A 57,671-nucleotide genomic window follows, 5' to 3' on the forward strand; every position below is an offset into this window, starting at 1 on the left:
CTGTTTTTTGATCAAAAGGATATCTGATGAGCGCATTACAACAGCTTCGTACCATGACCACCATTGTCGCTGATACTGGTGACCTTGCCGCCATTGCGCGCTTAAAACCTATCGATGCGACCACCAATCCAAGCCTCATTACCAAAGCACTCCTCCATCCTGACAACCAAGGCATGCTGTCAGAAACCATGAGTCGTCATAATGGCAATATAGATGCAGTGATTGACGCGCTGACCATTCAGGTTGGCTGTGATATTTTAGAGCTTATTCAAGGCCGCGTCTCTACCGAAGTGGATGCTCGTTTGTCTTATGACACTCAGGCGACGATTGATAAAGCCTTAGTATTTATGGAAGCTTACCAAAAAGCAGGGGTTAACTCAGAGCGCGTATTAATTAAAATGGCCGCGACATGGCAAGGGATTGAGGCAGCACGCTATCTTGAAACCCAAAATATTCACTGCAATTTAACGTTGTTATTTGGACAGCATCAAGCAATTGCCTGTGCCGATGCAGGTGTGACATTGATATCGCCTTTCGTTGGTCGTATTTTAGACTGGCAAAAACGCCAACAAAATCGTCAAAACGTGCCCGCTTCTGATGATATGGGCGTGCAGTCTGTAAAGCGCATTTATCAATACTACAAGCAGCATAACTATAATACGCAAGTGATGGGCGCAAGCTTTCGCTCGACTGAACAGATATTAGCGCTAGCAGGGTGTGATCTATTGACCATCGCGCCTGACCTTATCGACGCGCTGGCAGCGATGGATACTGAGGTGATACAGCAACTGTCACCTAGCATGTCATTAGATGTAGCCGACATGAAACGCGTGAGTCTAACGCGAGAGGAATATAGTAGCGCCTATCAACAAGACACGGTTACACAAGATTTATTACCAAAAGGTATCGACGGCTTTATTGGTGCTCGTGATGAGCTTGCTCAGATGTTAGCAGCGATGCGTCATTGATATGAGCGTCGAGCGTTATAAACAGTGATGAGTATGATCAACATTTTACAAACCTCAGTCGCAGGTTATAAAAGAAATTTGCCTGCTAATAGTAAGTTGGCTATCATGGCTCACTTCTCACAACAAGAAGCAAGGCTTGATTATGAAACGGCTATCAGTGTTATTAGTGGGTGGTGTTCTAGCAGTCAGCACGCATGCAGTGAACTGGTCAAAAATATCAGAAAGTCCTACTGGATCAATTTTTAGCTTAGACTTGGACTCTATTGAAAGCTCCGACATCAATATCATAGACGAAAAAAATGTCGAAAACATCACCGTATCTATCCGCAGAACATACCCTGCACAAAAAGATGAAACAAAAGTAGATAAGGAAGGTAAAGAAAAAGCGATTCATCATAGCGATCAGCAATTGCTCATCTCTTGTAAAGACGCCAGTTACTATAAACGCGCTTACGTTAACTATGATGCCAATAATAAGGTATTAGAATCTTGGCAATCAGAAAAACCCATATTAACCACCAAAGATTTTAAGATAACCAAGCCAAAAACGATTAGTCGTATGCTAATAGAACAGGCGTGTAAAACTTACCTTACCAGCAAGACAAGTAACGTACGTTAAGACAAAGCAAATACAGGCAATTAAAAAAGCGTTGCCAGTTTTAAGCCTTTAAAACCGTATAGACAGGCACTGGAAATTCGCCATGCAAATCAACCAAATCTAGCAATACTAACGCCCCCACCACGGTATGGTCTGCCGATTTACACAGCTCATAAGCGGTGGTTAAAGTACCACCTGTGGCTAAAATATCATCGACCAATAGCACGCGCTCAGGCGGTAGATTGTTTTGCATCTCAAGAGTATCTTTACCATATTCTAGAGCATACGCTTTATTGGCAACGCGCGGTGGCAGCTTACCGGGTTTACGTAGCAAAATCATCCCTTTGCCCAATCGACCTGCAAGCAAACTTGCAAAGACAAAACCACGCGCTTCAACTGCCCCTAGACAATCTACCTCGTCCATCACACCTTCAGGCAGTGCGGCGAGCAATGCATCTATCACCTCATTAATATGACTGCGCAGTAACGGCGTAATATCATAAAAATCAATGCCGACTTCGGGAAGTCTGGTACTGTGCGAATCACTTGCCAGAAGGGATGATCCGTATTGAGCTTATTAGACGACTCATTTTCGACATTTTTAGATGTAGCGGCAGCATTAATGCTCATGGTAACCCTTAGCGTATATGACTTAGATAATGTAATTTAGATAATAATATATCAACGATAAATGATGGCTAATACTGTGAATTTAGCGGCGCTTATTATAACATAATTGATAGAAATATCGCAGTTGCGCACGTAAGCGTACAGGTGCTTACTGACAGACAGAAGACCTAAACCCCTTGATAAAAACCAATCAATCTCAATATACAAGTGTAAACTTAACGACGAAAATCACGGTTATATGCTAAACTATGTGCGCTTTTACAGTCTCATTTAACGGCTGTGGTTGCAAGTATGCACGTCAAAAACACCCTGTAACACGGATTATAAACACTGATAATGCTCGATAGGACTATTTATGAAACGTTATGAATGTATCGTCTGCGGCTGGATATATGATGAAGCACTCGGCTGTCCCGAAGAAGGGATTGCGCCAGGCACTAAATGGGATGACATCCCTGATGATTGGACCTGCCCAGAGTGCGGTGTGGGCAAGCTTGATTTTGAGATGCTTGAGCTGTAATAGACGACCCTCTAATTAGGACACTTCATGACAACATCGAATGACATCAAACCATCGGCAACCCTACAAGAAGACTTAGGTGGCTACCCTACTCCTGAGTGGCAAAAGTTTGGCGCGCACCAATGGCGAGACTCTGACCTTAGCAAGCATCTGTATCAATCAATGATTGATATCGGCGATGGCATTGAGCTGTGTGTTGAGGCAGGTGGCAATCCTAATGATCCACCACTGCTCATGATTATGGGACTTGGCTCACAGATGATATTTTGGCCAGATAATTTTATCAAGCGCCTTATTGATGCCGGTTTTTTTGTCATTCGTTTTGATAATCGTGATATTGGTCTGTCTTCTAAAGTGCAGATTGATGGACTACCGCGTATCAGTCAGCTAAAAATGATGATGCGCCTGCAAACGGGGTTGTCCAATAAAGGTACGCAAGTGGCTTATAATTTAACAGATATGGCAGAAGATACCGCTCGTTTGATTAAGGCGTTGCAGTTGGGGAAAACCCATCTGATTGGGGCTTCGATGGGCGGCATGATTGCGCAAATCGTAGCGGCACGTTATCCAAGTTTAGTACAGCGCATGGCGTTGATGTTTACCACGACCAACCGTGCATTTTTAAAACCACCAAAACCTAGGCAGCTATATACTGATCAACCGCCCTGAAAGTCATTCTGAGCGCGATATCGTGCGCCATAGCGTGTGGTTTATGAAGACAGTCGGTACGCCTGGGCATGTCAACGTACGTATGGTGCGTGAAATTGCCAAATTGCGTTATCAGCGCAACTTTCATCCGCTCGGCACGGTACAACAGCTCAATGCTATCTTGGCATCAGGCTCTATTAGCAGGTTTAGCAAGCAAGTCAAAGCGCCGACTATCGTACTGCATGGTAGCGCAGATGGACTACTGCCCGCCTCACAAGGTCGTGTGGTTGCCAAGACCATTCCGAATGCCAAGTTTCATTTAATCGAAGGCATGGCGCATGATATTCCTGAATACTATCAACCTTATATGGTCGATTTAATCAGCAATCATTTATTAGACGAATAATTTTAGTTGTCACACAATTCATAAAAAAGAGCGTAAACCCTATGAATCAATAGTAGGATTTACGCTCTTTTTTATGCTGGATATTTTACCTAGGTCATTAGATCATGTAGGTCTTTATATTTGGACGCGCCGCTTAATCACAGCCCACTCCTGTGCCCTCTTTATCGATACACATTTTATTGCCGTTTTTTAGATTGCCAATCCACGCTTTACCACCAGTAAAGGTGAAGGCGGGTTTGCCTTGATAAAGATCACCAGCTGACACACCGCTATTGGCAAAGCGAAAAGGAATCACCAACTCGCCACCAAGATTAACAAAGCCCCAGTTTCATCGATGCGCACGCCAGCCAAGCCTTCGGCAAAGGGACGCACCTCGTCAAAAGAATAGGTAATCATGGTCACATTATTATCATCGATAAACCCCCATTTGCCATCTTGCTGACGCGGTTGTAGCATCGTAAAGCGATTGGGAAGTGTCTGGTTGGATGAGGATGCATTGCCATTAGCGCTGGCAGGTGCTCGTGGCGTCGTGGATTGCTCGTTGTTACTACCATTTGGGTCACTGGTCGTTTTGCCGTTTTCATCAATCCAACTGATCGCTTGATTTTTACGTACACGGGCGACACCATTTTGGTAATCATCAATGTCACTAATCACGGACGAAAACGGCACGATGGTTTTATTACTAGTAGTAATGACCCCATATTTACCATCCTGCTTTACCACGATACGCCCGTTAGAGACGGGACGCGCCCAACCCTGTCCTTCTTTAAGCACATCATACATCGCAGGCACTACTTCACGACCTTGCATATTAAGATAACCGACATGACCGTTGCGCAGTACAGGCAGTAGACCTGCCGATATCTTACTGGCATCAACTTTTTGATAACGTGATAAATCAACGACGCTTTTGCCCTTACTATTCATCAGAGCAACTGGCGCGCCGAAATCTTTTGTCGCCAAAAAATAGCCGCTATTTGCCGTACAAGCCACGTTTTTATAATAACTTTTTGGAATTTTGCAACTGGCCGCTTGTACGCTTGGCGCCATAAATAGCGTAATAGCAAAGATGGCGATAGCAAAACCAGATGTCGATAGTCGTTGTTGTAGGGATAATGAACGTCGCAACATAGATGAACCTAGGCTAATGGTATTGAAGTACTTGAGGTAAAGACTAATAAGAAACTATCCTGTTTTATTGTGCCACTACAGAGATTATAAACCACTAGATTAGCAAATAGTGATATCTACGCCAACATCGTTCCTGTAAGAATGTCTCCACCATATATTCGTATTGTTATAGATACTTTCTTATATGAGTGAAGCTTAAGGTCATCATTGATTTTATACCTAGCATATACAGAGATAAAACCTGATATCGTGATAATAAATCAAACAATAAGCATAAATGATAGTTTGACCATTTCATTTTAGCGTCAAAACCTAGACAATACGGCTTGTATTAGCGTCAGTATTCATTGGCGTTATCGTTGATACAGTAAGATAAAATAATAATATGGATATAAGGATATTGTATGGCGATTGCTTCTTCACGCTCTGCCTCTACTGGGTTGGTCATTGGTTGTATTATCTTTGGTCTGGGTAGTTTGATTGTCGCTCACGTTGATATTGGCGGTTGGGCAATGGCATTTTGGCGCTTGGCTATTTCAGGTGTCGTATTCGCTGTATTGGCCAAAATCATGGGACAGCGTCTACCCCGCTCAAGGCGCGCTATTTTTTATGGTTTATTATCAGGTGTCTTTTTAGGCTTAGATCTGGCGCTCTGGCACGAGAGTATTTATGCGGTCGGCCTGGTATCTCAACTTTATTGAATAGCCTACAGATTTTCTTTTTAGCCGCCATTGGGTTTTTATATTTTAACGAACGCCAATCTATATTGCAGCTCATCAGTTTGTTTTTAGCCATGTTTGGTGTGGCCATGATAGGCAGTCCTGAGTTTGCGCATAACAGCGCTGCCACTTGGGGGTTCGTCACTGGTATCGTCTCAGGGGCAATGCTAGCAGCATCGATGACTTTTATCCGTAAGACGCATGATACTGAACCCACACCTATATTTATGCTGATGCAGCTGATTAGTATCGGTGGTGTATTGGCGATGATTGTTCCTATGTTTGTGTTTGATATGGGTCATATTTTACCAAACACTTGGTCTGAGATTGGCTGGGTGCTCATCTACGGTACGGTGATGCAATGCTTGGCGTGGGGGCTAATTGCCTATTCCATTCCTAAGCTGTCTTTGGCGTTAACTGGATTATTATTATTATCAGAACCTATTGCCGCATTGGTCATTGATTATAGCTGGCTGGACAAACCAATTAATAGCTTACAGTGGAGCGGTGCTCTGTTGACCATGTTTGCAATCTATTTGGGCTCACTGAAACCTAAGCCGCGCGCCCTACGACGTTATCGGTTTTTCTCAAAATTTTACAAGCGAGACTACAAGTAGCTTTTATTCTGCATTTTTATCGTGCACTTGCTGCCACTCCATAAAAAGCGCATGCTACCGATAGCATGGGCGCTTTTTATGGAGTGATATACGCTGTTATCGTCGTTATCTGATAGGTATAAAACCTCAGCATCATAAAAGCTGATTACTTAGCCAATGATTGATGAGCAGCCTTCGCTTCAGATCCTTGGTTAAATAACGCATTTAAGACAATCGCTGCCAAAGTCGCCGTACCGATACCGCCCAAATCAAAGCCGCCTAAATGCAAACTAAAGTTACCGGTACCCATAATAACGGTCACGGCCGCGATAATTAGATTGCTGTTTTTGCTAAAGTCGATACGACTGTCTATCCAAATTTTGACGCCTGCAATAGCAATCAAACCGAACACCACAATGGACGCACCGCCCAATAAAGCGGCTGGTATCGTCTGAATGATGGCACCAAATTTCGGTGATAGCCCTAACAAAATAGCTACCACGCCTGCCACGACAAATATTGTTGTGCTATACACCTTAGTCACCGCCATCACACCGATGTTTTCAGCATAAGTCGTCACACCAGTACCGCCAAATCCTGCTGAAAAGGTGGTTGCCAAACCATCAGCAAAAAATGCTCGACCCATATAAGGCGTGACACGAGCTTTGGTCATACCTTCGACAGCCTTAAAATGCCCTAAGTTTTCAGCCACCAAAATAAAGGCCACAGGCGCAATCAGAATAATAGCACTCATCTCAAAGCGAGGCGTATGGATACTAGGTAAGCCAAACCACGAAGCAGCTGCCACACCACTAAAGTCAATCGCCGTACCAAAACCCATGACGTTGGTCATGATAAAATAGGCAAAATAGGATAATATTAAACCAACCAGTAATAGCAGACGACGCAGCATACCACGTGTAAAGACAGCCACACCACTGATGAGTAATACGGTCAAGGTAGCCATCCAAGCATCAAACTGATTGGCAGACACCCCTTGAATGGTCACTGGCGCTAAGTTGAGACCAATAATCATCACAATAGCACCAGTAACGATAGGCGGCATCAAACGCTCAATCCAGCCAGTACCCGTTTTCATCACCAGCAGCCCAATTAACGCATAAATGATACCGCAAGCCATGATGCCGCCCAAAGCGACATTCAAATTACCATTGAACCCTGCGCCTGCATAAGCTGTCACAGCGATAACGGGACCAATGAAAGCAAAACTTGAGCCCAAATAGCTCGGCATGCGCCCACCAGTGATCAGAAAAAACATCACCGTACAGATACCTGACATCAAAATGGCTAAGTTGGGATCAAAGCCCATTAACAGCGGCGCAAGCACGGTCGCACCAAACATCGCAAAAGTATGCTGTACACCTAATAGCACGCTTTTTGACGGTGGCAAATATTCATTGATACCGACTGGATCACGATCTAAATCGCCTTGATACGGACGCCATGTCGGAAACCAGCGTCCATTTTCAAAGTCTGGATTGTACGGAGGACTGATCGCCGCAGCTCTAATCCAGGTTCAGCAGATGGTGCTTGAGCGCTGTTTTCTAAAGGCGAGGAAGGGTCTTTTTGAGAGGGCATACACGCTTGTCCTATGTAAACTGGGCTAAAATAATAGACAACAGTAAATGAAAAATAAAAATTGCTTTAAATCAGGGCATCAATCGGCAAGAATATGTGGCTAGAAATTATAATAACGAGTAAAATCCGCATCTTTTCATTTATAATATGTCGCCCTGACTCATTCATTTATGTTGCAATATGGCAAACCAAAAGTATTATTTGGTATGATGACCATGTTTGGTAGATGTATGTGGTCGGATATGTTTAACTAAAAAACGGTTATGGTCGCTTATGACTCAGTGTACTCTGCAGCGACAATCAACTTACAGGATGTTACATAGCCATTAGCTCCGAGCATGATAGCGGAGTTTCAAAACAAATAAAAGTTATTATTCAATCACCATTTTTCCTCTTTTGCGTTAATACTTCCATGGGCGGTGCTTCCTCTATACCTTTGTCGGTGCTATAAGCGAGAGCTGCCTGTTATATTCTCAATGAAAGTGCCTAAAGCAGCTATACAACATGTTAGTGCACTTAAAAAACTTGGTAAGTTATTATGATTAGTGTTTTTGATTTATTTAAAATCGGTATTGGCCCATCAAGCTCACACACGGTAGGACATGGTCGCCGCCAATCTTTTTTTGGGCTCATTAACCAAGCAAACAGAGCTGAAGGCTATTACAGGTGTTGAGATTGAGCTTTATGGCTCTTTGGCAGCCACAGGCAAAGGACATGCAACCGATACTGCTATATTGTTAGGGCTGCTTGGGCATGCTCCTAGTACGATCGATACCCGTTTGACCAGTCAATATTTGTCACCGATTTTTTCAGACAAACAGCTCAATATAGCAGGCACGCATGTTATTGCCTTTGAGACAGAGCGCGATATTCACTGGTATGACGAAACCGTTTTGCCCTACCATCCTAATGCTTTGACTATCCGCGCATTATTGACCGACGGCAGTCATTATCAACAAACCTATTATTCGGTAGGTGGCGGCTTTGTTATCAATGAAGAAGATGCCACCAATCCGGATGAAGATAACGCCACGCCGACCATTGACGCCATTCCTTACCCCTTTAATAGCGCCGCAGAATTGCTGGAGCAATGTTGTCAACACCACTTAAGCGTTAGTGAATTGGTATTGGCAAATGAATGTCATTACCGCAATCAATCAGAAGTTTTTGCTTATTTAGACTCTATTTGGGAGTCAATGCAGGACTGCGTGACGCGAGGCTGTCAAAACAGTGGCATATTACCTGGTGGCTTGGATGTAAAACGCCGTGCCCAAGCATTACATCTACAATTGTGCGCCGAGAAAAACCAACCCATTACCAAAAATGACAAACTCGCTGCCATGGACTGGATTGATTTATATGCCTTGGCGGTCAATGAAGAAAATGCCAATGGTGGAAATGTCGTCACTGCCCCCACCAACGGTGCAGCAGGTATTATTCCTGCGGTGATGCATTACTATCGTGACTTTTTATCAAGCTATAGCCAAGATGGTGCACGCAAGTTTTTGTTAAATGCGACTGCTATTGGCAGTTTAATCAAACAAAATGCCTCCATCTCTGGCGCTGAAGTTGGTTGCCAAGGTGAAGTTGGTTCTGCTTGTGCCATGGCAGCTTCTGCATTGGCAGAAATCTTGGGCGGTGATCCAGCTAAATGCCTTAATGCGGCTGAGATTGGTATTGAGCATAACTTAGGTCTAACATGCGACCCTGTAGGCGGTCTAGTGCAAGTGCCTTGTATCGAGCGCAATGCCATGGGCGCCGTCAAAGCTGTCAATGCGGCACGACTTGCTTGCCGCGGTAATGGACAGCACTTTGTCTCTTTAGATAAAGTGATTGAAACCATGAAAGTCACTGGTGCGGATATGCTAGATAAATACAAAGAAACCTCACGAGGCGGTCTTGCCGTTTATGCAGACAATCGTATCCCTACTGCCACTCATGGCGTCAGTGTAAAATATAGTCAGTGCTAGAGCGTTCTCTAAATTCGATTGACTGTTATCCAAATGGGGATACGTTCTAACATAACGATCGTTTAATATAGCTTATCCTGACATCACATTCCCAAGTATTTGCTAAAATAAAAAAGACCCCTAATTCTGTATTAGGGGTCTTTTTTATTTTGGTCAAATATGCTCATCAACTAGACATGCTCAATGATTCATTACTCAGCTGTTTTTGAAACCACTTCGTTTAGAATCCAACTGGCTTAGCCATGTTAGTATTTTCATCCATCATGACTTCTTGGCGAACATCTAGAATATAACGATAGTTTGGCTCATAAGTGAAGCCCTGAATATTACCGTTTAAAGGTGTGTAGTTTTTCTGATAAGTCTGACGATACTGTAAGCATTCTGCTTCAACCTTAGTACCCTCAGCTGTTGACAGCTCACAGACGGCTTTCAGTGGTGCTACTTCTATTTCAAAACTTGGAATGTTAACCACTTTAACATTCATAGGTTGCCCATCGACAACCATCGTACGTTCGTTATCCATACCCATGGTAGAGCAACCTGACAGGGCAAAGGCGGTCATTACTGCTGCAAGTACTAATTTTTTCATTATTAAATCCTCAGTTAATTGTTATAAATACATTATTAATGGTTTGAGATTATTGTTTTGGACACATCATGCTGGTAAATATATTTTAAAAATATCAGTCAATTTTTGCGATGGGTGTAATACTACTGTCGATATTGAGCCAAGCAAGAGTATTCACCTGATTTAGCTTTACCGAATAAACCTATTAAGTCTCAATAATGTCGTCTATTGTTTGTTTACTGAGGTCAGTATAGAGCGCAACTCGTCTTCTGCTCTATAACTGCTTTGTAAAGTAACGTCAGCTTTTGCAACTGTTGTTAATCGCGCGTATTGAATAGTAGAGTAAATTGATACTGAGAAAAATTTACACATCAAAAAGCCAGAGTGATAGTCACTCTGGCTCAGTTATTCATTAAAAAGTATTTTACTTAGCTGACAGTGATAACCCTTAACTACGATAATCCGCATTAATTTTGACGTAGTCATATGATAAATCGCAGGTGTATACCGTATCGCTAGCATCGCCGCGAGCAAGATCGATATGAATGGTAATCTCAGGGCGACTCATGACGGTCTTACCTGCCGCTTCCGTATAACTAGGGGCGACACCACCATTCTGGCAAATCATGACTTCATCTAGATAAACATCCACTTGTTCCGTATCCAAGTCTTCGATACCAGCATAACCCACTGCCGCTAAGATACGACCCCAATTGGCATCGCTAGCGAAGAATGCGGTTTTGACCAACGGTGAATGCGCGACCGCATATGCCACATCGCAGCACTCTTGCGTTGTTTTGCCATCAGTGACGTTGACGGTCATAAACTTGGTAGCACCCTCGCCATCACGTACGATTAATTGCGCCAGACGGACAAACACCTCGGTCAAAGCCGAAAATATAGCCTGATAATGCGGATGTTCTGGACTATCAATGATATCTGAGCTGGCAGCACCCGTGGCGATCAACACACAGCAATCATTGGTTGAAGTGTCGCCATCGACAGTGATGCGGTTAAAAGACTGCTCATTAATGGCACTTAGCATTTCTCGTAATAGGTCAGCAGCGATATTGGCATCAGTTGCCACATAGCCCAACATGGTCGCCATGTTAGGGCGTATCATGCCTGAGCCTTTTGACATACCTGTCACATGATAGCTAATACCCGCCACGTCGATTTTTTGGCTAGCGAGCTTCGGAATCGTATCTGTGGTGCGAATACCATTCGCCGCGGCAAGCCAATTGTCAGCCCCCAAATTGGCAAGTGCATTATCTAAGCCCGCGATGACCGCATCGCTATTTAATGGCTCGCCAATGACACCGGTCGAGAATGGCAATATTGCATTACTATCCACGCCAGCCTTACTCGCCAGAGCGGCACAGATATCAACGGCGCGACGTTTGCCATCAGCGCCCGTCCCAGCATTAGCATTACCCGTGTTGGTCACCAAATAGCGCGGGCTGGCCTTGGCAAAATGCTCGCGTAATACCCGTACAGGCGCTGCACAGAAGGTATTTTTGGTAGTCACAACCGCTGTGGTCGCGGTATCAGCGATCTCAATTACTACTAAATCATCTCGGTCTTTATAGCGTACGCCTGCGGCAGTGGCGCTTAGCTTGATTCCTTCGATAGGATAAATAATATCAGGTACTGCAACATTTCCGACTGCATGGTTTAACCCTTATTGTGAAATTTTTATCATTATTTATCACGGATGATGCGATAAACACTGAGGTGCGTTGAGCCTTCAACCATGATGCTACGGCTGGTGAAGTATCAAACGCGACCTATATAAATATTACCGTTTTTTTAAATCAAATGCCGACCAAATTGGCGCATGATCAGACGGTTTTTCCATCGCCCGTAGCTCATAGCTAATCCCAGCATCAACACAGGCCTCAACAAGATCCGAGCTGCACAAAATATGATCGATACGCAAGCCACGTTTCGGCTCATCATTGAACCCACGACTGCGATAATCAAACCAGCTATATAGCTCTGTGCTCTCTGGATAATGTAAGCGATAGGTATCTGTCAGCTCGCGTGACATCAGCGCCGCATACCACTCGCGTTCTTCTGGTAAAAACGAGGTCTTCCTATTTTTCAACCAGCGCTTAGCATTGACGTCGCCAATGCCAATATCAGTATCTTCTGGGGCAATATTCATATCACCATGATTATGAGCGAGCGACCTTCTGCTTTTAGGGTATCGATATACGCCATTAAATCTGCATAATAAGCCCGCTTCATCGGGAATTTGGTCGGATGGTCTTGGCTCTCTCCTTGTGGAAAATAACCATTGAGCACATCAATTTCACGACCGTCAAATTCATAGCGGGCATGGATAAAACGCTTCTGTGCCTCGTCATCTTCACCAGGGAAACCTTTTTGCACAAATATAGGTGCAACCTTGGATAGTAGCGCCACACCATAATGGGCTTTTTGACCAAAGTACTCTACGTGATAGCCCAGACTCTCTATATTCTCTAGGGGGAATTGCTCATCATGTACTTTTGTTTCCTGTAGACCCATCACATCAGGATCGATCACTTCTCGCACAGCCTCAAGCTGATGTTGACGTGCGCGAATACCATTGATATTAAAACTGACAAAACGGGTCATAAATTATCCTATACTAATTGATGAAAATACGGTGCTAATATAAAGAAATGGGCTATGAAAGTGCACAATCCGCTATCATAACAGACGTCGACCGACCTAACTGTTGCGCGCCCTGATATCTTAAGCTAGAGTAGTTGTGGTTAATATGGCTGCTATCAAATTTTGGCCATCGAATCATGAACATCGAACAATATTTATTAAAACAATGACCGAGCATCTTTATGATAAAAAATAACAGCAAAAATACAAACACAGTGGCAAGTGTAGACGGCGAATATACGCCATTGTTTACCAAAAATTATAACGTCTATATTAACCATACTGATGCCGGCGGTATAGTCTACCATGCCAATCATTTGGTGTTTTTTGAAAACTGCCGCCGTGATTGGTTTGGGGAACTGAATTTGAATGGGTATTTTTTGCAGACTAACGATGGAGAAATTCAGCATTTTGTCGTCAGTCAAGCAGACTTGCAATACAAAAGAGCTATTTTGTTAGATGAAGTCATCAGTGTGCGCATCGATAAAGTCGAGTTAAAACCTGCCAGCATTATCTTTTACCAGAGCATTTATCGTCACAGCCAGACAGCCTTTCTTCTGATTATGCTAATAGCAATGCTAATGCTAGCAGCTTATTAAGTAGTGGCAAAATCGTCATTGCTTGTGTGCAAAACCAAGTCAAAACCAAACCGCTATCCAATAGTAAGGCAGATACTGCGGTTGCTAGTGCCACGCCCATGCGCCCTATTCGTGTTCCAAAGCATTTACGCGATGCCATTGAGCAAGCGATCCACGAGCAGCTGAATGCTTAGTGGCTGGATAATTAGTAGTTAGATACTTAATGATTGGATATTTAGTGGCTGAATAATTGGCGATAATGACTTATGCATCTTCATAATAATAAACCGATACTGATATTCGAGAATATTCAGGTACATAGTAAACGTACAGCCAGCATACCTGCCTATAATGATAACAAGGTTGGCGATAAAAGTATTAATAACAAAAATATGGAAGCCATAGAAGCCACAACATCTGCGCTATCTACCATTTATCAAAGATGGATCAGCAAACTAAGACCAAACACTGTCTCTCAGCCAATCATACCTGCTCATCAACGATTATTAATCGATGGCGCCACAGGCAGGCTGTTAGCAGGTCAAGTAACCGTGTTGACAGGCGGTTCTGGTAGTGGTAAATCGGTATTATTACGGGTATTGGCTGGACTATTGCCAATGAGCGGCGGCAATGTGCGTTTGCGCCGTGATGACCAATCAACCAGTAGTGCTTATTGTAGTATCCATGATACTGCACCGATACAGTGGCGCACGCACGTTGCCCTACTCGCCCAGCACCCACAATTATTAGAAGGCAGTGTACTTGAGAACTTGCAAATGCCTTATCAGCTACAAGCGCATCAGCACCTTGACTTTGATATCGACTGGCATATCGCACAGCTTGAGCAATTGCAACGCAGCGCTGACTTTTTGCAGCAAGAAGTCTATCATCTATCGGGCGGCGAGCGGCAACTGGTCAACACGTTACGCCTCTTACAATTGAACCCACGGGTGTTGTTACTAGATGAGCCTACCGCTGCCCTAGACAGTGACACTTCAGCCCAGCTCGTACATCTACTCACAAACTGGTTACAGGCAGATAGGCGGCGTACATTACTATGGGTAACTCACGATACGCAAGACATCATGCCATTGGCCGATCGGCATTGGCAGATGCAAGCAGGGGTATTAACTGAGATATTCTAACGCTGAGCTAAGCCTGTCATGTCACTCTTTAAAATGATCTTTCTTAACAAAGTCGTATTAGGGTCTATCTTATATTCGTCATTTTATATAGTGAGCCACGATGAGCGGTACAGATGACATACAAATATTTTTAACTTACGGTGATATTGCCCTTGCCAGCAGCTTAATCATCATCGTTCTTATTATCTCTTGGCGGCTGCGCTTACAGCTGACCAAAACGCTTTTAACCGCGGCTATCCGCACGGTGCTCCAGCTTAGTTTTATCGGTTTGATATTGGCATGGATTTTTGCCCGTGAACAGTGGTATGAAGTCCTGTTAATTTTGACCATCATGACCTTGATTGCAGGTGCTGCTGCCAAAAATCGCGTTAAACGTAGCTATAAAGGTTTGTTAACTGACACTCTGCTAGCAGTAAGCGTTTCGGCTATATTAGTCACTGCGATAGCCATCATGATTATTTTAAAGGTACAGCCTTGGTACACACCGCAATTCGTCATTCCTATCTTGGGGCTGATATTGGGCAACTCGCTCACCGCTATCTCATTGACCAGCAACCAGTTGATTGAATCCTTTCATGAGCAGCAAGGACGTATAGAGATGATGCTCAGCCTATCTGCTCGCCCATTTGAAGCGGTACATGAACCAATACGCGCTGCCATTGTCAATGGCATGACTCCGACGCTGAACTCTATGCTAGTTGTCGGTATTGTTAGCTTACCAGGGATGATGACTGGTCAAATATTGGCTGGCGCTGACCCCACTCAAGCGATTCGCTATCAGATAGTCACTATGTTTTTGATATGTGTGAGCAGTACGCTCGGTTGTACAATCAGCGCGTTACTCATTTATCGACGCTTTTTTAATAAAAACAAGCAGCTGATATTGCCTTTATAGCATTCAGCATGACTAAATCTCAAATGAACTTCTAGGGCTTGTCCTCATTTAAAAAGGGAGATAAAAATGAGATAAATTGTCGTCAAACAAGGAAAGTAGCGCAAATAATATCGAGATATTAATAAGCTATTTGACGATGTTTGCAAAATTTAGCCATTTTTAGGCCATTTAGAAAGTAATCGATTGAATTGAGGACAGGCCCTAACACATCTTTGGTTGATATATTAATTTTGGCTGCGATGATTTTTTAATTGACGCCTTGATTTTTATCAAAATTTATACTCATCCAGTGGCAAACAGGGACGCTACCTATTCATGTTAAATTATATATGAATCGTATTTCTCAGCTTTATTTATGCACTGCTCAGTATTCCATACTAGTATAGTATTTGATGGCATTCATGCTACTGTATTGCTTAAATGTATAATTATTTTCTGATACCTTAGTGTTAGATAGATAACAGGTAGAGCTTATTTAAGAGTAAAAATGCTTTTATGATTAAGCTATCTGTCCGTTCAATTGACTTAATTATCTGCCTAATAATAGTTAAGTCCTTTTGGACGATGGCAACAAAACCTAGCAGCCAGTCAATAGATAAGGATATTATCACTCTCAGCGGCAAACGGTTTACGTCAGCGCTGATGTGTTTATTGACACGGATATGGCTGCTTTACTACAGAATTTACCCTATTTCAAACTTCAAGGACGCTGACTATGACGCCGAATAAACCTTGGCTTGCCCATTATCCTAATGGTGTACCAAAGACCATCAACCCCGATAGATATAGCAGCATCATGGAGCTGTACGAAGAATGCTTTGAGCGCTTTCGTCTGCACCCTATGAGTATCTGTATGGGCGTGACGCATACCTACGATGATGTTGATAAAGCTTCGATTGCCGTTGCCGCATGGTTGCAGGCGCAAGGTCTGCCTCAAGGCAGTGTGGTTGCACTCATGATGCCAAACGTTCCGCAATACCTGCCAACGATGATTGGTATTTTGCGGGCAGGCTACGTTTGTACCCCTGTTAACCCACTGTATACTGGTCGTGAGCTGCGCCATCAGTTGAACGACTCGGGTGCTCAGGTTATTTTTGTGGTCGATAACTTTGCCCAAGCGCTTGAACAAGTCATTGATGAAACCCATATTAAGCGGATTGTCCTCTCAAAAATGGGCGACATGATGGGGTTAAAAGGTATCTTGGTGAATACCATCATCCGTCAGGTCAAACGCTTAGTACCTAAGTACAAACTGAATGACCCTAAGCACGAAGTGACCAAGTTCCCTGATGTGCTGAAGAAAGGCAAAAGCCTGCCGTTCCACAAACCAAAAATGCAGTTAGATCAAAAAGCATTTTTACAGTATACAGGTGGCACAACAGGACTATCTAAAGGGGCTATCTTAACGCAGCGTAATATCGTCGCCGCGGCGATGCAATCAGAAGCATGGACCAAACCGATTACGTCAGAGATTAATGAGGTCTATATCAATATGGTCATGGCGTTACCGCTCTATCATATTTTTGCCTTTATGCTCAGTCTACTCGGCATGCGCTCAGGCTACACCTTTATCTTGATACCTAATCCACGTGATATACCAGGATTTATTAAAACGCTGTCAAAACAGCCGTTCCATATATTGCCAGCGGTTAATACCTTATTTAAAGGCTTACTTGATCATCCCAACTTTAAAGAGTTAGACTTTAGCTCATTACGCATCTCACAAGCAGGTGGTATGGCAGCAACTGAGCAGACAGCTGCTCGCTGGTTGGAAGTCACTGGTTGCGCCATGATTGAAGGTTGGGGTATGACAGAAGGTGTCGCTGTAGGTACCGCTAACGTCATCACTGATCGCAAGTTTAACGGTACGATTGGCGTCCCTGTTCCTAGTGTCGATGTCATTGTCATCGATGATGAAGGCAATCGCGTTGGTGTCAACGAAGCTGGTGAGATGTGTGTAAAAGGTCCTAACGTAACCTCAGGTTATCTTAACAGAGACAGTAGTGATGACTTTACGGCAGATGGCTACTTTCGCACTGGCGATATCGTCAGCATGGATGAAAAAGGATACTTTAGATTATTAGACCGTAAAAAAGACATGATTTTGGTTTCAGGCTTCAATGTCTTCCCAAATGAGGTTGAATCAGTGATGCTAGATTGTGATGGTATTATTGATTGTGCGGTGATCGGTATTCCCGATGAGCATCAAGGTGAAGCAGTCAAAATTTATATCGTCCCTGCCGATAACAATGTCACCAAGGAAGTCATTAAAGAATTTGCATTGGACAATATGACTGGCTATAAATGCCCGCGTCATATCGAATTTGTCAGTGAGTTGCCAAAGAGTAATGTGGGTAAAGTACTACGTCAAAAACTGCGTGAAAAGCATATGTCGGACAACCCACAATTGTAAATAAAAAAATCATTATCAAAAGCGTTTTACATCATATGTAGAGCGCTTTTTTATGTGAATCTATCACTCTTATACAGAAAATCATTACTTTGTAACTATAATGTTAATGCTTTTACATAACAACTTTTTCTACAAACTAGATGATTCTTATCATGATTCATAAATTTCCAAGTAAAATGCCGTTCGCACCTTGTTGCTAACCGCTTATCCTCTATATGGTTACAACATATATTTTTTGCTTTATCAAACTTAATTATAACTATCAAGTTCTTGTATAAAAATAACAATATCAATTGTAGTTATGTTAATGTGTTGCCAAAATAAGTCACGCTATTTTTTATTAGTGTGAGTCGATAGTCGTTCAATTCAGATCAGTTTATGAGCAAGTGGTGCTTTTCTTAGTAAGGATAATAGTAACCAGCTGTTTACTGTATTTAGACCACTGCTTTTTATAGTGAAATGAGCTTGTAGTTAAATAATTTATATAGAGGTCACCGTATTTTAGCAGTCTGTGAATCGATAGGATAGCACGCGACAATCCATTGCTCTTAAGGCGATGATTTATATTGTTGACAAGGATGTGACTACTCTTTTATAGAACCTTAACGTATCACAACATTTAAGGACGCTAAGTATGACAGTAGATAAGCCTTGGCTGGCGCAATATCCAGAAAACGTACCCAAGACCATTAATCCTGATCAATATGAGAGCCTCATAGAGCTGTATGAGGAATGTTTCAATCGTTTTCGTATGCATCCTATGACTATTTGTATGGGTGTCACTCATACTTATGGTGATGTGGATAAAGCCTCACTGGCCGTTGCCGCATGGTTACAAGCGCAAGGCATTCCTAAAGGCAGTGTGGTCGCACTCATGATGCCAAACGTGCCGCAATATCTGCCAACGATGATTGGTATTTTGCGGGCAGGTTATGTGTGTACCCCAGTTAACCCACTGTATACCGGTCGTGAGCTGCGCCATCAGTTGAACGACTCGGGTGCTCAAGTTATTTTTGTGGTTGATAACTTTGCTCAAGCACTCGAGCAGGTAATCGAAGAGACGGATATCAAACGTATTGTCCTATCGAAAATGGGCGATATGATGGGATTAAAAGGTATTTTGGTCAATACGGTAATCCGTCAGGTCAAACGCTTAGTGCCGAAATATAATCTTGACGATCCTAAATACAACGTTACCAAGTTTCCAGATGTGCTGAAAAAAGGTAAAAACCTACCGTTTCAAGCACCAAAAACGGCTTTGCAACATAAAGCGATTTTGCAGTATACCGGTGGTACCACAGGATTGTCTAAAGGCGCGGTATTAACTCAGCGTAATGTCGTTGCTGCGGCCATGCAGTCAGAAGCATGGTTTCGCCCTGTTACCTCAGAAATTAATGAGGTTTATATCAATATGGTCATGGCACTGCCGCTGTATCATATTTTTGCTTACATGCTTAGCCTGCTTGGCATGCGCTCAGGTTACACTTTTATTTTGGTACCAATCCGCGTGATATGCCTGGATTTATCAAAACTTTATCCAAACAGCCGTTCCATATTTTCCCAGCGGTTAATACTTTGTTTAAAGGCTTGCTTGATCAGCCAAACTTTAAAGACCTAGATTTCAGCTCACTTCGTCTCTCGCAGGCAGGTGGTATGGCAGCAACCGAACAAACAGCGGCGCGTTGGTTAGAAGTGACAGGCTGTCCGATGGTTGAAGGTTGGGGTATGACTGAATGTGTAGCAGTCGGCACCAACAATATCGTCATTGATCGTAAATTTAATAGTACGATTGGCACGCCTGGTCCAAGCGTTGATATTATTGTTATCGATGAAGATGGCAAAGAAGTAGGCGTTAATCAGGCAGGCGAGCTGTGCATCAAAGGTCCAAATGTCATGTCGGGCTACTTTAATAAAGACAGTAGTAGCGACTTTACTAAAGAGGGTTATTTCCGTACGGGTGATATCGTCAGTATGGATGAAAAAGGTTACTTTAGATTATTAGATCGCAAAAAAGATATGATTTTGGTCTCAGGCTTTAACGTCTTCCCAAATGAAATCGAGTCGGTTATGCTTGATTGTAAAGGCATTATTGAGTGTGCAGTCATCGGTATTCCTGATGAACATCAAGGTGAGACGGTAAAAATATATATCGTCCCGGCCGATAATAACGTCACTAAAAGTGATATTAAAGAGTTCGCTATCGATAACTTGACCGGCTATAAATGCCCGCGTCATATCGAGTTTGTCACCGAGCTACCTAAGAGTAATGTCGGCAAGATACTACGTCAAAAATTGCGTGAAAAACATATGTCAGATAATCCGCAAACCTTGTAGTCGTTAAGACTCTCAGTAGTTAAGACTTATAAGTTTCAAAAAATAAAAGCCCACTATATACAATGTAGCGGGCTTTTTGTTGCGTTAATTTTTCTTGACTAATTTTGACATTAATAACAACACAACCGCTATCAGCTGACTCTATTGACCACTTGTAATGGCAAATGCTTCATCGCTTGACCGACAATCGACCATGGCAGACTTGGCACGCAAGCTTCGTCTACTTCTGCCTCAATCGCAGCAACGATCGCTTTGGTGCCTGTTTCTGCATCTACTTCAAACGGTAAAGGTTTGGCATTTTCATTAATTTCAGTACGGATATACCTGGATAAATGGTCGAGACTTTAATGGGCAATTTGGTTAATAACATATCAGCACGAATGCCTTCTGCCAGATGAGCCAAACCCGCCTTACTTGCACCATAAGCGGTCAAATGCTTAGGCAGTCCACGCATTGCTGACATGCTTGATATCACCACCAGATGACCGCTGTTTTGTGCGCGGAAAATATTCATCGCCGCTTCACATTGCGCGAGCGCAGAGACAAAGTTAATCTCAACGGTGCGTCGGTTGGTATCGAAGCGCCCTTTACCAATACGGCGACTATCCCCGACGCCCGCATTGACCACCACACGATCGATATGACCAAAGTCAGTTGCGAACGCATCAAATACATCGAATATGGCATCATAGTCGCTGACATCTAATGCTCGATATTCAACACGAATATCAGGATACGCTGCCATCAACTCTGCTTGTAGACTTCCTAGACGGTCGGTACGACGCGCGCAAATCGCTAAATTATAGCCAAGCTTGGCAAACAATCTTGCCATGCCTTCGCCCAGTCCTGAGCTGGCACCCGTGATTAATACTGTTTTACCACGACCAATCTGCTGCTTATTTAAACCTTTTAGATAGCGCGCAGGCTGAATCGCGCTAAATAGCTGATTTTTACTTTGTTTAGCGCTTTTGGTGACTAAATTGATCAATTTATTTTGCATAGAACGTCCTGTTTACATCCATATTATATGAAGCTGACAGTCTATAATATCGCAAATTGATAAGTGCGGCTTGTCTGTTATAAAAATACACAAAAAGTACTCAACAGTTATCATAACTGATTCTAATAACATAAAAATCGGCTACGTGTTTAGAGCAGCCATTTTATCCTGATGTTAATCACGGCTTAATTATGACCTTGATATCTCACCGGCTATCACATGCTATGTTATCGCCACGTCACGAAGCGTTTGCCATCAGCAAATAAGTGACTGTATTCATTTAAAGACAATAGCCGTGTACTCTGCGCTTTTAAAGTAATAGACGTCACGCCCGTATTAACTAAGCTTTTATTAATTTGATACGCAGTCTGACTGCCTTGTTGTAATAACTGCGCGGTAATAGCCGAAATAATGCCGCCCGAAGTAAACACCAGCACCGTACTATCACGCTCTAAATTCAGATTGGCCACTTGCAAACGCACTTGCTCAAGCGCTTGTTTTGCCCGCTCATTAAATTGTGACCAGCTCTCAATATAATCACCGTCATTCCCACCTGCATGCCAGCGCTGCATTGCGGCATCAAACAACTCCGCTAAACGCGTAGATGGCACTTCTGCTTGCGCAATTTCAGCCGCAATAGCACCTTTACTCATGAAAGCAGGATTAGAATTTATAAACACGTCTTTATGATTAAATTCATCAAATTGTGGCAGTACATAGCTATCCGGCGCACTTATATCGATCGCAGGCTTACTAGAGATATTGCTATCGGTATCAACAAATGACTGATAACGCTGCCAAAAATGATGTGCAGAGTCTTGCTGCCTAACCAAACTACCAGTAAAAATCGCATCGATTCGACGCTGAGTCGTCGCGTAATGCTGACCTAGCATCTGCGCTTGAATACTGCCTAGCTCTGAAAGCTGATCATAATTTTCTTGTCCGAATGACGCTTGACCATGACGGGCCAAAAGTATGGTTGTCATAAAATATTGCCTTATTAATCGCACTCTTATAATTTTTAAAAGCCCTAGATTTTTAATTTTTAATTTGCTTACTCTTCAGCTTTAGGTGCGCTTTGTCCAAAATAGCTCTTTGGTAAGATACTTTTAATAACAGCCTGTATAGGACTTGGCAACTGCTCAATCATCGCAGCATCAACACCCATATCTTGCAAATGCGGCTGTACTCGGTTAGTAAACAAAATCTCACCTTCATATTGAGCAATCAGTTTAAGACATTTGGCATGTAATACGTGCACAATAATCCAGAAATTTTTAAAGGCTGGATTGGTCGTTTGTTTATGATAGTAGCGATAATAAATTTGCTGAACAATACCCGCTAGACGGAATAACCCAAACACTTCATAAAACGTCCAGTTGTCTATCTCTAGACCTGTCTGCTCAAGATAATAAGCAACCACCTCATTGCGAGTCATCATGCCTTTTAAATGGGTGGGCTGACGGCGTGACTGCTGCATAATGATATTGTCATCTTCTTCAATCCAATACGCCAATGCGCTGCCCAAATCCATCAAAGGATCGCCCAAGGTCGCCATTTCCCAGTCGAGTACGCCGATCACCTTGGTCGGATCTGCTGCATCCAAAATCACATTATCAAAGCGCCAATCGTTATGAATGAGGCAAGTCTTACTGTCAGCAGGCGTATGCTTACCGAGCCATTGACGTACTAAGCAAAACTTGGGACGTTAGGCGTTTTGGCTTTGACATAACGCTTGTCCCAACCTGCCACTTGGCGCTCACAGTACCCTTCGCCGCGACCTAAATTGACCAAATCAGGATGGTTTTTATAATCGACTTGATGCAGCTCAATCAAAGCATCGATGACATTGGTACATAACTCGCGTGTTTGCACTTCGTTTAAATCAACGCCTTTTGGCAAGTTAGCCCGCGGAATAATACCTTCCATTCGCTCCATGACATAAAAATCTGCGCCAATAACGTCTTCGTCAGTACACAGCGCGACCATTTTTGGTACATAGGGATAAGCATCTTTTAAAGCTTTTTGCACGGTATATTCGCGCACCATATCATGTGCCGATTTGGCTTTGGTGCCTTTTGGCGGACGGCGTAAAATCAAATCTTGGCCGTCACCTTCGCCTTCATATTGTAGCCGGTAAGTCCAGTTTGAAGCGCCACCTGAGAATTGGGTAACGGTTGGATCGCCCTCTACGTCAACGCCTTGCTCGCGTAGCCAGTCGCTGACCGCTTGCGCGTCAAGCTCTTCGCCCTCGCGCACTTCGCCGCCTTTATCTAAAACTTTATTAACGGTTTGATTGTCAGCATCAGTATGGTTGGCATGATGTTCAGTTGCCATAAGACATTCCTTATCGTGTGGTCGTTTATTTTTTACCAGTTATTTGTTGTTTATAAAAGCTTAAGAGTTAAAAATTCACTATCAAATCATCGATAGTGAATTTTTGGTCATATAATTTAAATGACAATGTAGCCGACTTTTTAAGATTTAGCAGGTTTAGATGGGCGGCTAAATCCTTGACGTTTTAATTCTAATTTGGCAATCATGGTTTTATGCACTTCATCAGGGCCATCGGCTAAACGTAGCGCGCGAGCTTGGGCAAAAAAAGCAGGCAACATCGTATCTTGACAAACACCCATGCCACCGTGAATTTGAATCGCCATATCAACCACTTCTTGCAAGACAGTCGGTGCAACGACTTTAATGGCAGAGATTTCAGTCAATGCCGCTTTGGTCCCCTTCGCGTCCATTTTTTGCGCCGCGTATAGTGTCAATAAACGCGCTTGGTCAATTTTGATACGGGCGTCAGCAATACGCTCAAAGTTACCGCCTAATTGTAGCAGAGGCTTACCAAACGCGGTACGCTGCATACCGCGCTTAACCGCGAGCTCAAGAGACTTTTCGGCAGCACCAATACAGCGCATGCAATGGTGAATACGACCTGGTCCTAGGCGACCTTGCGCAATCTCAAAGCCCATACCAGGTCCACCGATAAAGTTATCGACTGGCACACGCACATTATTAAAGCGGACTTCGCCATGACCGTGCGGCGCATCATAATCACCAAATACCTTTAACATACGCTCGATGTTAACGCCTGCGGTTTTTGCTGGCACCAATACCATCGAATGCTGATGATGACGGTCTTTATTCTCATCAGGCGTGTACGCCATGACTATCAAAATATCGACCGCAGGGTCACCAAGACCCGATGACCACCATTTGCTACCATTGATAATAATCTCATCGCCATCAACCACAGCTGTCGCTTGCATATTGGTCGCATCACTGGAGGCGACATCAGGCTCAGTCATACAAAATACCGAACGCGTTCTACCTTCTAAGATTGGCGTTAGCCATTTGTCTTGCTGCTCTTCAGAACCATAGCGCCATAAAAGCTCCATATTGCCGCTATCAGGGGCATTACAGTTAAACACATAAGGCGCTAATAAACTGCGACCAGTGAGCTCGGCAATCGGTGCATAATCGGTCACCGACAACCCTGCCCCTAGCGTGTCATCTGGCAAAAATAAATTCCATAGACCGGCTTCGCGTGCTTGTTTACGCAAACTCTCATACTTCTCTGGCCACTGCCAATTTTTCCAATTGCCGTCTGGGTTTTGCGCATGACAATCCGCCCAAAACTGTGCTTCTATTGGCTCAATATAGGTTTCGATAAATGCTTTGACTTTGGCGTGCATGGTTTGACCATGTTCGGTGGCGGTAAACATCAATGTATTTTCAGACATAGCTGGCATCCTTTTCCTTGCTGATGGTTAATGATTTTCATCACGTTTACATAAGACTTTTATAAAAAGCTCAATGCTAACTTTATAGTGTACGTGCGTATACTCTGTTCTGTATGCCACATTTATAACACAGCATTTATGAATAAACAGCAAAAAGGCGCGACCCGCTAGGACACGCCTTTTACAAAATACAAACAATGCATCTATTTAGAGTGGAAAACTGAAAATTACTTTAGGATATTTAAACGGCTATTAAAATCAAAACGTGCCAATGCATCTGGCAGCTTGTCAATCGCCATATTTACCGTTGCTTCGGCAGCTTGTGACAATCCTAGCTTCTCTGCGAGCGTTGGCTTTTGACGGGAATGCAGCGCATAGACTTCATTGTCTTCCATACGCTCTAAAATATAGCTGTCTGAGGTTTGTAGGCTATCAATTAATTTGAGTTTCAGCGCATCTTCGCCATACCAATGCTCGCCTGTTGCTACTTTTGCGACATCCAATGCTGGACGATAGTGTTCACGAAATGTTTGAATAACTCATGCGTTTGCTCAAGCTCTTCTTGGTACTTGGCACGGTCGTCAGCGTCATTTTCACCAAACATAGTGACAGTACGTTTATAGTCACCAGCGGTAAACATCTCATAATCGACGTCATGATTTTTTAGCCATTTATGAAAGTTTGGCAACTGTGATACCACACCGATTGAGCCAATAATGGCAAAGGCGCAGCCACTACGTTATCCGCCACACACGCCATCATATAACCACCACTGGCCGCGACTTTATCGACACAGACTGTTAGTTTTAAACCAGCCTCTTTTAGACGTGCCAATTGCGCTGCTGCCAAACCATAACCATGAACCAAGCCGCCACCTGATTCAAGACGTACCACGACTTCATCACCTTTATTTGCGCTGCTGATTAATGTGCTGATTTCTTCGCGTAAATGCTTGACTGCCGTGGCTTTGATATCACCGTCAAAGTCGAGAACGAAAACTTGTGATTTATTATCACTGTTTTTTTTCTTATTTTTGCTTTTTGCCTTCAATGCTTGCTTGGCTTTTTTAGCCATTACTTTTTTGAATTGCTTAAGCGCGGCTTTACCTTGAGTTGCCTCCATTAAGTCTTCACGGCGTTGTTCTTGGCTTTTATTTAGATGAACAACTTGTAGCTCAATAGGGTTCTTAGCAGGGTGAAAAAGCATGAGTAGCATTCCTTACATGATTAGAATAATTTTAATAAGATTTTATAAGTGAGCCTGATATGTGCACAGTGGCTGATATTTTCAAGCAATATGACAATATTTAACCCGATGCAAATGTTACTGAATAAATACGCCCATTACTGATACTTTCCTACGCTTTGATTGGACGCCACTGGTTGTATAACAAGGGCAGATTAGGCATAATATGCGTTTACACCAAATTTTCTGTAGCCAACGTGATGACCATTTGTCTTAATCGCGTTATTTGTGCGTTTTTAGCGGATAGCTTGAATCGTACAGCAATGGCTGCATTATTGTATTTCGAATTGGGCTGATAACTGGATAATTATATTATGACGCAAAGCACTATGACGCATAGCGAATATCGAGACGAATATTGCGGAGCCGTAACCGAAAGCTTCATCGATCAAACCATCAGTATCGTAGGCTGGGTGCATCGTCGTCGCGATCACGGTGGGGTGATTTTTTTAGACATGCGTGACCGCGCTGGTATCTTGCAGGTCGTCGTTGACCCTGATACACCAGAAGCCTTTGCAATGGCTGATGCGGTACGTCCTGAATATGTGCTAAAAATCACTGGTCGCGTACGTCAACGCTACGCGGGTACTGAAAACAATAATATGACCAGTGGTCAGATTGAGCTGTTGGGCAAAGAAATTGAAGTATTGGCGAAATCTGAAACACCGCCTTTCCCATTAAATGATGAGAAAACCACAGTATCAGAAGACTTGCGTTTAAAATACCGCTATCTTGATATGCGTCGTCCGCAAATGCAAGAGCGTATGGTTTTCCGTGCTAAAGCCACGTCAGCCATTCGTCGTTACTTAGATGACCATGGTTTCTTAGACGTTGAGACCCCTATCTTGACTCGTGCGACACCAGAAGGCGCGCGTGATTATCTTGTGCCATCACGCACACGCCCGGGTAACTTTTTCGCCTTACCACAATCACCACAACTATTTAAACAGTTATTGATGGTGTCAGGTTTTGATCGTTATTATCAAATCGCTAAATGTTTCCGTGACGAAGACTTACGTGCTGACCGTCAGCCTGAATTTACCCAAGTGGATATTGAGACTTCTTTCTTAAACGAAGAAGAAATCATGAACATCAACGAAGGTTTGATTAAGCATTTATTCAAAACCATGATGGATGTTGATTTTGAGCAATTCCCACGCATGACTTACGCAGAAGCGATGCGTGACTATGCCTCAGACAAGCCTGACTTACGTATTCCATTAAAACTCATCGACGTTGCTGATTTAATGAAAGACGTTGATTTTAAAGTATTTGCCGGTCCTGCTAACGATCCTAAAGGTCGCGTTGCTGCCCTACGAATTCCTGGTGGCGCGTCATTAAGCCGTAAGCAAATCGATGCTTATACCAAATTCGTTAGCATCTATGGTGCACGTGGTTTGGCGTATATCAAAGTTAACGATGCGAGCAATATCAACAACGGCGTTGACCAAGAATCTGGTCTTCAGTCTCCTATCATCAAAAATATGACCGATGACGTATTGGTCAGCTTGATTGAGCGTACTGGTGCAGAAAGCAACGATATTATATTCTTTGGTGCGGATAAAGCCAGTGTCGTCAATGACGCAATCGGCGCACTACGTCAAAAAATTGGTCTAGACCTTGAGATGACTACTTGTCAGTGGGCGCCACTTTGGGTCACTGATTTCCCAATGTTTGAGCAAACGGATGATGGTCGTTGGACGTCAATGCATCACCCGTTTACTAAACCTAAAGGTTCTGTTGATGAATTGAAAAACAACCCAGAATCTGCCCTTTCTATCGCTTATGATATGGTACTAAATGGTACAGAAGTTGGCGGTGGTAGCTTACGTATCAATACCTATGATATGCAGCAAGCCGTACTTGAAGCGTTAGGTATCGGCGAGCAAGAAGCTGAAGATAAGTTTGGCTTCTTACTTGACGCCTTAAAATTCGGTGCGCCGCCGCATGGTGGCTTGGCCTTTGGTTTAGATCGCTTAATTATGCTCATGGTAGGCGCAGACTCTATCCGTGATGTTATCGCTTTCCCGAAAACCAAAACTGCTGAGTGCCCACTAACTCAAGCACCTGCTGAAGTTGATAGCAAGCAGCTACGTGATCTTGGTATCCGTGTGCGCGAAAAAGCACAGGCTGACACCAACAAACCTGCGCAATAAATGGTCTAACGATGTCCGGATATTTTTTCAGTACTTATTACGTGATTCATCACCGTGTGAATGGTTATGAATCCGTATCACATTTTTAAAATCGTGCCATTGTCTGTCTTGCAGATACTGGCACGTTTTGTTGCGTGGGTGATTATCAAGATACCCAATTTTAGTATCATGCGTACAGTCAGTATCAATTTGGCGTTAATTGCGCCTAAGCTGACTGATGTGCAAAAACAAGTGTTAACCAAAGAGATTATTTATCACCAGTGTTTGACCAGTATTGAATCGATTAAAAGCTGGGCCATGCCACCTGAGTGGAGTATCGCTCAGATTCGCGACGTTCATAATAAAGACATTTTATTAGAAGGACTTGCGAGTGCCAACGGCATGCTCGCTATCGTGCCGCATCTCGGTACATGGGAGATGATGAACGCTTGGCTCAATCAATTTGGTTCCCCAACCATTATGTACAAACCTGTCAAAGGTGACATTACCAACAACTTTGTGCTGCAAGGGCGTTCAAGGCTTAATGCGACCTTAGTACCAACCGATGGTAGCGGTGTCAAAGCCATATTTAAAACCCTCAAACAAGGTGGCTTTAGTATCGTCTTACCCGATCATGTTCCTGATCCTTCGGGCGGCGTGGTTGTGCCCTTTTTTGGTATTAAAACGCTAACCAGTACTCTTGCTTCTAAACTTGCTAGTAAAACCAGATGTGCGTTGGTCGGCTTATCTTGTATTCGCCGTGACGATGGTCGTGGATTTGACATTTATTGTTATAAGCTCGATGATCCAGCACTTTATGATCGTCATGCCGAGACCGCCGCTTATGCACTTAACCAAGCCATGCAACAGATGATTGAAGAAAAATGCAGTCACTATATGTGGGGCTATCGACGTTTCAAACACATTCCCACATTAGGGAATCCTTACAACGTTGATGAAAAAACTTTGGCCAATTCATTCGTGATAACAAGCGGGCTGATCAAAACGTTCATGATACAATCACGCGCGCTGGCCATGAACAATGAACAATGAACAATGACCTTACAATTAGCCAAACGTTTAGAGATATCGTGAATCATAGCTGTGATAATATCGGCTTACTTTTGTACCTTTGAACGTTACTAGGCGTGTCCTCAGTTCAATCGATCGTCTTATAAATGGATTAGAGATGACTAAATTTTGCCAAATAGCGTCAAATAGTCAGTCAATAGCTCAATATTGTCTGCGCTACTTTCTTGTTTGGCGACAATTTATCTCATTTTTATCACCATGTTAAAAATGAGAACACGCCCTAAATATTTTTTATTTATATTAATATGAGTGCATTATGGCAACTGACATAACCAATACTTCATCGGCAGACTACACGCATGCACGCAGCAGCACTGCTGAGCAGCGTTATGTTATCTGTATGAAATGGGGTGACAAATACGGCGCTGAGTACGTCAACCGTCTTTATAATATGGTCAGTCGCCATTTGACCTTAGACTTTCAAATGATCTGCCTCACTGATGATAGCAGCGGTATCGACCCTGCTGTGACTTGCCATCCTATTCCAGAGATGGATTTGCCTGCTGGACCTGAGCGTGGTTGGAAAAAACTCACGACTTTCAAACCTGAACTATATGGTCTCAAGGGTGTGGCTTTATTTTTAGATATCGACATTGTTATTGTTGATAACATAGACGCCTTTTTTACCTATCAAGCTCAGCACAAAGACAGCGTGGTGATTATCCGTGATTGGAAAAAACCGTGGCGAATGATTGGTAATAGCTCTGTTTATCGTTTCAATATTGGCATGAACACCTACCCTGATTTGCTCGCAAACTTTGAGCGTAACTTTGCCACCATTCGTACCCAAGTGCGCCATGAGCAGGCTTATCTGTCTAACTATTTACGTGAGCATCATCATTTAGAGTATTGGGATAAAACATGGTGTGTCAGCTTCAAGTACCAATGCATCGCCCCTATTCCCTTTAACTTTGTGCGTGCACCTACTCTGCCGGATGGCGCAAAGATTGTCATCTTTCATGGTGAGATTAATCCGCCAGATGCCATCAATGGTAGCGGCGGCAAGTGGTATCGTCATGTTAAGCCAAGCCCTTGGCTAAAAGATTATTGGCGGTAGTAATGGATAATTCAATATCAACAACTGAAAAGTCAATCACAATTGTTACTGCCTATTTTGATATTGGTAGAGGTGATTGGTCCACTGAAAAAGGACACCCTTCTCATCTACTTAGGGATAATCAAACATACCTATCATATTTTGAGAACTTAGCAAAACTCGATAATGAAATGGTTGTATTTACCTTTGAGGAAATGAAGCCTTATATCAGAAAATTAAGAGGTAACAAACCAACCAAGATCATCATTATTGATTTAGAAAAAAAGTTTAGAAACTTACTAGATGAAATTAAATCGATAATTAACAGCAATAATTTCAAGAGTAAAATACCCGATAAACACAAGCTCAACCCTGAGTATTGGTCTGAAAAGTATGTCCTAGTAACTAATCTAAAAACTTACTTTGTAAACAAAGCTATTGAAGATTTTAACTTGTCTAATGATCTGGTTGCTTGGGTAGACTTCGGATATTGTAGAGATAATACTACTCTGCTAGGTATTAATAATTGGTACTACCCTTTTGATGACTTACATGTTCATTTTTTCACATTAACAAAAGACAAGTTTTTTTTATTTTTTAACAATCCCAACTTCCCTCATACAAAAAACAAAGTTTTATCTGCTATTTTAAATAATAGAGCAGTTATCATAGGTGGCGTAACAGTAGCTAATCAAAATATTTGGAGAGAGTTCTTTAATGTTGTAAAAAATTGTCAAGAAGAATTATTTCAAAAAAACATTGTGGACGATGATCAAGGTGTTTATTTAATGTGTCATCTTAAGCAACCCAATCTATTTAAATTTCACTATCTTGGTAGAAATAGCAATGGTGAGCAAAATTGGTTTGGAACCATGCAAAAATTTCATGCTTAATTTATTTAGAGGCTGTAGTAGATAAGCACTATGCTAGACTACTTTTATGAAGATAACCCGTTGTAAACTAAGTAAAAAAGTACAGCGAAGGCTCTTAGAGTTTTCACGGCTGAAGTGACTGCAAGAACAGCCGCAGATTTGCTCGACATTCAACCTAACACTGCGGCACTTTTTTATCATAAAATAAGACTTGTGATAGATTACCATCTCTCATTAGAAGCTGATGAGCTCTTTTAGGTGTAAGTCAAATTAGATGAAAGTTACTTTGGCGGCGTACGTAAAGGCAAAAGAGGTCGCGGGGCTGCTGGTAAGACAGCTGTATTTGGTATTCTAAAACGAAATGGTAAGGTTTATACCATTGTCGTAGCAGACACCAAACAGACGACTCTAATGCCTGTCATCAAACGTAAAATCAAGCCTGACAGCTTTGTTTATACTGATAGTTATCGAAGTTACAATGCGTTAGATGTGAGCGAGTTTAAACATTTCAGAGTCAATCACTCTAAAGAGTTTACTTGCGGTAAAAACAATCACATCAATGGCATTGAGAACTTTTGGAATCAGTCTAAAAGAACACTCAGAAAATATAATGGGATCGATAAGAAGAACTTCCATTTATTTTTAAAAGAGTGCGAGTTTAGATTCAACTATGGATCACCGTCTACTCAGCTTAAAACGCTGAGAAAATGGTGTGATATTTAATCCTTATCTACTACAGCCCCTTTATTTATATATATATCTATTTTTTAGATAGCCATAATAGGTTTGTTTTTCGAAATACTCTTCCTTGAAAGCCTCATGAATAGTCAACTTATGAATACTAGCTTGTGAAACTATTTTTTTGTATTCGTCTTCATTAAATTGCTTTTTTATCTCAGATTGTAATAAATGTGGAAAAGTATCATCAATAACAGGAAATTCAAAATCTATAATTTTTGACTCCTTTAATTCATTAATCATTACTTGAAAGAAAAAGTAATACTCAATTTTACTTTCATTTTCCCAATAATAAAGCAGCAAGTCAACCAAGGTCTTTGTAATCATTGAGTTTGGCTTAGAAAACATAATACTACTAAGATGTTTTACTTTAAATTCATCTCTCCAATTAAAGTAAAAATGTGTATCATTTGTACCCCAATTTTTATTAAGAGAGTTAGGATCACGGCTATACATAAAAAAATTACAGTTTGCATATTCCTTGGGTAGCCTATCTGTTAATAAAACGGAAGCATCTAGCCAAACCCCACCATAGATTGACAACAATGCAACACGCAGCAAATCAGAAAAGAATACTGGTCTAAAAACTCCATTTTTACGTTTTTCATCAACAAACTCTGGAAGCTTTATATATTCATTTATGTTTTCATCAGTAATTCTGATAACCTGATAATCGTGAGCATGACTGTCTACTGAAGAAAAACATATTTCCACCATTTCCGGTAAATTTTCTAATCCCTGTCCCCAATATTGCCAAATAATTTTTTTGCCTACCAGTTCTTTTTTGATTGGTGGAGTATCATACTTTTCTATTTTTTTGTCAGCGTATTGATCAAAAACCATCCTCCAGTAAGAGGCTACTTTTTCTTGCTTAATTTTATCATCATACTGATAATTCCAGCGCTTCCTTACATTTCTAGGCACTAGGCCATTATAGAAAACCTTAAAGGGCTTATTACGGATAACGTTAAAGATCTTTTGCATGGTCTACATACCTTTCAGAATTTTGTCTAATTTGGAACGTTTAATATTCAGAGTTATTCTTTGATGTATTCGCAGCTCTTTATTAGCAACAAGATAAAGCTCTGAGAAGTACTTATTGTATTGAGCATAGGTGTCTTTTAACAAATCTTCCTGATGGTTTTTAGCGATTTTATTTAACAGCCCTATATAACGTTTATATACTTTATACAGCAAATAATGATAGCCATCTTTTTCACTATCTCTCTGATAGTTTTCAACGCGATAAGTGAAAGCATATAAATAATCATCTACGTATTTTTTGTCGATATTCTTTAAAATAGACCCTTCACGCTCACGATACTTTATTACAGGCTGTTTTAAATAGCTATATTGAAAACTCTTTAATGAGATATCAGTCATATACAAAATATCTTCAAAATTCAATCCTTCTTTAAACCTTATGTCTTGTATTATCTGTCTTCTAAAAACCTTATTCCAAACATGATTACTATTATTTTCAATAATATTATCTAAGAAGCTATTTCTCTTATTGATATAATTTTTATTAGACGTGCCTATAAACCCTTTTTTATTTACCTCTTTTTTTCCTCGTAATGATACATAATCGGCACATAGCACATCCGAGTTCAATTTTTCTATTTGAGACATGACAGATTTATAAGCACCTTCGTACATAACATCATCAGAGTCAATAAACCAGATATACTCTGTTTGGCCCATATCGAAAAGCGCATTGCGTGTGTCTGACAAACCTCTATTATAAGGCGCATCGAAGATTTGCACTTGAGGGTAATTTTCAAAACGCTTGATAATAGCTGCACTATTATCTGTCGAAGCATCGTTCATTATTAAAATAGATGCTCTAGTATCGATTTGAGTGAGTATTGATTCTATACACTCTTCTACATAATCCGCTACATTATAAACAGGTATTAAAATACCAATTGTTAGATCTTCTTTATTCATACAACACTCACATTAAAAACTTTATAATTAACAGCTTGTTAATAAATTCTGAAATAATTGATAATACGCTTGAGTGACCTGTTTTTTATCATAATGAACTAAAACTTTCTCTCTAGCTGCCGTTGCTAGTGCTTGGTAGTTTGATGGATTAGATAGTACAGTCGCGATGATATTCGCCAGCTCTGTTGCTGCCCCGACTGGGAACAAGAAGCCATCCTTGTTGTCTTCAATCAACTCCTTTACTCCCATTGCAGTACTTCCCATAACGACACAGCCACTTGCCATCGCTTCTAGCACCGCTAGGTTCAGCCCTTCAAAACGGCTCGACATGATAAATACTTTATGTTGTAGCAATAGCTTTTCAACTTCGCTACTGTACTCTATAAAGGTCACTTGTTCATGCAGCTCATAGCGAGCAACCAAATCATGTACTTCTCTTTGGTAACGCTTGCGCCCACTACCAACTAAGGTAAGAGTGGGATTGATGCCTTTTTGCTTTAAATGATTCAGTGCTTCAATTAAAGTAACGTGATCCTTACTTTTAGCATATCTTCCCACCATAATCAGATCATGCGACCTTTCATTAACAGGTGCAAGATTCACACCGCCAAATCGAGTGGTATCAATACCATTTGGGATGGCTTGAATGGGTGCGTGAAGACCCTGCTCAGATAAGACTTGGCTACGCCTTCAGAGACAGCCACAATTCTAGCAGTTGATTTACTTAGTTTACGCGTTTGGTATATCTTCCAAGGTGTATAGCGCTCTTTAGAGTTGTGTTCCACTTGTACCAAGCAAGGTACTTGTGCCAATAGCCCTGCCCGTCTTCCCAGTAAATGCTCAGGAAACCCATGCGCAACCAATATATCAGGTCGCCATTGCGCACATAGTTTTTTTAATTCGTGAAGGGTCGCAAGATGGTTAGTACCTGTGACAACCTTGTAATCGATATCTTTACCTTCAAGTTCAGCAAGCTTTTCTGGTACGGTCGTTTTTTTGCGACGCAGTACTAACAGGTTTTCAGTCGATTCTATTTGATTGTGTGCCTCAACCAAATCAATAGCAACTTTCGTGGCTCCTGAAAAGCCACCAGTGACAAAATGTAAGACTCTCAACGGCTTCTCCATTAATCTATTCAAAGTAAATCCAGACTTAGCTAAAAATAATGTTTTGTGACGCTCTCAATTTGAACGCACCTGCTTTAAGAATCGATATGCTAAGCAGCCGTGTTTGTAGATGGACACCATAGCTAGATATAGCTTGAAACTAAGCGACGTTATGATACCGCATCCATAAATTATGTGCGAGCGTATAGTTATAGTGTATGAACTTTACTTTAGAATACCGATTAATACCACTCAACAAAAAAGCTAAGACTTAAAACAGTCTTAGCTTTTTTATCTCATACAACATAATTCTAAATATTAATCAATAAAATTTAACCAATCCATATATTGCTCATTGCGACCATGTACTACATCAAAGTACAAGGTTTGTAGCTGCTCAGTCAAAGGTCCACGTCCACCATTGCCGATAGTACGGTCATCATATTCACGAATAGGTGTGACTTCAGCCGCCGTACCCGTCATGAATATCTCATCCGCCAAATAAAACTCATCACGAGTGATACGGCGTTCAACGACTTTGATGCCTAGATCATCGGCAAATTGAATGATAGTACGACGCGTGATTCCGTCAAGTGCACCGCCCGCTAAATCTGGTGTATGCAATACACCATCTTTTACTAAGAATAAGTTTTCGCCTGCACCTTGGCAAACGTAACCCTGCGGATCCATCAAGATAGCTTCGTCATAACCATTACGAGTGACTTCTTGGTTTGCCATGATGGACACTGGATAGTTGCTCGAGGCTTTTGCCTTACACATGGTCACATTGGTCATATGATGAGTAAATGAAGAGGTTTTTACACGGATGCCGTTCTTGATACCCTCTTCACCCAGATAAGCGCCCCAATGCCAAGCAGCAACCATCGCATTGATACTATTATCACGTGACGATAAACCAAGCTTTTCTGCACCGACCCAAATGAGCGGACGAATATAGGCTTCTGCCAAGTTGTTTTGCTTGACCACATCTTTGTGCGCCTGCTCCAGAGTCGCTGCATCAAACGGTACATTCATTTGAAAGATTTTTGCAGAGCCTAACAGACGCTCTGTGTGTTCTTTCAGACGAAAAATAGCGGTGCGATTGTCAGCCGTCTGATACGCGCGCACGCCTTCAAACACCGCCATGCCATAATGCAAGCTATGTGTGAGCACATGGACTTTGGCATCTGGCTGTTCAATCATTGTGCCATTCATCCAAAGCTTACCATCTTGTGTTGCCATATTCATTTTATAATCCTTATGTTAGCACTAACGGCTATTTTTTTAGGTATAGTCGACGCACGTATAAATGCTTCGACTAGAGGTTTTGTTTAATCGTATTTATCAACATCATATGATAACACCGCAGCGTCAAATTTTATTGCTAAAATATAGTGTTATCCTTACTAAGAAATAACCAACAACTGACAGCTTTATCGTAATGTGTCGCCGATTATATCACTGGCGGTGCTAGCAAATGAAATCTTTTAGTTTGAGTATCACAGGCTATTATTTATAAGCAAAAACCTTCTTAAGAATTGGGCGAATCGCCATCGGACAAATTAACACCCATCAAATGTTGCCATTGCGCTTGTACTAATGCTCGTGTTTCTTTCCACAGTGACTCATCAACCAATAGCGATTGCTCTGATAGTGCCAATTGATGAGTAGCAGCACGAATTCTGAGGTAGGCATCCGTTAAATCTTGGCAGACTTGCTCCTCCCAAATACCCAGTGATGCCACTTCTTCGAAAATACGAACGTTGTCGCTCCATTTGGTCAGGCTTGGATGCTCATGCGAATAAGCCAATACTGCAAATTGCGCTAAGAACTCAATGTCGATGATCCCGCCTGCATCTTGTTTAAGATGAAACTTACCTGCTTGTTGTTGCCATTGACTGGTGCCCAGATGTTTTTGCATCTTAATACGCATACTGGTGACCTCTGTACGCACCTGCTCTATCGTGCGCGGTAATGATAATACGTCTCGGCGAATATCACAAAAGCGTGCCGTCACTCGTTTGTCACCGCAAATCGCTCGCGCCCGTACCAAGCTTGATGCTCCCACGACCATGCCTTTTCTAGCTGATAGGTTTCAAAAGCATGATAAGACACCACCATCATGCCAGCATTACCTGAAGGACGCAGACGCATATCAATCTCATAAGCGCGGCCATCTCGAGTTTGGGTGTTGAGATAGTTCATCAGCTTTTGTACCAAACGGGCAGCAAACTTCATACCGCTGACTGATTTTTCACCCGTGGTCATGCCCTGCTCTTTTATCTTATGCAAAAACACCAGATCCAAATCTGAAGAATAAGACAGCTCTAGCCCGCCAAGCTTGCCATAACCAATGATGGCAAAACCGCAGTCCGCCTCGGTCACTGGATCGCCATCTTGACCAATAGGATAGCCGTAGCGTTTGACAATTTCTGCAAAAGCCCGTTCTAATGCGGCTTCTAGTACCACCGCTGCAATATACGTAAGAGAATCCGACACCTTCATAATCGGACGCTCAGCCAATACATCACTGGCGGCAACCGCCAACACTTGGTTCTTCTTAAATAGTCTTAATACGCTGAGCAGCTCTTCTTCGTCATTAGGCTCTACGCGCAATAGCTGTTGACGCAAAATATCGCGCAACTCTGGCTTGTCCGGCAAGTGGCGATAGCGCTGCTGTAAAAAAGTATCTAAGAGCACAGGGTAATGTGCCAACTCTTTGGCAATCCAAGGACTGGCCGACAGCATGGGTATCAGCTCAATCGTTGCATTGGGATTTTCTGCAATCATCACCAAATAGATAGAGCGACGACAAATCGCTTCGAGCAATGTAATGAGACGCGGCAAAGCGGTATTGGCCAATTGCTGCTGCTCTTGATGAGCGAGTAACGCATGGATAATCACAGGATAAGCGTCATCCAACCGCTCGCGAGCCTCATCACTTAAGTTAGCAACCATCTTTGATTGCCAAAAATCTTGTAATAGCACTCGGTTTTCTGCCGTTAGCACATCATTCAATCGTGCAATCTGTTCATCAAGATGTTCGGGCTCAAGATCTGTGTCTTCATGATCCGGTACCTGACGTTCGGTCACCATACGCTCAAAGGGAACATTGACGTTGTCTCGGTGGTGGTTAAGGGTATCTAACAGTGCGTTCCAATCGTCAAACCCAAGGGTAACTGCCAAGTTATGCTGCCACTGCGATCATGTGGCAGGCGCTGAGTCTGTTGATCATTAATCGCTTGAATGGCGTGTTCAAGCCGACGTAAAAAACGATACGCGGCTTGGAGCTCTTGATAAGTAGTCCTCTCTAGATACTCAAGCTTATGTAATACCTGCATTGCTTGTAAACAAGATTTCACCTGTAATTGAGGATGCCTGCCACCATAAATCAACTGAAAGGCCTGCACAATAAACTCAATGTCTCTGATACCACCAGCACCCAGCTTGATGTTATCCAAATCCTCCCGCTGAGCGACTTGGTTTTGAATAAGCGATTTCATCTCCCTGAGCGCTGAAAAAGCACTATAATCCACGTAATAACGGAAAACAAAGGGCTTGATGAGCGCTTGTATCTCATCATAAAACGGCTGTTCTAGCTGCCCTACTACTCGCGCTTTTAGCCATGCAAAACGCTCCCATGCACGTCCATGCTGAGAGAAGTACTTCTGCAATGCGGATAAATGAATGGCCAAATCACTACCGTCACCCCAAGGGCGCAGACGCATATCGACCCGAAAGACAAAGCCATCAGCCGTCTTTTGATCCAGTAATTTAATAATACCTTGACCAAGCCTTGTCATAAACCGCTTATTATCTATGCTGCGCGTGCCTTTTGATTTATCACCGCTGGTTACACCGCGAGCCTGATGAACAAAGATAAGATCGATATCACTCGATAGGTTCAGCTCATGAGCGCCAAGCTTACCCATCGCCATAATCGCCATGTCATCAATTTGCACGTTACCTTTAGCATTGATAAAAGTCGGTTCGCCGTACTGTTTAATCAAATGCTGGTAGGTATAATCTTTGGCAAATGAGATACAGCCGTCTGCAAACTCAGACAGCTCGTCGGTCAATTGCTCAAGTGCTATCAGTTGTAAGGCATCTTGCCAAATCCAGCGCATCATCAGCAGTGTACGTAGATGACGCAGGCCACTCATCACCTTCACTTCATCAGCAAGTTGGTAATTATCATCTAACGTATAATCTTGAATCAAATCATCGATTTGCTGCCGAGTTAAGGTTTGATCTAACGGGTAGCTACGTAAAAACGTTTGGCATGAAACCGTTCGACTCTCCCAAATCTGATAAGCGAACTCGCTTGCCGTCTGCAATATTTGCAGCTGTTCGGCTGTATACTGACAATCTGTACCATGGGTCGCACGTGAAGGCATAGCGGACATAACTCCTTGCATAGAGTGATAAGACTACGTGAACTTAGCGCATAAGTTTATCGTTTTTTCTTACGAAGCAGTCACAGCATCAACTAATGATACGCAATATGTCAGTATTTAATATAAAACTACGTTTAATGACAGTGACCCTATTTGCTTTTGAGCGCTTTATGGTAGCATAAACAACTTTAGCGCAGATGATTGAAAAGAGCTCTTATGACAACCATGACCCCATTGCTTCTGATTACTGCTGATCCTAGCCACCCACTTGCCCATTTAGCGCTACGTTATGCACGCGCTTATCTCAAAAATGCCGCCAATAATAAAGATACCAATGATAATGTCACCTTAAACGTGTTTTTTTATGGCGATGCGGCGCATACGGCCAATGGTTTACGCTGCAGTCGGCGGATCAAATTAATTTGACCAAAGAGTGGCAAACGCTCGCTGAGCAGTTCCAGTTAGCGCTGCCTGTCTGTGTCAGTACTGCACTCAGTCGCGGCATTAGCGACACGGATAACAGCAAACGCCATCAACTTAATGGTGACAACCTTGCCACCGGCTTTTCACTGGTCGGACTGAGTGAGCTTGCGATGATGATGCAAGGCGACTGTCGTTTGATGCAGTTTTGATGACTTGCCGTGTAGACAAATTATATTTTATGATAATAGTTGTCAGCGACCAATTAAATTAGGAATTAACCATGAAATTATTAATTCAGCTGCTCACGCCGACTGAAATGGCGAGTTATGAAGGCTGTGCGCTTGCATTAACGCTAGCGACCTTTGGTCATGAAGTACAGCTGTATTTGGATGCGCCTGTTTTTGGCTTGTTGATGCAGCCTGCGTCGCGTTTGCATGGCATGATTCAGTCGCTTGAGCTATATGACATGCCAGCCGCTTGGCTACCTGACGATGTCTTTAGCGGGTGGGTCACAGGTATGCTGCCTATTGATTTGGCTTCACAATTGACATTGATACCTGAAGTGGTGAACGCTTCAGATTTTGAGCAAATACTACGCTTTTAACCTCGCAATTTTATTTGTAATACTTTAAATACTAGGGCGTGTCCTCATTTTAAAAATAAAGATGAGAATGAGGACACGCCTTATCCTAAATCTAGCAACGAATCGGACACTGTTATGGCAACTTTATATCAAATACACAGCACAATGGATACGCTCAGGCGCAGTGTCGATGAGATGTCACGGACATGGCGCACCGGTGACAGTATTCTCTTGCTCGGTAGCACCGTGGCTTTTATCAGTTGGCTTGATGCTATTTGAGTGACAGTGAAATACAAGGCATCGCAAATATTTATGCCTTAGCCGATGATGTGGCGCAGCTGAGTACCAATACCAGTGCGAAGCTCAATCTAGAGACCAAGTTGAGTGGGCTGTTAACCGATGAAGAATGGGTCAATCTAACTCAGAGTACCAATTTTAGTAATACCAATGCTAATAATGCGGGGCTTGATAAAGTAGTGACCATCGCCCTATGAATAACGATAATACGATTAATCACGATATAACAGCGGCAATCAACGTTGAATTGGATCAAGACGGTCATTTATGTGACCATAATATCTGGACCCCTGATATCGCTCAGCAATTGGCCGACACTCTAGAGGTGCATCTAGAAACTGAGCATTTACAAATTTTACAACAGGTACGGGCATTTTTTACTCAGTTTAATCACGCACCAGCCACGCGCCCACTGATTAAATGGTTACAGAAAACCTTGCCAGAGCATGATATCAGCAATCAGAAACTACAGCAGTTATTCAACACTGGCTTGGTTGCCCGCCATGTCAATCGCCTTGCCGGTCTGCCCAAACCACCCAACTGTTTATAAGATATATGGCATATATGATTGATAAGGGGTTATGAATGGCGATGAATACCTAAATGTTGGATCATCGCCTGCAATCAGTAAAAAATGCATGGCTATTTTGGGTCGTACACTGTCAACGTCTCATACCCTATACTACGACCTTCATCACCAGTGAAGCCTTGCTGACGCCAGACCTCATACAGACATATCGCCACACTATTCGATAAGTTTAAACTGCGTGAATCAGCCAGCATAGGCAATCGCAGCCAGTGATCAGCGCCGATATCTTCACGAATATCATCTGCCAAACCTGCTGTTTCAGAGCCAAATACTAAGGCGACATTAGGTATCTGCTCAGGCATCAAAGCACGATCAGATTCGGCAGCCATCTGTTGCCCACCAAAGTCATAGTCATAAAAAGGCTTGCTCAGTTTGGTGGTCAATGCTGTGACAATATGACAATCCGCTGCCTGTAGCGCCAGTTTTGCTGCTGCCCAATCATCATGTACTTGTAGGTGCGCGTATTCATGATAATCTAAACCTGCACGCCGTAGCTTTTTATCATCAAGCTCAAACCCTAATGGCCTGACCAAGTGTAGCTGCGCGCCCGTGTTGGCACATAAGCGGATAATATTGCCCGTGTTACTAGGCATTTTTGGCGCTACCAACACAATATGGGTGGTCATATCGACTCCTTAAGTCGTCAAATCTGCGTGTTATCGTCGATCCGAGATAACGTGGACAGACTCTACTAAAATGATGGTTATTTGAATTTCTGAGCAAAAGGTAATTAAAAGTTACAGTTTACTGCCAATAATTACATTTTGATACTTTGCACAGTTTTTAACTTTCACTATGATGTCTCTAACGGATATCGAGATAGTATTTATCAATAGTATTTATCAATTATTATCTTATCCAATAACCCCTCAGTGAGGCTCAAGCCTAATGCTTAGCATCACTGTTATTATTTATAACGACCCATTTTTGAGGATTCTATTATGAAAAAATTAATCATCGCATCTTTAACTGCTATGTTTGTTCTAACTGGTTGCAACACTTTTAAAGGTTTGGGCCAAGACGTATCAAGCGCTGGCGAAGCTGTTACTGGCGGCGCACAAGACGTACAAAATAAAATCTAAGTATTGATTTTTTTGCGTATTTGAAAGGCTTATCATTTATGTGATAAGCCTTTTTTATGACTTTATTTTTCGATAGTAAAGACTGACATTAAAGAACAGTAAATATCTCTAATTATAAGAAAGCTCGCAATATCTGATTGAGATAACGTTGACCCAATAGCGTTGGCTGTAGCCGCTCGGTATTGTCTACTAGCAATCCCTGAGTAATCAATTGCGCCACTTGTACAGCAATATCATCGTAACTCAGCCTGTCCTTGCAGTAAACATAGACCAAGCGACGCCATCATGTAGACGTAGCGCATTCAGCATAAACTCACTGACCAATTCATCACTGTCAATTTCCTGCCAACCCACCATTTTTGGTGAATTTCGTTTAACAGAAGAGTCAGTGTTATCTTGATAATCCACATAATCTTTAGGCAGTCGTGACTTACTAAAACGATAAATACCAGAGTCTGCTAGCAAGTCATTCTTTAAGCCATTCTCTGTCAATGCTGATGCTTCATGAGCAATCGTTACTTTGCCATGCGCGCCCGCACCAATCGCTAGGTAGTCACCAAATTGCCAGTAATTAACATTGTGACAGCATGCCTCATCTGACGCGCCTGCCCACGCGGATACTTCGTAATTGCGGTAGCCCAACTGCTGCAACAACGCTTGACCTGCCTGCTCAATATCTGCCAAGTTATCCTCATCTGGTAAAATCGGCTGGCTACGGTAAAATACGGTATTGGGCTCAATCGTTAATTGATACCAAGAGATATGCGTCGCCCCAGCATCATGCGCCATCTGGATATCGTTCAGCGCCTCATTCATCGTTTGCTGCGGTAGCCCATGCATCAAATCGACATTGACTCGCTCAAACCCAGCTGCGCAAGCTGCACGAATCGCTGACAATGCTTGTGCAGGGTCATGTATGCGACCAAGGGTTTTGAGCTTATCAGCAGCAAAACTTTGTACACCTATCGACAAACGATTGATACCCACCTCTAAATATTGGGAAAAAGGCGCATGCTCAAGCGTGCCCGGATTGGCTTCCATCGTCACTTCAATGCCATCAGCAAACTTAAAAATGTTGCGTAAGCCAGTAAACAATCGCTGGTATTGCGCAATGGGTAGCAGTGAAGGCGTACCACCACCGATAAAAATCGAACTGATTTCACGCGCTTGGGTTAACGACTGCTGCATGGCGGCATCTGACAGCAGCGCATCCACATATTCGTCATACATAGATAGCTGCATATCCATCGGCAGCTCATGCGAATTAAAATCACAATAAGGGCATTTTTTGACACACCACGGGATATGAATATAAAGCGCCAGTGGAATGGCGCTTACCTGTATCCCACTCGCAGTATTATTAAAAGCGCTGAGATTATCAGAAAAATGAGCAGGTGTAATATTTGACATAAACGAAGGTATCTATAAAAAAGGTTACATAAATGGATGACTGCTGTCACTAGCAGAAAGTAGCGCTAGGATAACGGCTAATGTGATTAAAAAAAAGGCTATCTTAAAGAAAAGCCGATCAATAACAAAACCAATCACAAACATTCATGTTAACCCTGTACTTTTATAGGCAAAATAGTGAAGAATGATGGCATAAAGTGACATTGTATTAAATGATATTGTATTAAATGACATTGCATACAGTGATATTGCAAATAATGAATGGCTGATAATGATAAATAGGATAAAGATATGGCTTATTGGTTGATGAAATCCAACCCCCAGTTTTTTGGTATTGATGATTTGCAACGCCTAGAGACCGACAGTTGGATGGTGTGCGCAATTACCGTGCTCGTAACTTCATGCGTGACGAGATGCAGGTCGGCGACAAGGTATTCTTTTATCACTCTAGCGCTAAGCCGTCTGGCGTCGCTGGCATCATGACGGTAAGCAAAGCAGGCTACCCTGACCCTTGCCAGTTCCATCCTGAGCACCGTCATTACGATCCTATTGCCACCGAAGATGAGCCACGCTGGTATATGGTAGACGTCACTTTTGAGCAAGTATTTATTGATATTCTACCACTATCAGCCCTTAAATTTTTACCCGCACTTGAGGATTCACTATTAATGAGAAAAGGCTGTGAGCAACTTACCGTGATTCCACTAGACGCCAAACACTGGTACGCCATTATGGATATGCAGAAACACTTAATCTACTATCTGAGCAACCAGTGGTTAGATAGTAACGATTGAGTAAGGTTTTTAGTGTTATCAACGAACACTTATTGATGCGCTGTCTGCAAAAAATTTGCTATATTTGCCATTTATGCTCAACAATTCATTTCTCGATTTTCTTTATCACACCTTTATCCCCATTATCAGGACCCGCTTATGAGCGCACCCAAACTGCTATTATCTGTATTAACTGTCAGCATGTTCAGTCTTACCCTTAGCGCCTGTGGCAGTGACGGGGACAAGGTCAAAGAGGAATATGACCGAATAGAAGATCAGGTGAACAATGAATATGATCGTGTGGAAGACAAGGTCAAAGAGAAGTATAAAGAAGTCGAAGATAAGCTGAGCGATGATGAAAAATCCATGGCCGAGATTCTGGAGTCGGTATTTTTACCAGAAGAATCGCTCGATAATTTCTTGGATAAAATAACCCCAGAAGGCGGTCGCGGCGGTTTATATGTCGGACACTTTATTGAGATTGACGATGGTGACAGCGACGATATCGATATCGGTGCCGTTTACTTTGACATCAGCAAAGATGGCGCTGGCAGCGTAGATGGTAGCGTTAGTTATCAGCAGCAAGCCTGCCAAGAAAATAACACTCTGGCATCAACTCAGCCATTAAGGTTGACAACTATATCGCGGGTAAAATAACAGGCAGTCTCGATACGTTAGCGTTTTTAGACATTAAGTATATCAATGATTTGGGCGTAGAAACACCGAACTTATTAACCACCTTTGCGGGGAGCTTTGAGGAAAAAGAAGCAGGATCACCTTGGAGAGGTAGCTTTGAGTATCAGGATGGCATCGGCGGTAAAAAACTAACCAGTAGCGAAAAAAATTGCAACGTCACCTACACCATCAGCGATCGCTCTAATTTTAAGACGTACCCACTTGATTATAGTCTGGGCAAAATGACTCTTGATGTCATCGGTAATGGCAGTCAAAAGACCGTCACTTGGCAAAATCCTGCCAATACCAAGCATTTACTGGTCAGCCAAATTGATGTCAATAAAGCCGAGTCTGGTGCCAACGGCTATGTGCAGAACGTGATATTAAGTAATCTTGAAACGCAGTTTGCTCCTGTTATTCCAGTCATGTTCACCAATTACGTGATTGTCGTGCAAGCATTTGATGCCAATAATACCTTGATTGGCTATCAAGCAGTGGTGCAAGATTTGCCTGAGTCGCTATAAATGCCTGCTGATGTGCCTATAAATTAGAACGGTTATCGTCCAGTGCACGCTCTATTGAATCGATTACCTTTCACAGTCAGTTTTTAAGATCGATACAACGCTTTTAAAGCGTTGACATCATAGCGTGGCTTCTTTACCATTCTATTTATTTATGACCTGTCAATCCACTGCTTGGATTGACGGGTTATTTTTATTTTTGTGCCTGACTTTTTTTTGCATACTCTGTCTATATAGGCTTGCTCATATTATTTATCGGAGTATTATCGTCGGCACGACTCCCCCTTTTACATCCAGCCAAAAAACTAGATTGGCTTGGTTAAACTTGCTTAGAGCATGTCCTCATTCTCATTTGCTTTTCCGCTCAAGTTTTTGGTCAGGGTATGACTGTCTCGCTATTGTTTTGTTGATGGCAATATTTGCTCATCTATCATAATTACCGCAAAGAATAAAAAGTTGCTCACTATGGTTTTCCCATTATCTTTTAGAGATTTTAAAAGCTACAGCTTACGCTTAGGCGTGCTCGCGCTTCCTATTTTAATTACTCAGTTTTGCCAAGCAGCACTTGGTGTGGTCGATGCTATCATGCAGGTCAAGTCTCCGCGCTTGATTTGGCTGCCGTCGCCGTTGGCTCTGGTATTTGGCTGCCGCTGTTTTTATTAGCCACTGGTATTTTAATCGCCACCACCCCTCTTATTGGTGAGGCGATCGGTCAAAATAAGCACCATCAAGTGCCACATATCACGCAGCAGTCTTTATGGACGCCAGTGTCATTGGTATTATGGGCTTTATCATCGTTAATTTAGCACCCAATGTACTTGGGGTCATGGGTGTGCCTGAAAACATCCAACCGATAGCAACGCAGTATTTGCATGGCGTGTCGTTTGGTTTTCCCGCACTGGCTGTCTATGCGGTACTACGCAGTTATTGCGAAGCACTTGGGCGACCTGAGCCGGTGACAGTGATTAGTATTATCGGGCTACTTGCCGATATTCCCCTTAACTATATATTTATCCACGGTCTGTTTGGCATGCCCGAAATGGGCGGCGCAGGCTGCGGGGTCGCAACGGCTATTGTGTTATGGATAAATGTTTTATTACTGGCGGCTTATACCAGCTTCACTAAGCGACAGCAGTTTGCCAGCACGCGCTTCTTTTATGCCTTTGCCAGTCCTAATCGTGAACAGATTAAAAAGCTCCTTAAACTTGGTATTCCGATTGGTATCTCTATCTTTTTTGAAGCCAGTTTGTTCAGCTTGGGCGCTCTTGTTATCAGTCCATTAGGTGAGCTAGCAACCGCATCGCATCAGTGGCATTAGCAGTGACTTCCCAGCTGTTTATGATTCCGATATCGGTCGCTATGGCACTGACAATCATGGTATCCAATCGTTTTGGCGAAAAAAACCTCATGGCGTTACGTCAAGTGCAAGCCACTGGTCTTATCTGGACAGTATTGATTGCTCTCACGTGTATGCTTGGTATTTGGCTATTTAGGCCACAATTGGCAGCCGCATTCTCTGATAACCCAGCCGTTATCACGCAATCTATGCATTTACTTATTTTTGCCCTTGGTTATCAGCTGTTCGATGGCTGGCAAGTCAACGTCGCTGGTATATTGCGCGGCATGCAAGACACCACGATCCCAATGTGGGTCACGTTGTTTTGTTACTGGCTGGTGGCATTACCACTCGGTGTTTATTTGGTGCGCTTCACCGATATAGGCGCACAAGGGTTTTGGATGGCATTAATCACGGGTTTATTCTTATCGTCTATTCTACTCACCCTACGCCTGCGCTACCAACAAAAGCGTCTGACGACGATGTGGGGTTAATGCATCAGCGATACTGATGTAAATGCAGTATCTACTAACCATGACTAGCGCTACATGGTCACATAGACTATGATAAATCATTAAGCATTTCTTACTCGTAAGAAATGCTTACGTCATAATATGTAAAAAAACTCAGTTAACAACTGTACATCGATTGCTCATTGCCATGAATATAGGTATCATTAGCAATTACCTACACAATATTTAGTTACACTATTTCTTGAAATTAGTAGAAGGCAAAATTAAAACTATGGATATTGAAAAAATACGCACCCTAATCGCCCTCATGGAAGAAAGTGAACTGGTTAATTTAGAAATCAGCTCAGATGATGAGCACATCAGCTTAACTCGTCACTATGATGCGCCTGCACCGACCATGATGGCCGCACCTGCTGCTGGCATTACCCCTATCACTGCTGAAGCAAAGCCAGCGGTAAAAGCGGGTAGCGTTGAGACATCGCCGATGGTTGGTGTTTATTACTCAGCCCCTAGCCCTAATGATCCGCCATTCGTAAAGGTCGGACAAAAGGTGCAAGCTGGTGACACATTGGCATCATCGAAGCCATGAAAATTATGAATCCTCTTGAGGCAACGCAAAGTGGTGTCGTTGACGAAATCTTAGTCGATAACTCCGAAGTGGTACAGTTTGGTCAACCCGTCATACGCTATAGAGCTTAACGACACTATTTACCAACCTTTACCTCATTATGATAGAGATTTCGTTATCATTTGGCATTTTAGCTTGAGTTATTTTATCTTTATCGTAGCTCGATTTAATGGTGCCTAAAATAACGACTCTATCAATGACCGCCGCTTCGACAAGGATGACCCCATGATAAAAAAACTGCTCATCGCCAATAGAGGTGAGATTGCCCTACGTATCGTTCGAGCCTGCAAAGCCCTTGGCATAGAGACCGTCGGTATCTACTCCACAGCTGATGCAAACTTGATGCACCTGCGCTTTGTTGATGAGGCAATCTGTATTGGCAAACCCAATGCCAATCAAAGCTATCTTGATATCAATACTATTTTAACCGCAGCTGAAATCACTGGTGCCGACGCTATCCATCCGGGTTATGGTTTTTTGGCTGAAAATGCTGAATTCGCTGAACGCGTCGAAGAAGCAGGTCTCACTTTCGTTGGTCCTAATGCTGATCATATTCGATTAATGGGCAATAAAGTCTCTGCCATTAATGCGATGAAAAAAGCTGGCGTACCGACCGTCCCTGGTTCAGTGGGCGCGGTAACGTTGCATAATGCTGAAGAGCAAGCACGCCATATCGGCTTTCCGTTATTGATTAAAGCCGCTTCTGGCGGCGGCGGTCGCGGTATGCGTGTGGTTGAGCGCTTCGAAGAAGTCATTGGGCAAGTACAGGCTGCTAAGCAAGAAGCTGAGCTGTGGTTTGGTGATGATACCGTGTATATGGAACGCTACCTACAAAATCCGCGCCACGTAGAGATACAAGTGCTTGGCGATGGTAACGGTAATGCCATTCACTTATACGATCGAGATTGTTCATTGCAACGTCGTCACCAAAAAGTATTAGAGGAAGCCCCTGCGCCTGATATCCCTGACGATGTACGTCAGCCTATCTTGGACGCTTGCGTCAAAGCATGTGAGTTGGTGAAATATCGCGGTGCCGGTACTTTTGAGTTTTTATTTGAAAATAATGAATACTTTTTTATTGAGATGAATACTCGTGTGCAAGTTGAGCATCCGGTAACTGAGATGATTACTGGCATCGACGTGGTCGTCGAGCAGCTAAAAATCGCAGCAGGCTACGGTTTGTCTTATCGTCAAAGCGAGATTGAGATTCAAGGTCATGCCATTGAATGTCGTATCAATGCTGAAGATCCAGCCACCTTTATGCCTTGTCCTGGTACAGTCACTCAGTTATTTGCCCCCAGTGGTGCTGGTGTACGCTTTGACTCGCATCTCTACCCGGGCTATGAGATTCCAAGCTATTATGACTCATTGATTGGCAAGCTTATTTGCCATGGTCAAACGCGCCAGCAAGCCGTCTCTAAAACGCTGCATGCACTCGATGAATTGGTGATTGAGGGTATTAAAACCAATATCCCGCTGCATCGTGATGTCATTTTGGCAGATGACAATTTTATTCACGAAGCACAAAATATTCATTACCTTGAAAGAGAGCTTCTAACTGGCAATAAAAAGAAGGCGGATGTATAACCTGCTTTGATTTATTGTTAAACACAAAAAAACCGCTACCTATTTAGATAGCGGTTTTTTATGTTTCTATTGTAGAAAAAAATGGTTTTAAGTCTTATGATTAACGATAAAGTGCTATGGCAACACTCTATTAAAATTCATAAAGCATTCATTACCATCAGGATCCGCACACCACTGCATTTGGTTGCCATCGTGGTTTAAAAACGCAATCAACGCTTCGTCAGTTTGGTCGATTTGGTTACCTGAACAATCTACTTCATTGTTGTCATAGACTGTTTTTAGCGCAATAATGGGCAGCCCTTCTTCGCGGTGCGTGATTAGGTAACGACCATATGTCCACTCTTTGCCACTCACTGCCCACATCTCATTATCGGCCGCAAAATTATATAGCTCGCGGCACTGATTTGCTTTTTTGGCAGAGACCTTTAACTGGTTGTTAGTATTTGGCTTAATATTAAGGACGCGCTTTTCACTTTGCACAAGTACACCGCCTTCTGTGTCAGCAGTCACTTTTGGCTCATCACTTTTTGTCTGTTTCAGCTCTTTTGCTACAGCTTGTCTGGCTTTGGCTTCTTTGGTCATCGTGATACTACTGTCTAAGTCGATTTCCCATTGTCCTGCGATAGCTGGGCTGATATGAGTGGTAATAGTCGGTTTAGTGACCACTTCGCCATTCACTGGCAATGACGCCAAAATAGCAGCCAATGAAAATGAAGCAAGTGAGATAGGTTCCATAATTAACCTTTTGTTTATAATAATATAATAATATGAGTTATGTACATTAGCGTAAGTCTTAGACATCAAAAACACAAGTAACATTATGCTATCAGTCGTGATGCTTTAGCCAACTGCAAGATAGGCGATAGTCATAAATATCTACTTTCTGCATATAGACTGTCTTTTTTCATGCAAAAAATAACGCCATCGCTTTACTTGCCAAAGACAAGAAGCGACAGCGTTATAGCGACAAGTTATTAAAACGATCATAAAAACATTAAGCAGTGGCAGTATTAACCGCTTGAGCAAACGCTGATAAAGCGCCTTTAAGCATCGCTGATACAGTACTGCTACAAGTGCCAATGCCAGAATAAACTTCACCATCAACATTCAACTGAATGTAAGCAGCGGCATTGGCATTGGTTTTGTTGTCATTATTGGTATCATCATCGATGCCATCACCGCTATTGTGCTGCGGATTGATGGCATGCTCAGCGTAGTTGATGACATGGATAGATTTACCAGTGTGCTGGGCAAGTCCGTCAATAAACGATGATAATGGACCATTACCAGTGCCATCAATATTAATAATGTCCCCATTCATTTGTACTTGACCAGTAAAGTAGACTTCACCGCCTTTATTATTGACCGTATAATCTAACAACTCAAAACTGCCTTGCTGTAGATACGTGTCTTCAAAAGTTTGTAAGATTTCATCATTCTGCAATTCACGAGCAGCTGATTCAGCTTGCTTCTGTACCACGCCGCTGAAGTCAATTTGCATCCAGCGCGGCAAATTAAAGCCATAGTTGCGCTGCAAGATATAAGCCACACCGCCTTTACCAGACTGGCTATTGATACGTACCACATCTTGATAGCTGCGACCGATATGCGCCGGATCAATTGGCAAGTAAGCCACATCCCAAACGTTATCCGTCTCGTTTTGATGCTTTTCGTTATAATCGAGAGATTTTTTGATGGCATCCTGATGTGAGCCGCTAAAGGCGGTAAAGACCAATTCGCCGACGTATGGATGACGCGGATGTAAGGGCAAATTGTTACATTCGCTGACCACTTGTACAATTTCGCTCATGTTACTAAAATCAAGCTCTGGATCGATACCTTGACTAAACAAGTTCATCGCCATGACCATGATATCCATATTACCCGTGCGCTCACCGTTACCCAATAGCGTACCTTCGATACGATCGGCGCCCGCTAATACCCCAAGCTCTGCTGCTGCAACCGCACAGCCACGGTCATTATGTGTATGCAAGCTAATAACGACATGCTCACGCTGGGCAAGATGACGGCAGAAATACTCGACTTGGTCGGCAAAAACATTGGGCATAGACGCTTCAACCGTCGCTGGCAAGTTTAAAATCACTTCCTGCCCTTGTTGTGGTTGCCACACATCACAGACCGCATCACAGACTTCTACAGCATATTCAGTTTCTGTTTGACTAAAGCTCTCAGGTGAATATTGGAACACCCATTCCGTCTCAGGATACTGTGCCGCATACTGCTGTAATAGCTTGGCACCAGTGATGGCAATTTCTTTAATTTCAGCTTTGTCTTTACCGTAGACCTTTTCACGTTGTACACGGCACGTTGAATTATAAACATGGACAATCGCACGCTTCACGCCTTTCAATGACTCAAACGTACGGGCGATCAAATGCTCACGAGCCTGCACCAATACCTGCAAAGTCACATCGTCTGGGACGTGATTTTCTTCGATAAGTTTACGAGCAAAATCAAATTCAACCTGCGCCGCTGATGGAAAGCCAATTTCAATCTCTTTAAAACCAACCTCAACCAACGTTTTAAAAAAACGCATTTTTTGTTCGATTGTCATCGGATCAATCAGTGCTTGGTTGCCATCACGCAGATCCACACTTGCCCAAATTGGTGACTTTTCAATCGTTTTGCTCGGCCAAGTACGATCTGACAGCGATGGCGCAAAAGCAAATGGACGATACTTTTTATAATCAAAAGCAGCATTTTTGGGTGTAATCTTTGCAGTCGTTGAGGCTACAGTGCGTTTGGCTTGGTCAGACATAATCAATCCTTAGATGATATGGGAATTTATGTTTTAGCTGGACGGCTGGTGATTAGATCAATGTTTATCATACGAGATAACCAATGTTTATACCATAATAATATCAGAGTTTATGCAATAGAAATCAGCTTTCTTCTATAATATATCGCGCTATTTTAGTGAAAAAATACAATTTACTTAGTATAATTAGATGAATCCACTAACAAAGCAACAGATCATGCCGAACAGTCATCTTGATAGTCCACATTTAGCCGATATTGATGAGATCGATCGACAGCTCTTGCGCGTATTGCAAACTCAGGCACGTATGAGTATCACCGAGCTTGCCGAACGCGTCAACCTGTCAGCCACGCCTTGTGCACGCCGTATTAAACGCTTAGAAGATGCTGGTATTATCATAGGTTATCACACCAAAACGGATGCGCAAAAACTTGGCTACCCGCTCGCCGTCTTTATCGCGATTAGTATGGACCGCCATACGGCTGAACGCTTTGAGCAATTTGAGCGTAAGATTCAGAGCTTTGATGAAGTCATTAGCTGTAGCATTGTCACGGGTCGTACGGAAGACTACCTTATCAAGGTAAGGGTACGCGATATGGCACATTATGAGGAGTTTTTATTACATAGGCTCAATCGTATCGAAGGTGTCGCTCAAGTGCATACCAGTTTTGAGTTGCGAGAAATATTTAATCGTAGTGTGGTTTAAATGGTAGTCGGTGGCTGTCGACGAAACAATAGTAACAGCACCAATCCAATCATCAATCCAGCGGCGGCAACGAGTAACCCTGCATTGAAATTGTCGTCCTGCCCTGCCAATGCTACCGTCACCAATGGTCCCAAAAACTGACCCAATGCATAAGCCAAAGTTGCCAATCCTATCAGCAAATTTGAGTAAGCAGGATTGATATTTTTAATCAAAGTGAGCGTCATCGATACCATACCCACAAAGGTCAAACCTAAAATAGCAGCATTGCCGTACAAACCAATAGCGCCGTCGAACCATATGGCAGGCACATCCCAAATGCTTGTAATATCGTTAAGCCTATTAACGTTTTGATTTCACCCATTCGCTTGGCAAGTGCGCCCCACAGTGGATTTGATAACATCGCAAACACACCAACGACTAGCCAAATGAGCAATCCAGCATACGTCTGCGTCGTGAGGCGCTGTGCTGCCATGACTGGCAAAAAAGTCGCAGAGGTAATATAACCAAAGCCTGCCAGTACATAGCTCGCTGACAGCAAAGCAATAGCCTTACGATGACCAGCAATGGCCTCATACAAAGCACGCTTAAAGCTCAAATAGGTTTGATGCACTGACACGTGCTGTTTAGGATCAGTCTGCAGCGAGACGGAACCCTGTGCTTGTCTTGGTTTTACGACATAGAGTAGCCATACCAGAGGTAAACTTGTAAAGCCTGCTACCAACCAAATGACATCAAAATGATAGCCTAATATTAACAACCACCACGTCAGTATGGCAGAGGCACTGATACCGACGCCAATACCTGCATAGTGTACTGCCGACAGTACAGAGCGGCGTTCAGGACTTAAGCTTTGAATAACAAACGATGAGCTTAAAATCATCGCTACCCCGCTTGCAATACCTGCGATTAGACGAATGAGATACCATAGAGTTAATGACATATCAGGTACGACAAGTAGCATCGTTGTGACGACACTTATCATTGCCCACAGTGTCAGCGCTTGCCACGTCGAGCGCTGAGGCACAAACATGGCGATGAGGGCACCGATAAAATAACCGATGTAATTGATAGAGGCAAGCCAGCCTGCTATCGTCGTTGAAATCGACAGTTGCACCATAATATCGGGCAAGGTGGCAGTAAAGAGGAAGCGTCCATAGCCCATGACGACTGCCATGCAGTACATACCGATACAGGCAATGGCAGCTTCATTAGTAATATGAGGAAAAGCACGGCTTTTGAGAGCAGTCATCATGACAGAGCCATTTTTGCGGCAATTAGCACACAATCCTTTGTGTTAGAGCATTCAAGAGCAGCGGCAGATTAATAATCAAACATACAAGCGAAAACTACGATACGTTTACTGTTGGCGGCATGGTCACATCTGTTTCTGTGTGTCCTAGCATTTGTACGCGTTGATCACTAAACATATCCATATCAGGTGCCAGCGTACGCATAAAGCGATCAAAATATAGCATCTGCTTGGTCAATAAAGCAAAGTCACGTGGGAAATGTATGCCATGGCGCTTACCGACTTCTACAATCTCAAGCATCATCTTATTTAGCTCATCGGCTTGTTCTTTACTATTAAAAGGCACACCACTGGTAAAGGATTTGTCCTCCGCCATAATAGTCTTCATCATACGCTGCAAATCATTACCCAATGCCACTACATCGACTTTATTGCCACCATGGGTCATTTCCATATCAATCATATGGCGCGCCATCGCTTGATAGTCACTGTCCTGCATGGCTTGCATCATACCCATGCACGCACGCCAGCTTTCAGCTTTTAGTTTACCGACAATACCAAAATCCAAGAAGCCAATACGACCATCAGTTAATAGCATCAAATTGCCCGCATGCAAGTCAGCATGGAAACTGTTGCACAGCATGAGACTGGCAAACCACGTATTCAAGGTATCCGCCATGACTTGCGCAGGATCAGCACAATACTGACGCATGAGCGACTCATCTACCATAGATACGCCGTACAAGCGGCTCATGGTTAGTACACGCTTGGTCGTCAGCTCTTCATATACTTTGGGTGCTACCACGCGTGTATTACCTGATATGGCTAAGAACTGCTGAAAATCGCGGATGTTTTGTGCCTCAGCGATAAAGTCCGTCTCGGCAAGCATGCGCAGGCGAATCTCATCGATAATCGGTGCAATACTGGCAAACTTCATCGAAGGCATCAGAATCTCAAGTAACTTAGTCACCCCATGCAATACGCCCAAATCCGTTTGCATAATGGTCTCGACGTCAGGCTTTTGCACCTTTAATACGACTTCATCGCCATTATGCAACCGTGCCGCATGCACTTGAGCAATAGAGGCTGACGCTAGTGGCTTTGAGTCGATATGGGCGAACTTATCAGCGAGCGTCATACCATCAACCGCTAACTCTTCTTTCAATACCTGCTCGATATAAGCATAGGACAGTGGCGTGGTTTGATCCAAACAGCTCTGAAAAGCTTTCACATATTCGCGTGGAAACAGTGACGGCGTACTGGCGATAAACTGACCAATCTTGATATAAGTCGTGCCCAACTGCTCAAACGTTTCTTTTAATAATGTGGCATCAGGCTTTTCACCTTTTGCCACTCTCAGCGCAGATAAACCTGCCACGCTGGCTGTTTGGCGAACACGGTTCATGACATTGAAGGTATGCTTTAATAAATGCGGACGATGAATTTTCATAAAAAACAACTATGGTCATAAGAAAGGGTTTTGAGAATAGGTGATTACAAGTAATGACAAGTTACACAGCCACTAATAAACAATAACTAGTGACTACTACAGACAGGACACGCGGCATCTTGGCGATAGCCATCAGCCGTTGCTGCATCTGGCTACCATCCCATATTAATAGCTTATTTGTCAGTGGATTTTTGGTTAATCCCAAATACTGCAGGGCAGCATTCGCTTGCAAATTACCCATGATAGCAGTGGTACTCGCTAGCACACCTGAGTTGGCACACGTACGCTCATCAGCCGCTGCATCAAGTACTACCGAACCAAACACGCAGTGATAACAACCAGTGTTTAGTTGCGGCTCAAACAGCGCCAACTGACCTTGCATCGCAATCGCTGAGGCAGATAATAGCGGGATTTTATAGTGCACGCTAATACGATTGATGACATCACGCGTAGCAAAATTGTCGGTGCAGTCTAAAAGCAAATCAGGCTTGCCTGTCGCCATATCGAGCAATTCATAAGCATTGTCTTCACTCAATCTTGCAACTGTACCGCTCGCGGTAATTAAAGGATTAATACGCTCTAACATGTGCGCCGCTGTTAGCGCCTTAGGTTTACCGATATCCTCAGGTAAAAACAACGTTTGGCGCTGCAAGTTGCTGGCTTCAATGACGTCATCATCTATCAGATGAATGTGCCCAAGTCCTGCACGCACCAGCGTCTCAGAAGCAGGACAACCAAGCCCGCCTGCCCCTATCATGACCACACGAGCTGATTTTAAGCGTAGTTGAGCGTCAATATCCCAACCATCTAATAATATCTGCCTTGCATAACGCAGCAACTCTTCATCCAACAACTGCCCTTCATCTGATGTGTGCGCCATATTTATTACCAATAACCTATTATTAAAGAAGTCTACTAACAAAAATCTGATGACTTAATTTGACCCAGCGTAACACGATCATTACCACCATAATCTTGTACTGTACGCACAGATTCAAAGTCACTGTCTACAAACAACTTGCGAACGGCATCACCTTGGTCAAAACCATGTTCGATAGCCAGTAGCCCACCGACACGCAAGTATTTCGGTGCCTGTCCTACGATATGCTCTATATCGGCAAGCCCATGATTGGGGGCACTTAAGGCACTAATAGGTTCGGCTACAAGGCGTGCCAAATGCTCATCTTCCTCATCGATATAAGGAGGGTTAGACACAATCACATCAAATAATAGCTCGCCATGACTGGGCAGCTCGTCATACCAACTGCTTTGTATAAACTCAATATCAGCAACATCATTGATAGCTGCATTGTGCTGAGCAATCTTGAGCGCTGCTGGCGACATATCCACCGCAACGACTTGCCAGCTTTCTGCCTTACTGTCTGAACGCTGCGTATTTAACTCGTGAGCG

At 42.8% G+C, this 57,671-nt stretch carries 43 protein-coding genes and 16 pseudogenes (1 of these 59 running past the window's edge); 33 read left to right on the forward strand and 26 right to left on the reverse strand.

The window, feature by feature from the left end; all coding sequences use genetic code 11:
- Positions 1–26 precede the first annotated feature (26 nt).
- Positions 27–968, forward strand: a complete 942-nt coding sequence (locus TT12_RS11280; RefSeq protein WP_045454919.1) for a transaldolase — start codon at positions 27–29, stop codon at positions 966–968.
- 142 nt (positions 969–1,110) lie between these two features.
- Entirely contained in the window at positions 1,111–1,587 is a 477-nt protein-coding gene (locus TT12_RS11285) for a hypothetical protein (protein WP_045454922.1), read from the forward strand.
- A 40-nt stretch (positions 1,588–1,627) separates the two neighbouring features.
- Here the strand turns inward: TT12_RS11285 and TT12_RS11290 are convergent.
- Positions 1,628–2,196: pseudogene (locus tag TT12_RS11290) on the reverse strand (adenine phosphoribosyltransferase).
- A 355-nt stretch (positions 2,197–2,551) separates the two neighbouring features.
- Between TT12_RS11290 and TT12_RS11295 the strand changes: the two are divergent.
- Positions 2,552–2,716, forward strand: coding sequence for a rubredoxin (locus tag TT12_RS11295; RefSeq protein ID WP_011280463.1), 165 nt, complete (start codon positions 2,552–2,554; stop codon positions 2,714–2,716).
- A 27-nt stretch (positions 2,717–2,743) separates the two neighbouring features.
- Positions 2,744–3,770, forward strand: a pseudogene (locus TT12_RS11300) (alpha/beta fold hydrolase).
- A 133-nt stretch (positions 3,771–3,903) separates the two neighbouring features.
- On the opposite strand, the gene TT12_RS17545 reads toward TT12_RS11300, so the two are convergent.
- Together TT12_RS17545 and TT12_RS11305 are read right to left on the reverse strand one after the other, a co-directional pair.
- Entirely contained in the window at positions 3,904–4,068 is a 165-nt protein-coding gene (locus TT12_RS17545; protein ID WP_243443629.1) for a hypothetical protein, read from the reverse strand.
- Complete coding sequence (locus TT12_RS11305; protein ID WP_243443630.1) at positions 4,062–4,904, reverse strand: WG repeat-containing protein; 843 nt, start codon at positions 4,902–4,904, stop codon at positions 4,062–4,064. The genes TT12_RS17545 and TT12_RS11305 overlap by 7 nt, the downstream gene beginning before the upstream one ends.
- Before the next feature lie 404 nt (positions 4,905–5,308).
- Here TT12_RS11305 and TT12_RS11310 point away from each other — a divergent pair.
- Positions 5,309–6,240 (forward strand): annotated as a pseudogene (locus TT12_RS11310) (DMT family transporter).
- Positions 6,241–6,385: 145 nt separating this feature from the next.
- On the opposite strand, the gene TT12_RS11315 reads toward TT12_RS11310, so the two are convergent.
- Entirely contained in the window at positions 6,386–7,735 is a 1,350-nt protein-coding gene (locus TT12_RS11315; protein WP_207804061.1) for a solute carrier family 23 protein, read from the reverse strand.
- Between the two features lie 621 nt (positions 7,736–8,356).
- Between TT12_RS11315 and TT12_RS11320 the strand changes: the two are divergent.
- Positions 8,357–9,788: pseudogene (locus tag TT12_RS11320) on the forward strand (L-serine ammonia-lyase).
- 220 nt (positions 9,789–10,008) lie between these two features.
- Here the strand turns inward: TT12_RS11320 and TT12_RS11325 are convergent.
- The 3 genes and pseudogenes from TT12_RS11325 to xthA form a co-directional block, all read right to left on the reverse strand.
- The gene (locus TT12_RS11325) at positions 10,009–10,377 is read right to left on the reverse strand and encodes a DUF4377 domain-containing protein (protein ID WP_243443631.1); all 369 of its coding nucleotides are present in this window, start codon (positions 10,375–10,377) and stop codon (positions 10,009–10,011) included.
- A gap of 427 nt (positions 10,378–10,804) precedes the next feature.
- Positions 10,805–11,998 carry a bifunctional glutamate N-acetyltransferase/amino-acid acetyltransferase ArgJ gene (argJ, locus tag TT12_RS11330; protein WP_045454930.1) on the reverse strand — a complete coding sequence of 398 codons (1,194 nt, stop codon included), beginning with the start codon at positions 11,996–11,998 and terminating at the stop codon, positions 10,805–10,807.
- 156 nt (positions 11,999–12,154) lie between these two features.
- A pseudogene (gene xthA, locus TT12_RS11335) lies at positions 12,155–12,978 on the reverse strand (exodeoxyribonuclease III).
- A 221-nt stretch (positions 12,979–13,199) separates the two neighbouring features.
- Here xthA and TT12_RS15645 point away from each other — a divergent pair.
- From TT12_RS15645 to TT12_RS17555, 7 genes and pseudogenes are all read left to right on the forward strand, one after another.
- Complete coding sequence (locus TT12_RS15645; protein WP_243443632.1) at positions 13,200–13,616, forward strand: hotdog family protein; 417 nt, start codon at positions 13,200–13,202, stop codon at positions 13,614–13,616.
- A 26-nt stretch (positions 13,617–13,642) separates the two neighbouring features.
- A complete protein-coding gene (locus TT12_RS17550) occupies positions 13,643–13,789 on the forward strand; it encodes a hypothetical protein (RefSeq protein ID WP_243443633.1) in 147 nt (48 codons plus the stop codon).
- A gap of 72 nt (positions 13,790–13,861) precedes the next feature.
- Positions 13,862–14,740: an ABC transporter ATP-binding protein gene (locus tag TT12_RS11345; protein WP_201560191.1), complete on the forward strand. Its 879-nt coding sequence runs from the start codon at positions 13,862–13,864 to the stop codon at positions 14,738–14,740.
- Positions 14,741–14,840: 100 nt separating this feature from the next.
- A complete protein-coding gene (locus tag TT12_RS11350) occupies positions 14,841–15,635 on the forward strand; it encodes an ABC transporter permease (protein WP_045454933.1) in 795 nt (264 codons plus the stop codon).
- A 715-nt stretch (positions 15,636–16,350) separates the two neighbouring features.
- Positions 16,351–18,048 (forward strand): AMP-binding protein, encoded by a 1,698-nt coding sequence (locus tag TT12_RS11355; protein WP_045454936.1) that lies wholly within the window; start codon positions 16,351–16,353, stop codon positions 18,046–18,048.
- Positions 18,049–18,820: 772 nt separating this feature from the next.
- Positions 18,821–19,896: pseudogene (locus tag TT12_RS11360) on the forward strand (AMP-binding protein); the annotation flags it as partial.
- A 219-nt stretch (positions 19,897–20,115) separates the two neighbouring features.
- The gene (locus TT12_RS17555) at positions 20,116–20,382 is read left to right on the forward strand and encodes an AMP-binding enzyme (RefSeq protein WP_243443639.1); all 267 of its coding nucleotides are present in this window, start codon (positions 20,116–20,118) and stop codon (positions 20,380–20,382) included.
- 131 nt (positions 20,383–20,513) lie between these two features.
- Here TT12_RS17555 and TT12_RS11365 read toward each other — a convergent pair.
- The 5 genes and pseudogenes from TT12_RS11365 to sohB all read right to left on the reverse strand — a co-directional run bounded on the left by TT12_RS11365 (position 20,514) and on the right by sohB (position 26,334).
- Positions 20,514–21,214, reverse strand: a pseudogene (locus TT12_RS11365) (SDR family oxidoreductase).
- Positions 21,215–21,609: 395 nt separating this feature from the next.
- Complete coding sequence (locus TT12_RS11370) at positions 21,610–22,368, reverse strand: histidine phosphatase family protein (RefSeq protein ID WP_045454940.1); 759 nt, start codon at positions 22,366–22,368, stop codon at positions 21,610–21,612.
- A 68-nt stretch (positions 22,369–22,436) separates the two neighbouring features.
- Positions 22,437–23,719 (reverse strand): annotated as a pseudogene (locus TT12_RS11375) (phosphotransferase family protein).
- 140 nt (positions 23,720–23,859) lie between these two features.
- On the reverse strand, positions 23,860–25,110 hold the full coding sequence (locus TT12_RS11380; RefSeq protein ID WP_045455026.1) for an acyl-CoA dehydrogenase family protein: 1,251 nt from the start codon (positions 25,108–25,110) through the stop codon (positions 23,860–23,862).
- A gap of 245 nt (positions 25,111–25,355) precedes the next feature.
- Positions 25,356–26,334 (reverse strand): annotated as a pseudogene (gene sohB, locus TT12_RS11385) (protease SohB).
- A gap of 368 nt (positions 26,335–26,702) precedes the next feature.
- Between sohB and aspS the strand changes: the two are divergent.
- The 5 genes and pseudogenes from aspS (at position 26,703) to TT12_RS15650 (ending at position 32,231) form a co-directional block, all read left to right on the forward strand.
- Positions 26,703–28,529, forward strand: coding sequence for an aspartate--tRNA ligase (gene aspS, locus TT12_RS11390; RefSeq protein ID WP_045455030.1), 1,827 nt, complete (start codon positions 26,703–26,705; stop codon positions 28,527–28,529).
- A 66-nt stretch (positions 28,530–28,595) separates the two neighbouring features.
- Positions 28,596–29,561 (forward strand): lysophospholipid acyltransferase family protein, encoded by a 966-nt coding sequence (locus tag TT12_RS11395; protein ID WP_207804057.1) that lies wholly within the window; start codon positions 28,596–28,598, stop codon positions 29,559–29,561.
- Positions 29,562–29,940: 379 nt separating this feature from the next.
- Complete coding sequence (locus tag TT12_RS11400; protein WP_372860760.1) at positions 29,941–30,657, forward strand: glycosyltransferase; 717 nt, start codon at positions 29,941–29,943, stop codon at positions 30,655–30,657.
- A 2-nt stretch (positions 30,658–30,659) separates the two neighbouring features.
- Positions 30,660–31,529 (forward strand): WlaTC/HtrL family glycosyltransferase, encoded by an 870-nt coding sequence (locus tag TT12_RS11405; RefSeq protein ID WP_045454946.1) that lies wholly within the window; start codon positions 30,660–30,662, stop codon positions 31,527–31,529.
- Positions 31,530–31,575: 46 nt separating this feature from the next.
- A pseudogene (locus tag TT12_RS15650) lies at positions 31,576–32,231 on the forward strand (IS1595 family transposase).
- 21 nt (positions 32,232–32,252) lie between these two features.
- Here TT12_RS15650 and TT12_RS11415 read toward each other — a convergent pair.
- The 6 genes and pseudogenes from TT12_RS11415 to glnE form a co-directional block, all read right to left on the reverse strand.
- Complete coding sequence (locus tag TT12_RS11415; RefSeq protein ID WP_045454955.1) at positions 32,253–33,230, reverse strand: capsular polysaccharide synthesis protein; 978 nt, start codon at positions 33,228–33,230, stop codon at positions 32,253–32,255.
- A gap of 3 nt (positions 33,231–33,233) precedes the next feature.
- Entirely contained in the window at positions 33,234–34,196 is a 963-nt protein-coding gene (locus TT12_RS11420; RefSeq protein WP_045454959.1) for a glycosyltransferase family 2 protein, read from the reverse strand.
- A gap of 27 nt (positions 34,197–34,223) precedes the next feature.
- The gene (locus TT12_RS15655; protein WP_279378887.1) at positions 34,224–34,799 is read right to left on the reverse strand and encodes a glycosyltransferase family 4 protein; all 576 of its coding nucleotides are present in this window, start codon (positions 34,797–34,799) and stop codon (positions 34,224–34,226) included.
- A complete protein-coding gene (locus TT12_RS15660; RefSeq protein ID WP_207804059.1) occupies positions 34,796–35,311 on the reverse strand; it encodes a glycosyltransferase in 516 nt (171 codons plus the stop codon). Before TT12_RS15660 ends, TT12_RS15655 begins: the two co-directional genes overlap by 4 nt.
- A 309-nt stretch (positions 35,312–35,620) precedes the next feature.
- Positions 35,621–36,550: a branched-chain amino acid transaminase gene (locus TT12_RS11430; RefSeq protein WP_045454963.1), complete on the reverse strand. Its 930-nt coding sequence runs from the start codon at positions 36,548–36,550 to the stop codon at positions 35,621–35,623.
- Between the two features lie 283 nt (positions 36,551–36,833).
- Positions 36,834–39,699: pseudogene (gene glnE / locus TT12_RS11435) on the reverse strand (bifunctional [glutamate--ammonia ligase]-adenylyl-L-tyrosine phosphorylase/[glutamate--ammonia-ligase] adenylyltransferase).
- Positions 39,700–39,915: 216 nt separating this feature from the next.
- Here glnE and TT12_RS19440 point away from each other — a divergent pair.
- The 6 genes from TT12_RS19440 (at position 39,916) to TT12_RS11455 (ending at position 41,552) form a co-directional block, all read left to right on the forward strand.
- A complete protein-coding gene (locus tag TT12_RS19440; RefSeq protein WP_207804060.1) occupies positions 39,916–40,125 on the forward strand; it encodes a hypothetical protein in 210 nt (69 codons plus the stop codon).
- Positions 40,122–40,331, forward strand: a complete 210-nt coding sequence (locus tag TT12_RS19445; protein ID WP_502685182.1) for a DsrE family protein — start codon at positions 40,122–40,124, stop codon at positions 40,329–40,331. Before TT12_RS19440 ends, TT12_RS19445 begins: the two co-directional genes overlap by 4 nt.
- 71 nt (positions 40,332–40,402) lie before the next feature.
- Complete coding sequence (locus tag TT12_RS11445) at positions 40,403–40,726, forward strand: hypothetical protein (RefSeq protein WP_045454966.1); 324 nt, start codon at positions 40,403–40,405, stop codon at positions 40,724–40,726.
- Between the two features lie 114 nt (positions 40,727–40,840).
- The gene (locus TT12_RS17565) at positions 40,841–40,984 is read left to right on the forward strand and encodes a hypothetical protein (protein ID WP_243443634.1); all 144 of its coding nucleotides are present in this window, start codon (positions 40,841–40,843) and stop codon (positions 40,982–40,984) included.
- Complete coding sequence (locus TT12_RS17570) at positions 40,981–41,199, forward strand: hypothetical protein (protein ID WP_243443635.1); 219 nt, start codon at positions 40,981–40,983, stop codon at positions 41,197–41,199. The genes TT12_RS17565 and TT12_RS17570 overlap by 4 nt, the downstream gene beginning before the upstream one ends.
- Positions 41,196–41,552: a TusE/DsrC/DsvC family sulfur relay protein gene (locus tag TT12_RS11455; protein ID WP_227697699.1), complete on the forward strand. Its 357-nt coding sequence runs from the start codon at positions 41,196–41,198 to the stop codon at positions 41,550–41,552. Before TT12_RS17570 ends, TT12_RS11455 begins: the two co-directional genes overlap by 4 nt.
- Before the next feature lie 92 nt (positions 41,553–41,644).
- On the opposite strand, the gene TT12_RS11460 is transcribed toward TT12_RS11455, so the two are convergent.
- The gene (locus tag TT12_RS11460; protein ID WP_045454970.1) at positions 41,645–42,217 is read right to left on the reverse strand and encodes a tRNA (cytidine(34)-2'-O)-methyltransferase; all 573 of its coding nucleotides are present in this window, start codon (positions 42,215–42,217) and stop codon (positions 41,645–41,647) included.
- 315 nt (positions 42,218–42,532) lie between these two features.
- On the opposite strand from TT12_RS11460, the gene TT12_RS11465 reads away from it, so the two are divergent.
- The gene (locus TT12_RS11465) at positions 42,533–42,673 is read left to right on the forward strand and encodes an entericidin A/B family lipoprotein (RefSeq protein WP_045447789.1); all 141 of its coding nucleotides are present in this window, start codon (positions 42,533–42,535) and stop codon (positions 42,671–42,673) included.
- A gap of 112 nt (positions 42,674–42,785) precedes the next feature.
- Here the strand turns inward: TT12_RS11465 and hemW are convergent.
- Positions 42,786–44,083, reverse strand: a pseudogene (gene hemW / locus TT12_RS11470) (radical SAM family heme chaperone HemW).
- Positions 44,084–44,457: 374 nt separating this feature from the next.
- Here hemW and TT12_RS11475 point away from each other — a divergent pair.
- The 7 genes and pseudogenes from TT12_RS11475 (at position 44,458) to accC (ending at position 50,076) form a co-directional block, all read left to right on the forward strand.
- Complete coding sequence (locus TT12_RS11475) at positions 44,458–44,877, forward strand: EVE domain-containing protein (protein ID WP_308417268.1); 420 nt, start codon at positions 44,458–44,460, stop codon at positions 44,875–44,877.
- 138 nt (positions 44,878–45,015) lie between these two features.
- Positions 45,016–45,513: a hypothetical protein gene (locus tag TT12_RS11480; RefSeq protein WP_045454973.1), complete on the forward strand. Its 498-nt coding sequence runs from the start codon at positions 45,016–45,018 to the stop codon at positions 45,511–45,513.
- Between the two features lie 50 nt (positions 45,514–45,563).
- Complete coding sequence (locus TT12_RS11485) at positions 45,564–46,055, forward strand: hypothetical protein (protein WP_045454977.1); 492 nt, start codon at positions 45,564–45,566, stop codon at positions 46,053–46,055.
- A gap of 608 nt (positions 46,056–46,663) precedes the next feature.
- Positions 46,664–47,370: pseudogene (locus TT12_RS17575) on the forward strand (MATE family efflux transporter).
- A 2-nt stretch (positions 47,371–47,372) separates the two neighbouring features.
- Positions 47,373–47,882: an MATE family efflux transporter gene (locus TT12_RS17580; RefSeq protein WP_243443636.1), complete on the forward strand. Its 510-nt coding sequence runs from the start codon at positions 47,373–47,375 to the stop codon at positions 47,880–47,882.
- A 250-nt stretch (positions 47,883–48,132) separates the two neighbouring features.
- Positions 48,133–48,560 (forward strand): annotated as a pseudogene (gene accB / locus TT12_RS11495) (acetyl-CoA carboxylase biotin carboxyl carrier protein).
- Between the two features lie 154 nt (positions 48,561–48,714).
- Entirely contained in the window at positions 48,715–50,076 is a 1,362-nt protein-coding gene (gene accC, locus TT12_RS11500; RefSeq protein ID WP_045454980.1) for an acetyl-CoA carboxylase biotin carboxylase subunit, read from the forward strand.
- Between the two features lie 114 nt (positions 50,077–50,190).
- Here the strand turns inward: accC and TT12_RS11505 are convergent, their stop codons facing one another.
- On the reverse strand, positions 50,191–50,811 hold the full coding sequence (locus tag TT12_RS11505) for a hypothetical protein (protein ID WP_045454982.1): 621 nt from the start codon (positions 50,809–50,811) through the stop codon (positions 50,191–50,193).
- A 259-nt stretch (positions 50,812–51,070) separates the two neighbouring features.
- Positions 51,071–52,855 (reverse strand): 2-isopropylmalate synthase, encoded by a 1,785-nt coding sequence (gene leuA, locus TT12_RS11510; protein ID WP_045454984.1) that lies wholly within the window; start codon positions 52,853–52,855, stop codon positions 51,071–51,073.
- A gap of 217 nt (positions 52,856–53,072) precedes the next feature.
- On the opposite strand from leuA, the gene TT12_RS11515 reads away from it, so the two are divergent.
- On the forward strand, positions 53,073–53,561 hold the full coding sequence (locus tag TT12_RS11515) for an Lrp/AsnC family transcriptional regulator (RefSeq protein WP_045454986.1): 489 nt from the start codon (positions 53,073–53,075) through the stop codon (positions 53,559–53,561).
- Here TT12_RS11515 and TT12_RS11520 read toward each other — a convergent pair.
- The 4 genes and pseudogenes from TT12_RS11520 to prmC form a co-directional block, all read right to left on the reverse strand.
- Positions 53,558–54,813, reverse strand: a pseudogene (locus tag TT12_RS11520) (YbfB/YjiJ family MFS transporter). The gene TT12_RS11515 and the pseudogene TT12_RS11520 sit on opposite strands and share 4 nt — an antisense overlap.
- 94 nt (positions 54,814–54,907) lie before the next feature.
- Positions 54,908–56,260 (reverse strand): ABC1 kinase family protein, encoded by a 1,353-nt coding sequence (locus TT12_RS11525; protein WP_045454990.1) that lies wholly within the window; start codon positions 56,258–56,260, stop codon positions 54,908–54,910.
- A gap of 86 nt (positions 56,261–56,346) precedes the next feature.
- Positions 56,347–57,140, reverse strand: a pseudogene (locus TT12_RS11530) (HesA/MoeB/ThiF family protein).
- Positions 57,141–57,175: 35 nt separating this feature from the next.
- A protein-coding gene (gene prmC, locus TT12_RS11535; protein WP_045454994.1) for a peptide chain release factor N(5)-glutamine methyltransferase crosses the window boundary here: on the reverse strand, positions 57,176–57,671 show its 3' portion. The gene runs 416 nt beyond the window's last position; only the last 496 of its 912 coding nucleotides appear in the window; the start codon falls outside the window, past its right edge; it ends in the stop codon at positions 57,176–57,178.

The organism is Psychrobacter sp. JCM 18903 (genome assembly GCF_000586475.1).
Classification (GTDB): Bacteria; Pseudomonadota; Gammaproteobacteria; order Pseudomonadales; family Moraxellaceae; genus Psychrobacter.

What these genes read in the sequence shown, in the direction of transcription:
- TT12_RS11280 (WP_045454919.1), top strand. Translation starts at nt 27, where the DNA reads ATGAGCGCATTACAACAGCTTCGTACCATGACCACCATTGTCGCTGAT.
- TT12_RS11285 (WP_045454922.1), top strand. Translation starts at nt 1,111, where the DNA reads ATGAAACGGCTATCAGTGTTATTAGTGGGTGGTGTTCTAGCAGTCAGC.
- TT12_RS11295 (WP_011280463.1), top strand. Translation starts at nt 2,552, where the DNA reads ATGAAACGTTATGAATGTATCGTCTGCGGCTGGATATATGATGAAGCA.
- TT12_RS11305 (WP_243443630.1), bottom strand. Translation starts at nt 4,904, where the DNA reads ATGTTGCGACGTTCATTATCCCTACAACAACGACTATCGACATCTGGT.
- TT12_RS11325 (WP_243443631.1), bottom strand. Translation starts at nt 10,377, where the DNA reads ATGAAAAAATTAGTACTTGCAGCAGTAATGACCGCCTTTGCCCTGTCA.
- TT12_RS15645 (WP_243443632.1), top strand. Translation starts at nt 13,200, where the DNA reads ATGATAAAAAATAACAGCAAAAATACAAACACAGTGGCAAGTGTAGAC.
- TT12_RS11345 (WP_201560191.1), top strand. Translation starts at nt 13,862, where the DNA reads ATGCATCTTCATAATAATAAACCGATACTGATATTCGAGAATATTCAG.
- TT12_RS11350 (WP_045454933.1), top strand. Translation starts at nt 14,841, where the DNA reads ATGAGCGGTACAGATGACATACAAATATTTTTAACTTACGGTGATATT.
- TT12_RS11355 (WP_045454936.1), top strand. Translation starts at nt 16,351, where the DNA reads ATGACGCCGAATAAACCTTGGCTTGCCCATTATCCTAATGGTGTACCA.
- TT12_RS17555 (WP_243443639.1), top strand. Translation starts at nt 20,116, where the DNA reads ATGCTTGATTGTAAAGGCATTATTGAGTGTGCAGTCATCGGTATTCCT.
- TT12_RS11370 (WP_045454940.1), bottom strand. Translation starts at nt 22,368, where the DNA reads ATGACAACCATACTTTTGGCCCGTCATGGTCAAGCGTCATTCGGACAA.
- TT12_RS11380 (WP_045455026.1), bottom strand. Translation starts at nt 25,110, where the DNA reads ATGTTTACCGCCACCGAACATGGTCAAACCATGCACGCCAAAGTCAAA.
- aspS (WP_045455030.1), top strand. Translation starts at nt 26,703, where the DNA reads ATGACGCATAGCGAATATCGAGACGAATATTGCGGAGCCGTAACCGAA.
- TT12_RS11395 (WP_207804057.1), top strand. Translation starts at nt 28,596, where the DNA reads ATGAATCCGTATCACATTTTTAAAATCGTGCCATTGTCTGTCTTGCAG.
- TT12_RS11400 (WP_372860760.1), top strand. Translation starts at nt 29,941, where the DNA reads ATGAAATGGGGTGACAAATACGGCGCTGAGTACGTCAACCGTCTTTAT.
- TT12_RS11405 (WP_045454946.1), top strand. Translation starts at nt 30,660, where the DNA reads ATGGATAATTCAATATCAACAACTGAAAAGTCAATCACAATTGTTACT.
- TT12_RS11415 (WP_045454955.1), bottom strand. Translation starts at nt 33,230, where the DNA reads ATGCAAAAGATCTTTAACGTTATCCGTAATAAGCCCTTTAAGGTTTTC.
- TT12_RS11420 (WP_045454959.1), bottom strand. Translation starts at nt 34,196, where the DNA reads ATGAATAAAGAAGATCTAACAATTGGTATTTTAATACCTGTTTATAAT.
- TT12_RS11430 (WP_045454963.1), bottom strand. Translation starts at nt 36,550, where the DNA reads ATGAATATGGCAACACAAGATGGTAAGCTTTGGATGAATGGCACAATG.
- TT12_RS19440 (WP_207804060.1), top strand. Translation starts at nt 39,916, where the DNA reads ATGACAACCATGACCCCATTGCTTCTGATTACTGCTGATCCTAGCCAC.
- TT12_RS11445 (WP_045454966.1), top strand. Translation starts at nt 40,403, where the DNA reads ATGAAATTATTAATTCAGCTGCTCACGCCGACTGAAATGGCGAGTTAT.
- TT12_RS17565 (WP_243443634.1), top strand. Translation starts at nt 40,841, where the DNA reads ATGGCAACTTTATATCAAATACACAGCACAATGGATACGCTCAGGCGC.
- TT12_RS11455 (WP_227697699.1), top strand. Translation starts at nt 41,196, where the DNA reads ATGAATAACGATAATACGATTAATCACGATATAACAGCGGCAATCAAC.
- TT12_RS11460 (WP_045454970.1), bottom strand. Translation starts at nt 42,217, where the DNA reads ATGACCACCCATATTGTGTTGGTAGCGCCAAAAATGCCTAGTAACACG.
- TT12_RS11465 (WP_045447789.1), top strand. Translation starts at nt 42,533, where the DNA reads ATGAAAAAATTAATCATCGCATCTTTAACTGCTATGTTTGTTCTAACT.
- TT12_RS11480 (WP_045454973.1), top strand. Translation starts at nt 45,016, where the DNA reads ATGAGCGCACCCAAACTGCTATTATCTGTATTAACTGTCAGCATGTTC.
- accC (WP_045454980.1), top strand. Translation starts at nt 48,715, where the DNA reads ATGATAAAAAAACTGCTCATCGCCAATAGAGGTGAGATTGCCCTACGT.
- TT12_RS11505 (WP_045454982.1), bottom strand. Translation starts at nt 50,811, where the DNA reads ATGGAACCTATCTCACTTGCTTCATTTTCATTGGCTGCTATTTTGGCG.
- leuA (WP_045454984.1), bottom strand. Translation starts at nt 52,855, where the DNA reads ATGTCTGACCAAGCCAAACGCACTGTAGCCTCAACGACTGCAAAGATT.
- TT12_RS11515 (WP_045454986.1), top strand. Translation starts at nt 53,073, where the DNA reads ATGCCGAACAGTCATCTTGATAGTCCACATTTAGCCGATATTGATGAG.
- TT12_RS11525 (WP_045454990.1), bottom strand. Translation starts at nt 56,260, where the DNA reads ATGAAAATTCATCGTCCGCATTTATTAAAGCATACCTTCAATGTCATG.